At 67.2% G+C, this 57294-nt stretch carries 55 protein-coding genes and 1 pseudogene; 28 read left to right on the plus strand and 28 right to left on the minus strand.

Annotation, left to right across the window (positions count from 1 at the left end):
• The first annotated feature begins 452 nt into the window (after positions 1-452).
• The 4 genes from RF640_RS16460 (at position 453) to RF640_RS16475 (ending at position 4368) form a co-directional block, all read left to right on the plus strand.
• Positions 453-1463 carry a pentapeptide repeat-containing protein gene (locus tag RF640_RS16460; protein WP_368828402.1) on the plus strand — a complete coding sequence of 337 codons (1011 nt, stop codon included), beginning with the start codon at positions 453-455 and terminating at the stop codon, positions 1461-1463.
• A gap of 119 nt (positions 1464-1582) precedes the next feature.
• Positions 1583-2647 (plus strand): hypothetical protein, encoded by a 1065-nt coding sequence (locus tag RF640_RS16465; protein ID WP_368828403.1) that lies wholly within the window; start codon positions 1583-1585, stop codon positions 2645-2647.
• A 694-nt stretch (positions 2648-3341) separates the two neighbouring features.
• Entirely contained in the window at positions 3342-3554 is a 213-nt protein-coding gene (locus RF640_RS16470; protein ID WP_368828404.1) for a hypothetical protein, read from the plus strand.
• Positions 3555-3774: 220 nt separating this feature from the next.
• Positions 3775-4368: a recombinase family protein gene (locus RF640_RS16475; RefSeq protein WP_058873376.1), complete on the plus strand. Its 594-nt coding sequence runs from the start codon at positions 3775-3777 to the stop codon at positions 4366-4368.
• A 177-nt stretch (positions 4369-4545) separates the two neighbouring features.
• Here RF640_RS16475 and cobA read toward each other — a convergent pair whose 3' ends face one another.
• Together cobA and nirB are read right to left on the minus strand one after the other, a co-directional pair.
• Positions 4546-5568: a uroporphyrinogen-III C-methyltransferase gene (gene cobA, locus RF640_RS16480; RefSeq protein ID WP_058873375.1), complete on the minus strand. Its 1023-nt coding sequence runs from the start codon at positions 5566-5568 to the stop codon at positions 4546-4548.
• A gap of 11 nt (positions 5569-5579) precedes the next feature.
• The gene (gene nirB, locus RF640_RS16485; protein ID WP_058873263.1) at positions 5580-8246 is read right to left on the minus strand and encodes a nitrite reductase large subunit NirB; all 2667 of its coding nucleotides are present in this window, start codon (positions 8244-8246) and stop codon (positions 5580-5582) included.
• 375 nt (positions 8247-8621) lie between these two features.
• Here nirB and nirD point away from each other — a divergent pair, with 375 nt between their 5' ends.
• Entirely contained in the window at positions 8622-8996 is a 375-nt protein-coding gene (gene nirD, locus RF640_RS16490) for a nitrite reductase small subunit NirD (protein WP_109149352.1), read from the plus strand.
• Positions 8997-9189: 193 nt separating this feature from the next.
• Here the strand turns inward: nirD and RF640_RS16495 are convergent, their stop codons facing one another.
• The 7 genes from RF640_RS16495 to RF640_RS16525 all read right to left on the minus strand — a co-directional run bounded on the left by RF640_RS16495 (position 9190) and on the right by RF640_RS16525 (position 16749).
• A complete protein-coding gene (locus RF640_RS16495) occupies positions 9190-9861 on the minus strand; it encodes a response regulator transcription factor (protein WP_109149353.1) in 672 nt (223 codons plus the stop codon).
• 551 nt (positions 9862-10412) lie between these two features.
• Entirely contained in the window at positions 10413-11213 is an 801-nt protein-coding gene (locus RF640_RS16500) for a uridine kinase (protein WP_368828405.1), read from the minus strand.
• Between the two features lie 76 nt (positions 11214-11289).
• Entirely contained in the window at positions 11290-11883 is a 594-nt protein-coding gene (locus RF640_RS16505; protein ID WP_035929414.1) for a TetR/AcrR family transcriptional regulator, read from the minus strand.
• A 14-nt stretch (positions 11884-11897) separates the two neighbouring features.
• The gene (locus RF640_RS16510; protein WP_368828406.1) at positions 11898-12497 is read right to left on the minus strand and encodes a sugar O-acetyltransferase; all 600 of its coding nucleotides are present in this window, start codon (positions 12495-12497) and stop codon (positions 11898-11900) included.
• Positions 12498-12721: 224 nt separating this feature from the next.
• Positions 12722-13720 (minus strand): LacI family DNA-binding transcriptional regulator, encoded by a 999-nt coding sequence (locus tag RF640_RS16515; protein ID WP_368828407.1) that lies wholly within the window; start codon positions 13718-13720, stop codon positions 12722-12724.
• Positions 13717-15315 carry a DASS family sodium-coupled anion symporter gene (locus tag RF640_RS16520; RefSeq protein ID WP_052133083.1) on the minus strand — a complete coding sequence of 533 codons (1599 nt, stop codon included), beginning with the start codon at positions 15313-15315 and terminating at the stop codon, positions 13717-13719. Before RF640_RS16520 ends, RF640_RS16515 begins: the two co-directional genes overlap by 4 nt.
• Positions 15316-15348: 33 nt before the next feature.
• Positions 15349-16749 carry a lyase family protein gene (locus RF640_RS16525; RefSeq protein ID WP_206539751.1) on the minus strand — a complete coding sequence of 467 codons (1401 nt, stop codon included), beginning with the start codon at positions 16747-16749 and terminating at the stop codon, positions 15349-15351.
• Positions 16750-17213: 464 nt separating this feature from the next.
• On the opposite strand from RF640_RS16525, the gene RF640_RS16530 reads away from it, so the two are divergent.
• From RF640_RS16530 to RF640_RS16560, 7 genes are all read left to right on the plus strand, one after another.
• Positions 17214-18043, plus strand: a protein-coding gene (locus RF640_RS16530; RefSeq protein WP_368828408.1) for an IS5 family transposase whose coding sequence is annotated in 2 segments (ribosomal slippage) — positions 17214-17565 and positions 17565-18043 — 831 coding nt in all. Because the reading frame shifts where the segments join, the coding sequence is not laid out codon by codon here.
• A gap of 593 nt (positions 18044-18636) precedes the next feature.
• Positions 18637-21084 carry a galactose oxidase-like domain-containing protein gene (locus tag RF640_RS16535; RefSeq protein WP_368828409.1) on the plus strand — a complete coding sequence of 816 codons (2448 nt, stop codon included), beginning with the start codon at positions 18637-18639 and terminating at the stop codon, positions 21082-21084.
• Between the two features lie 512 nt (positions 21085-21596).
• Positions 21597-21881 (plus strand): hypothetical protein, encoded by a 285-nt coding sequence (locus RF640_RS16540; RefSeq protein WP_368828410.1) that lies wholly within the window; start codon positions 21597-21599, stop codon positions 21879-21881.
• 76 nt (positions 21882-21957) lie between these two features.
• The gene (locus RF640_RS16545) at positions 21958-23241 is read left to right on the plus strand and encodes a glycosyltransferase (RefSeq protein ID WP_368828411.1); all 1284 of its coding nucleotides are present in this window, start codon (positions 21958-21960) and stop codon (positions 23239-23241) included.
• Positions 23238-24833 (plus strand): glycosyltransferase family 39 protein, encoded by a 1596-nt coding sequence (locus RF640_RS16550; RefSeq protein ID WP_368828412.1) that lies wholly within the window; start codon positions 23238-23240, stop codon positions 24831-24833. The genes RF640_RS16545 and RF640_RS16550 overlap by 4 nt, the downstream gene beginning before the upstream one ends.
• A gap of 67 nt (positions 24834-24900) precedes the next feature.
• The gene (locus tag RF640_RS16555) at positions 24901-25476 is read left to right on the plus strand and encodes a GtrA family protein (RefSeq protein ID WP_368828413.1); all 576 of its coding nucleotides are present in this window, start codon (positions 24901-24903) and stop codon (positions 25474-25476) included.
• A gap of 96 nt (positions 25477-25572) precedes the next feature.
• Entirely contained in the window at positions 25573-25779 is a 207-nt protein-coding gene (locus tag RF640_RS16560) for a cold-shock protein (protein WP_368828414.1), read from the plus strand.
• Between the two features lie 301 nt (positions 25780-26080).
• Here RF640_RS16560 and RF640_RS16565 read toward each other — a convergent pair whose 3' ends face one another.
• On the minus strand, positions 26081-26386 hold the full coding sequence (locus RF640_RS16565; RefSeq protein WP_368828415.1) for a DUF4193 domain-containing protein: 306 nt from the start codon (positions 26384-26386) through the stop codon (positions 26081-26083).
• A gap of 269 nt (positions 26387-26655) precedes the next feature.
• Between RF640_RS16565 and RF640_RS16570 the strand changes: the two genes are divergently transcribed.
• Positions 26656-26937, plus strand: coding sequence for a hypothetical protein (locus RF640_RS16570; protein WP_368828417.1), 282 nt, complete (start codon positions 26656-26658; stop codon positions 26935-26937).
• Between the two features lie 276 nt (positions 26938-27213).
• Here RF640_RS16570 and RF640_RS16575 read toward each other — a convergent pair whose 3' ends face one another.
• Complete coding sequence (locus RF640_RS16575) at positions 27214-27519, minus strand: DUF4193 domain-containing protein (RefSeq protein WP_035929432.1); 306 nt, start codon at positions 27517-27519, stop codon at positions 27214-27216.
• A gap of 706 nt (positions 27520-28225) precedes the next feature.
• On the opposite strand from RF640_RS16575, the gene RF640_RS16580 reads away from it, so the two are divergent.
• Positions 28226-29392 (plus strand): hypothetical protein, encoded by a 1167-nt coding sequence (locus RF640_RS16580; RefSeq protein WP_157571377.1) that lies wholly within the window; start codon positions 28226-28228, stop codon positions 29390-29392.
• 100 nt (positions 29393-29492) lie between these two features.
• Positions 29493-30404, plus strand: a complete 912-nt coding sequence (locus RF640_RS16585; protein WP_058874195.1) for a DUF1963 domain-containing protein — start codon at positions 29493-29495, stop codon at positions 30402-30404.
• A gap of 295 nt (positions 30405-30699) precedes the next feature.
• Here RF640_RS16585 and RF640_RS16590 read toward each other — a convergent pair whose 3' ends face one another.
• From RF640_RS16590 to RF640_RS16600, 3 genes are read right to left on the minus strand one after another with little or no spacing between them, the layout of a single operon-like run.
• Positions 30700-31212 (minus strand): hypothetical protein, encoded by a 513-nt coding sequence (locus tag RF640_RS16590; RefSeq protein ID WP_035929398.1) that lies wholly within the window; start codon positions 31210-31212, stop codon positions 30700-30702.
• The gene (locus RF640_RS16595) at positions 31209-32156 is read right to left on the minus strand and encodes a CPBP family intramembrane glutamic endopeptidase (RefSeq protein ID WP_368799525.1); all 948 of its coding nucleotides are present in this window, start codon (positions 32154-32156) and stop codon (positions 31209-31211) included. The genes RF640_RS16590 and RF640_RS16595 overlap by 4 nt, the downstream gene beginning before the upstream one ends.
• Before the next feature lie 11 nt (positions 32157-32167).
• Positions 32168-33112: an NAD-dependent epimerase/dehydratase family protein gene (locus RF640_RS16600; RefSeq protein WP_160291654.1), complete on the minus strand. Its 945-nt coding sequence runs from the start codon at positions 33110-33112 to the stop codon at positions 32168-32170.
• A gap of 93 nt (positions 33113-33205) precedes the next feature.
• Here RF640_RS16600 and RF640_RS16605 point away from each other — a divergent pair, with 93 nt between their 5' ends.
• The 5 genes and pseudogenes from RF640_RS16605 to RF640_RS16625 all read left to right on the plus strand — a co-directional run bounded on the left by RF640_RS16605 (position 33206) and on the right by RF640_RS16625 (position 37738).
• Positions 33206-33853: a TetR/AcrR family transcriptional regulator gene (locus RF640_RS16605; RefSeq protein ID WP_284563819.1), complete on the plus strand. Its 648-nt coding sequence runs from the start codon at positions 33206-33208 to the stop codon at positions 33851-33853.
• A 152-nt stretch (positions 33854-34005) separates the two neighbouring features.
• Positions 34006-34434: a TspO/MBR family protein gene (locus tag RF640_RS16610; protein ID WP_160291653.1), complete on the plus strand. Its 429-nt coding sequence runs from the start codon at positions 34006-34008 to the stop codon at positions 34432-34434.
• Between the two features lie 654 nt (positions 34435-35088).
• Positions 35089-35697: a TetR/AcrR family transcriptional regulator gene (locus tag RF640_RS16615; protein ID WP_035929532.1), complete on the plus strand. Its 609-nt coding sequence runs from the start codon at positions 35089-35091 to the stop codon at positions 35695-35697.
• Entirely contained in the window at positions 35694-36902 is a 1209-nt protein-coding gene (locus RF640_RS16620; protein ID WP_035929388.1) for an FAD-dependent monooxygenase, read from the plus strand. Before RF640_RS16615 ends, RF640_RS16620 begins: the two co-directional genes overlap by 4 nt.
• Before the next feature lie 272 nt (positions 36903-37174).
• Positions 37175-37738 (plus strand): annotated as a pseudogene (locus RF640_RS16625) (dihydrofolate reductase family protein).
• A 169-nt stretch (positions 37739-37907) separates the two neighbouring features.
• Here RF640_RS16625 and RF640_RS16630 read toward each other — a convergent pair.
• Both RF640_RS16630 and RF640_RS16635 read right to left on the minus strand, forming a co-directional pair.
• Entirely contained in the window at positions 37908-38345 is a 438-nt protein-coding gene (locus tag RF640_RS16630) for a TipAS antibiotic-recognition domain-containing protein (protein WP_181821128.1), read from the minus strand.
• Between the two features lie 543 nt (positions 38346-38888).
• On the minus strand, positions 38889-39698 hold the full coding sequence (locus tag RF640_RS16635) for a hypothetical protein (protein ID WP_368799526.1): 810 nt from the start codon (positions 39696-39698) through the stop codon (positions 38889-38891).
• 341 nt (positions 39699-40039) lie between these two features.
• Between RF640_RS16635 and RF640_RS16640 the strand changes: the two genes are divergently transcribed.
• Entirely contained in the window at positions 40040-40621 is a 582-nt protein-coding gene (locus RF640_RS16640; protein ID WP_368799527.1) for a TetR/AcrR family transcriptional regulator, read from the plus strand.
• A gap of 75 nt (positions 40622-40696) precedes the next feature.
• Here the strand turns inward: RF640_RS16640 and RF640_RS16645 are convergent, their stop codons facing one another.
• Positions 40697-41473, minus strand: coding sequence for a TetR/AcrR family transcriptional regulator (locus tag RF640_RS16645; RefSeq protein ID WP_158279254.1), 777 nt, complete (start codon positions 41471-41473; stop codon positions 40697-40699).
• Between the two features lie 95 nt (positions 41474-41568).
• On the opposite strand from RF640_RS16645, the gene RF640_RS16650 reads away from it, so the two are divergent.
• From RF640_RS16650 to RF640_RS16665, 4 genes are all read left to right on the plus strand, one after another.
• The gene (locus RF640_RS16650; RefSeq protein WP_368799528.1) at positions 41569-42525 is read left to right on the plus strand and encodes an ABC transporter ATP-binding protein; all 957 of its coding nucleotides are present in this window, start codon (positions 41569-41571) and stop codon (positions 42523-42525) included.
• Positions 42526-42530: 5 nt separating this feature from the next.
• Positions 42531-43331, plus strand: a complete 801-nt coding sequence (locus tag RF640_RS16655; RefSeq protein ID WP_368799659.1) for an ABC transporter permease — start codon at positions 42531-42533, stop codon at positions 43329-43331.
• An 80-nt stretch (positions 43332-43411) separates the two neighbouring features.
• On the plus strand, positions 43412-43834 hold the full coding sequence (locus RF640_RS16660) for a nuclear transport factor 2 family protein (protein WP_368799529.1): 423 nt from the start codon (positions 43412-43414) through the stop codon (positions 43832-43834).
• Positions 43835-44070: 236 nt separating this feature from the next.
• A complete protein-coding gene (locus tag RF640_RS16665) occupies positions 44071-44409 on the plus strand; it encodes a VOC family protein (RefSeq protein WP_368799530.1) in 339 nt (112 codons plus the stop codon).
• A 181-nt stretch (positions 44410-44590) separates the two neighbouring features.
• On the opposite strand, the gene RF640_RS16670 is transcribed toward RF640_RS16665, so the two are convergent.
• The 8 genes from RF640_RS16670 to RF640_RS16705 form a co-directional block, all read right to left on the minus strand.
• On the minus strand, positions 44591-45238 hold the full coding sequence (locus tag RF640_RS16670; protein WP_368799532.1) for a GNAT family N-acetyltransferase: 648 nt from the start codon (positions 45236-45238) through the stop codon (positions 44591-44593).
• 57 nt (positions 45239-45295) lie between these two features.
• Positions 45296-46009, minus strand: a complete 714-nt coding sequence (locus RF640_RS16675; protein WP_368799534.1) for a VC0807 family protein — start codon at positions 46007-46009, stop codon at positions 45296-45298.
• Positions 45996-46640 carry a TetR/AcrR family transcriptional regulator gene (locus RF640_RS16680; RefSeq protein ID WP_368799535.1) on the minus strand — a complete coding sequence of 215 codons (645 nt, stop codon included), beginning with the start codon at positions 46638-46640 and terminating at the stop codon, positions 45996-45998. The genes RF640_RS16675 and RF640_RS16680 overlap by 14 nt, the downstream gene beginning before the upstream one ends.
• 99 nt (positions 46641-46739) lie before the next feature.
• On the minus strand, positions 46740-47126 hold the full coding sequence (locus RF640_RS16685) for a VOC family protein (RefSeq protein ID WP_368799537.1): 387 nt from the start codon (positions 47124-47126) through the stop codon (positions 46740-46742).
• A 271-nt stretch (positions 47127-47397) separates the two neighbouring features.
• Positions 47398-48111, minus strand: coding sequence for an alanyl-tRNA editing protein (locus RF640_RS16690; protein WP_368828418.1), 714 nt, complete (start codon positions 48109-48111; stop codon positions 47398-47400).
• Positions 48112-48799: 688 nt separating this feature from the next.
• On the minus strand, positions 48800-49348 hold the full coding sequence (locus RF640_RS16695) for a hypothetical protein (RefSeq protein WP_176337203.1): 549 nt from the start codon (positions 49346-49348) through the stop codon (positions 48800-48802).
• 52 nt (positions 49349-49400) lie between these two features.
• Complete coding sequence (locus tag RF640_RS16700) at positions 49401-50903, minus strand: multicopper oxidase family protein (protein WP_368828419.1); 1503 nt, start codon at positions 50901-50903, stop codon at positions 49401-49403.
• Positions 50900-51322 carry a hypothetical protein gene (locus RF640_RS16705; protein ID WP_368828420.1) on the minus strand — a complete coding sequence of 141 codons (423 nt, stop codon included), beginning with the start codon at positions 51320-51322 and terminating at the stop codon, positions 50900-50902. The genes RF640_RS16700 and RF640_RS16705 overlap by 4 nt, the downstream gene beginning before the upstream one ends.
• 153 nt (positions 51323-51475) lie before the next feature.
• Between RF640_RS16705 and RF640_RS16710 the strand changes: the two genes are divergently transcribed.
• Complete coding sequence (locus tag RF640_RS16710) at positions 51476-52690, plus strand: sensor histidine kinase (RefSeq protein WP_368828421.1); 1215 nt, start codon at positions 51476-51478, stop codon at positions 52688-52690.
• Entirely contained in the window at positions 52687-53346 is a 660-nt protein-coding gene (locus RF640_RS16715) for a response regulator (RefSeq protein WP_368828422.1), read from the plus strand. Before RF640_RS16710 ends, RF640_RS16715 begins: the two co-directional genes overlap by 4 nt.
• A gap of 22 nt (positions 53347-53368) precedes the next feature.
• On the opposite strand, the gene RF640_RS16720 is transcribed toward RF640_RS16715, so the two are convergent.
• From RF640_RS16720 to RF640_RS16730, 3 genes are read right to left on the minus strand one after another with little or no spacing between them, the layout of a single operon-like run.
• Complete coding sequence (locus tag RF640_RS16720) at positions 53369-54190, minus strand: NmrA family NAD(P)-binding protein (protein WP_368828423.1); 822 nt, start codon at positions 54188-54190, stop codon at positions 53369-53371.
• Positions 54187-55110, minus strand: coding sequence for a phosphotransferase family protein (locus tag RF640_RS16725; protein ID WP_368828424.1), 924 nt, complete (start codon positions 55108-55110; stop codon positions 54187-54189). Before RF640_RS16725 ends, RF640_RS16720 begins: the two co-directional genes overlap by 4 nt.
• A gap of 22 nt (positions 55111-55132) precedes the next feature.
• Positions 55133-55783: a GNAT family N-acetyltransferase gene (locus RF640_RS16730; RefSeq protein ID WP_368828425.1), complete on the minus strand. Its 651-nt coding sequence runs from the start codon at positions 55781-55783 to the stop codon at positions 55133-55135.
• A gap of 246 nt (positions 55784-56029) precedes the next feature.
• Here RF640_RS16730 and RF640_RS16735 point away from each other — a divergent pair, with 246 nt between their 5' ends.
• Positions 56030-57049, plus strand: coding sequence for an FAD-dependent monooxygenase (locus RF640_RS16735; protein WP_368828426.1), 1020 nt, complete (start codon positions 56030-56032; stop codon positions 57047-57049).
• Positions 57050-57294: the final 245 nt, after the last annotated feature.

Genomic DNA, 57294 nt, shown 5'->3' on the forward strand with positions numbered 1-57294 from the left:
CTTCTCTACCGGGAGTTCCGCCTTTCTACCACCTGCCCACCCCGCCAGCTCGGCCTCGAGCCCAGCGCCCAGCGCCCAGCGCCCACCAGGTTCAGGAACAGGCTCTTAGAGATCAAGGCATACGGACCACTTACTCTAGGAGGAACTCAATGATCAGGTGAAGATGCAGACAACGCAAGTGGAAATTCGCCCTCGGCTCCCCACGCCATATCGTCAATCAGAAATATTATGCTTTTATGCACCAAGCCACCACAGTGGTGATAACAGGGTCTAACGTAGCACTTGACTACATGAAATAGGTGCCAAGGTAGCTAGTGCTGGGCACCTCTCCGTTGGCATGAGCAAACGCCCGGTCTGTGATGTCATCCGCCCGGGCCTTAAACGACCATATACAGCTCTACAGGTGCAATGAAAGCGTCCGATGGGGGGTATAAAGGCAACAAGGCGATTAAATGGCAACAACTCAATCAATAGTTGTAAAGGTTTCTGATGTGCTCATAAAAAAAAAGGATGAATCCAAAATATCTCTCGTGACTAAGGTCGCTTGGATGGGGGGAGCATTTTTTGCTGCCATATTAATTTTAATTGTAGTAGCTATAAAAATATCAAGGTTAACTCTAGAGATCGCGGTTTCGCAACTGGCGGCCCCTATGGCGGTACTTGTGTCGGCTTTCATGGTGGCTTTAGCTGCCGTTTTTACATATCAGTCAGCGAGTAAGGCTCGTGAGCTCGATCGGGAATCGGCACGCAATCAAAGGTTTGCCGAAGCATGTCAAATGGTGTCCTCAGATTCTCCGTATATTGTTATTGGAGGCCTACAAGTTCTGTCTGCGCTGGCAAACGAGTGGCAAAAGTTTGGCGATACAGAAAACGTTAGAAGATGTATAAGCGTTCTTTGTGCATATCTAAAAAGCTGGCCGGTCGATGAGCGTGGTCATGCTATCGGAAAAGAGTCGGTATCACGACTCTCATTAGCACCAGTGCAATCTCCACGGCTTTACGCGGTGGAGATTATAAGGGATCATACGAAGAAGGGGGAAGTTGATTTCCGCTGGAAGGGTGAATGGATCAACCTAGAGTATGCTCACCTTGAAAAATCTCGACTCGACGATTGTTGTCTTCATGGTATTTGGCTGATAGGCGCAAAGCTGCAAAATGCACGCTTTGGTAACACCGACCTGGCGGGTGCGTGGTTAAAAAACTGTGATGCGTATGGAACGGATTTTAGTAACGCCGATCTTACTGGCGTAGCATTTAGTGGCGCGGATTTAAATAAAGCAAATTTAATGGGTGCAATTTTAAACAACACGCGGATTCGTAGATCAACGATAGAAGGAACAAAAATTTACGAAAAGGACTACAAAAGGTTGAAAGAGTCCTTTCCCGATGAGGGATATGGAAGTTGTATTGATGGTGCTACGGGAAACCCCCGCCTAATGTTTCCAAAAAATGTAAAGGAGTAAAAATCGAGTATTTTTCCGCCCAGCTTGCCTTTCAGGTCGGAGGAAAAAGGTATTAAGTCTGATTTTTCATATTTATCGGGCATAGAGCGGACCCAATTGCGAATGAATAGAGACATTGGATGATTGATTTAGGGAAGTATAAAATTGTAAATGCTTTATCGGATGACAGTCAAATGCCACGTCGCTTAATATTAGACACCAACTTTTTGATTGACATCGGAAGATATTACTTTCAAAAACGAAGTCAAGAGGACAGGGATAATCTCAAGGCGGCCCTAAAAGCATTTCCGCATACCGGCGTTCGAGGGAAATTTATTGACGTCAATTATGGATTTGCCTTACTGGAAGCTAGCGTTTCCAGAACGGGTTTTTTCCGCGAGTCGGTGTATCACCGCTGGGGCTATGCAATAGACAAGGTGTTGATGTGGAATGCTGATGAAATTGAAAAAAATTTTGACAATCGGCATCCTCCAGCAAACAGAGATAATTACCTGAAAAAAAACTTAAAACCCCGGTGTGATTCTGTTAAGTCGACCTCGATGCCAAATGTTTTTGTTATTGCTTATTATGCGCATATACTCTATATTTGCTCACTTGAGTCACGGAGGAAAGATGGAGAAGATCCCCTTTCGCTTCTCAAGGAATACAGTGAGTGGTCCAAGAATATTTTAGGCGTGCGTGACCCCTACTGTGCAAGCCTGGCAATATCATGGCTTGCTGGTGATCGGGAGATGGTTCGAGGCGTTAAAAAGTTAATCAAGTACAGTGGATCAGAGAGTCCGGACGAATTGTCGGATAAATGCTGGAATGCTGGTTGGGATGTATGGCTTGTTAGCCTAACCGAAGGATTCACCTTTGGGTTTATGGATCCCGAGAGGCGTATGGTGCCCACGGGTTTACTTACGGCTAATCTGGATCCATTTTTCTTGCGTTCTCGGGCAGAGAACCGGAGTGTGATAAATATTGGAAAATCTCTTTCGATTCCGTTTGTTGGAGTTTCCTCATCTTTGAATTTACGGTACCCATCTGAATTGGTTTGGGGAATGTTCCCGTTTGATCTTGAAAGCGATCCGCTGAGAATGACTAGAGATGGAAGTCGTCTTTTAGAGCAAATGGTAGATGCTGTCCATGTGTTGGAACAAAAGCTGAAAATATCCTGTTTGACGCATCTTCCGACTTTTTGAGCGCCATCTAAACTGCCATATTTTCCTAACATGACTTGTGGCTCATTCCATGCGCCATCCAGGGATTGTCAAGAATATATGTTTCGCTGTTAGTTTAGATGAGATATTCGTTCTCTTTCGTCCCTTGTTACTTGGAGTCGGATGACTAGGCTTCGGACCTTTGATCTTGGGAGGCTGTATCTTGGGGCCGAGGCTATCCATTTGAGTAACGACGCAAGGTGCTGGGAATGGTGGCTAGGTGCGGGGTGCGTTAGGTTTTTCCCTCCGGTGCGCCTGTGAGGTGAGGGACTGGTTCCTCACCATAAAATTGAAGCTTCTACATTTCTACATTGCTCGTCCGTGCGAGATGTCCCGTTCATCACCCACCGTTGTGCCGTGCATGTCTAGGGGACTGGTCGCTGGATTGAACAGTGACTCGCAAGTTGAGGGTTGCGCGACGCCTTAGAAGCAAAACTTGAGCCGGCGCGAAGAAGCGTACGCTCGGTTGCCTACTTTGCTGCTTGACCTGGCCGTCATGTCAGCGAATCCTGACAGTGTCAGGGTTTCATGACACCCGGAGGTAGATGTGCTCGAGCACGATGGACAACAGGGCGCGACGGCCCCGCATGTTGCGTGGGGGCTGGGGGCAGCCCTGGCCGATCACTCTGTGCCAGTGGATGACCGTGACGGGGTGGCTGTGGCCCAGTTTCTGCGCATGGCTGCCGATGCATGGGCGGCCGCCAAGACCGAGGAGAGCGCCGACCGCGCTTTGGAGCGGGTGAGGTTCCTGCGCCTGCTAGAGCGCGGAGCCGGCGTGGCGCCGCGCGATGCCGTGCAGGACGCCCGGGGGAGCGGGGCCTCGTGGGCCGGGGTCGGGTGGTCGTTGAATACTTCCCGGCAGAGTGCCTACGAGCGTTTCACCGACTGACACTGCATCCGGTGCGGGTTCGCCGGCGGGTGAGACCGAGTCTTATGAGCGTTTGGCGCCTTGATGCGTCTCGCAGGTCATGGAATGCGAGACGTCTCGTCCGGAAAATTTGCGCCCGCATGTTTCCGCGGCTGCGGGTGTCTCGCATCCTTGTACTTTATCCATGCCCCTAGAATTGGATGCTCAACCTTAGTTGCGAGACAGATGAGATGGGATGGGCATGGGCAAGCTGATCGGCTATGCGCGAGTATCTACACGGCAGCAGGACGCAGACCGTCAAGTGTCTGACCTGCTGAGTGCCGGCGTGCGGCGCGATGACATGTATGTCGACAGTGGAGTGTCTGGAGGGCGTACATCACGCCCTCAGTTCGACAAGGCCGTGGCATCCCTCGAAAAAGGCGACACGTTGGTCATCACCACGCTGGACCGTCTGGGGCGGTCAACGCAGAACATGCTGGTCTTCGCCGAGGCGTTGCGCGCGAGAGGCGCTGGATTGCGGGTGCTCAACCTCGGTGGGGGAGACGTGGACACGGCCACCCCGATGGGCTCAATGGTCTTCACCGTCATGGCCGCCCTGGCCCAGATGGAACTGGAGATCAAACGGGAGCGGATCACCGACTCGGTGGCCAAACGCCGGGCCGCCGGCAAGGACCTCGGCGGGCGGCGCCAGACCTTCACCGACTCCCAGATCCGCAACGCCCTGCGCCTGATCGAGTCCGGCGAACCGGCCACTCAAGTCGCGCGGGACCTCGGCATGTCCAGGGCCACGCTCTATAGACGGATCCGGGAGCTGCCGCAAGCGACGACGATCTGAGACCGCCGTTGCCTATGGTCATCGTGATGCATATGCCGCCGCGTTTCCGTTCTACCTGTGATTTCGGCGCGGGGTCTTCCGGTAGTTGTTGTTCTGCGACAACGCAGCCGGGAGGTGAAGCCGTCGGCTCCAACCCAATGACGGCCACGAGGAACGCCCGGCGAGCCGTTATGGCGCTCACTGTAGCGGGGCGCCCCCGACGGCCCGGATGATCCCGGCCAGCGGATCGGCGCACTGGCCGCCGTACGCCTGGCGCACGACGTCGCCGATTACAAGCACGGCGGGCGAGGCGCACCGGGCGGTCGCCGCGTCCGTGATGACGCTGGCGAGATCCGACACGGTGGTGCGCTGCGAGTCACTCCAGCCCCGTTCGACGACGGCGACTGGCGTGGTCGTGTCCATGCCGGCTGCGGACAGACCGGCGACCAGTTGCGGCAGCGTGCCGACGCCCATGAGCACGACGATCGTCCCGCCCAGGCCGGCGAGGTGGCGGTGCTCGGCGTCGGTGAGTGGCGCGTGACCGGAGACCACGGTGAACAGGTGGCTGACGCCGCGGTGCGTCACGGGGATCCCTGCGGCGGCGGGGACGGAGACGGCGCTCGTGACGCCTGGGACGACCGAGACCTCGACTCCCGCCCGCACGCACGCGGCGACTTCCTCGCCGCCGCGGCCGAAGACGAAGGGGTCCCCACCCTTGAGCCGCACCACGTGCTGACCCTCAAGGGCGGCCTCAACCAGGAGGCGCTCGATCTCGTGCTGCGGGACGGCGTGGTGACCGGGGCGTTTGCCGACGTCGACGAGTTCTGCACCCCCGGTCAGCCGCTTCAACCCCCGGTGCGGGCCGAGCCGGTCGTAGAAGACGACATCGGCCTCGCGCAGCGCGTCCAGGGCCCGGGCGGTGAGCAGGTCCTCCGGTCCGGGGCCGCCCCCGACCAGGGTGACCCGCCCGCCGGGTGCTGCGGCGGACTCGCGGATCAGCAGTACGGTGCACGTGCGGCAGTCGGCCACGAGCCGTTCCCACCCGGGGTCGCCGTCCTCGACGAGGGCGACGAGGACCACCCGGCCCAGCAGCACGCTGCGGTAGTCCGCCGGGGTCTGCACGGTCCGCACGGTCGCCCCGGCGCTGCGGTAGCGGCGGACAGCGCGCCGGGCGGCCTCCGGTGCGCCGGCCACCAGGACCGTGGCGCCGGTCAGGTCCATCGCGGGGGCGTTCACAGGGCCCGCTCTGTGCTCTGCTCCGCGACGCGCACGGGGATAGTCGAGCTGATCAGCACGGGTCCGGCGGCACCGCCCGCGGCGATCTCCTCGGCGGTCGCGGGGCGCTCCATGCCGCGCTCCGCGACGTTGACGATGGAGGTGTCCGCCTCCTGCGGGGCGTTGACGAAGGAGCGGAAGCGGCGCAGCCGCTCCGGGTCCTGGAGGGTGGAGGCCCACTCGTCCTGGTAGTGGTCCACGTGGCGGGCCATGGCGGCCTCCAGGTCCTCGGCGATGCCGAGGGTGTCCTGGACAACCACGTCCTCGACGTGCCGTAGACCGCCTTCGAGTTCTTCCTGCCAGTGCGCCGTGCGCTGGAGCCGGTCGGCGGTGCGGATGTAGTACATGAGGTACCGGTCGATGTAGCGGATCAGCGTGCCGTCGTCAAGGTCCTGGGCCAGTAGCTTCCCGTGTACGGGGTTCGCGCCGCCGTTGCCCCCGACGTAGAGGTTCCAGCCGTCGGCGGTCGCGATGACGCCGACGTCCTTGCCTCGGGCCTCGGCGCACTCACGGGCGCAGCCAGAGACGCCCATTTTCAGCTTGTGCGGGGACCGCAGGCCGCGGTAGCGCAGCTCGAGTTGGATGGCCATGGACACCGAGTCCTGCACGCCGAAACGGCACCAGGTGGAACCTACACAGGACTTCACGTTGCGCAGGGCTTTGCCGTAGGCGTGGCCGGACTCGAAGCCTGCCTCTACGAGCTCCTTCCAAATGTCCGGCAGCTGCTCGAGGCGGGCGCCGAACATGTCGATGCGTAGGGCACCGGTGATTTTCGTGTAGAGGTTGTACTTTTCGGCCACGCGCGCGATGACCGCGAGTTTGGCGGGCGTGATCTCGCCCCCGGGAATGCGCGGGACCACGGAGTAGGTGCCGTTCTTCTGCATGTTGGCCAGGGCGCGGTCGTTGGTGTCCTGGAGGGCGCCGAGGCCGGCGTCGAGCACGTACTCGGAGTACTGGGAGGCCAGGATGGAGGCGACCGCGGGCTTGCAGACGTCGCAGCCCCGGCCGGTGCCGAAGCGGGCCAGGATGTCCTCGAAGGAGCGCAGCTGCAGCACGCGCACGGCCTCAAAGAGCTCAGCGCGGGATAGTGCGAAGTGCTCGCACAGCGCCTTGGAAACGGTGATCCCGGACTTGGTGAGCTCGGACTCGAGCAGTTTCTTCAGCACGGGGACGCAGGATCCGCACTGGGTGCCGGCGCGCGTGCAGCCCTTCAGTTCGCTGAGATCCTGGACGGGGTCCTGACCCTCGCACGCGCCGCACCCGTTGATTGCTTCGCGGATGGAACCGGCGGCTACGTTGTTGCAGGAGCACAGGACCGCGTCGTCGGGTAGCTCGGTCTCGGGCGTCTCACCGCCGCCGGCCGCGGTGAGGAAGGCCCCGGGCTCGGCGGGCAACTCGCGGCCGAGGAGTGGGCGCAGCGACGTGTACGGCGCGGCGTCGCCCACGAAGATGCCGCCCAACAGCGTGCGGGCATCGTCGGTGACCACAATCTTCTGGTAGACGCCGCGGGCCGGATCGGCGTACACGATCTCGAGTGCGCCTTCGGTTCTCGCGAAGGCGTCGCCGAAGCTGGCCACGTCGACGCCGGAGAGCTTGAGCTTGGTGGCGGTGTCGAAGCCGGGGAAGGAGGCGTCCCCGCCGTGCAGTCGATCGGCGACGATCTCGGCCATGGTGTTGGCGGGAGCCACGAGGCCCAGGCACATGCCGTCGAAGTTCGCCACCTCGCCGATGGCCCACACGTGTTCGACATCGGTGGCGCAGCCCTCGTCGATCACGATGCCACCGCGCTGGCCCATCCGGAACACGGGCTCGGCGTCGGGCCCGGCGGCTTCGTTGACCGTCCGGGCGAGCTCGTCTCGTGGTCGGACACCGATGGCCACCACCACGAGATCCGCGTCGATGAACCGGCCGTCGGCCATCTCGACGCCGGTCACCACCGGCTCGCCGTCCGGTCCCGTCTCGGTGCGGACCTCCTTCGGGAAGACGCCGCCGTGCACGGTCAGGCCCTTGTCGGCCACGAGCCGGCCCATGGCCTGCCCGGCGCCCTCATCCAGCTGGGTGCTCATCAGCCAGGGGGCGCCGTCGATGACGATCGGCTCCGCGCCGAGCTGCTGCAGCCCGGCCGCGGCCTCGAGGCCGAGCAGCCCGCCGCCGATGGTAACGGCGTTGACCACGCGGCCCAGCTTCTCCGTGAGTGCGGCGACCTCCCGGTTGAGGAACCAGACGTCCTCGAGCGTGCGGTAGACGTAGGTGTGCTCGTTGCCGGGGATCGGCAGCCGGGCGGCGTTGGAGCCGGTGGCCAGCACGAGCTCGTCATAGGCGTGGTGGTCGCCGGTCTCGGTGACCACCACGCGGGCTTCGAGGTCCAGGTCCACGGCGCGGGCACCGGTCACGAGGGTGACGTTCTCGTGGTCCCACAGGGAATGCTCGCCCAGGGTCAGGTCCGTGCTCGGATCCGTGAGGGCGCGGCTAAGTCCTACGCGGTCGTAGGGCAGGTGCACCTCCTCGGTCAGGACGGTGATGGAGATGCCTGCCGTGTTCCGGGAGCACATCGATTCGACGAACCGGTGGGCGGCGGGGCCGCCGCCCACGACGACGATTCGGCGGGACGGGTTCTGGTTCATGGCAGGCCTTCGGGTCGGGTGGTCGGTGCCGGAGCGGGCGCCTGGAGTGGTCGGAGCGAGAGGGCAGCAGCCCGTGTTACAGACCGTAGGCGGCGTCGGTTGCTGCCCCGTTGCTCCGATGTTTCGACCGCTTTGACGTTGCCCGAACGCAGCGGAGAGCACCCGTGAGGGGCGAGAAACATGAGTGCAACAACACCGTTCTGCTTCTGGGATCCAGGGGAAACGACGGTTCCGCTGCTCGGGCCTATCACGATGGCGGGCGGAGGCCGTGAATTGCGTTTTACTCTGGCGTTACGGCGCCCGGTCTCCCGCGAAACACGCTGTCCCTAGCGTCGAGCCCGCGACCTGACATCCCCGCAACGAACGAGGTGCTCCATGACCGCCCTGACCCCGCCCGAAGCCACCACCGACGAGACCAGCCTGAACTGGTACCACGTGTGCGGCATCGACGCACTAGAGGTCGGTTGGGGCGAGGCCGCGCTGATCAACGGCCGCCAGGTGGCGCTGCTGCGCCTGTCCGCAACTGAGATCCACGCGGTGGACCAGGCCGACCCCGCCACCGGAGCGCACGTGATGGCCCGCGGCATCGTGGGTTCCCGCACCGAGGCAGCCACGATCGCCTCGCCACTGCACAAGGAGATCTACGTGCTCGAAACGGGCGAGTGCCTCACCGACGCCGGTCTGCGCCTGGGCGTCCACCCGGTGCGGGTCGAGGACGGAAACATCGTCGTTGGGCTGTCCGCGGCATAGTCCGGTGGAGCCCATCTCCACCTATGTGTTTCCGGTCCACGGGTCGATAGGTGCAGACATGGTGGGCGGCCCGGCTGACTATAGGTCGGGGCTGCCCCGGGTTTCCTTGACTCTCTGACCTGTCTGGACATGCCGGGCAGTTTTATGAACGAAGCGGCAGACACACGGAAATGACCTGGGCACGGATATGAGGTCAATGGGTCAGCACGAGGCTGTAGCCGACGTTGCGCACCGTGATAATCAGGTGCTCATGGTCCGCACCCAGCTTGGCACGCAGCCGCCGCACGTGCACGTCCACGGTCCGGGTGCCGCCGTAGTAGTCGTAGCCCCAGACCTCCTTCAGCAGCTGGGCGCGGGTGAGGACTTTCCCGGGGTGCTGGGCCAGGAACTTCAGCAGCTCGAATTCCTTATAGGTCAGGTTCAACGGGGCGCCGTTGACGTGGGCGGAGTAGGCGGCCTCGTCGATGACCACCGAGCCCGCACGGATCCGGGCGTCGTCGTCGGCGAGGTCCGCGGTTCGGGAGGTGGCCAGGCGCAGCCGGGCCTGCACCTCCGCGGGACCGGCGGTGTCGAGCACGACGTCGTCGACCATCCAGTTCGCCGCGACCGCGGTGATTCCCCCTATGGTGAGGACCATCAGCACCGGTGCGTTCAGCCCCTTTGTGGTGAGCAGCTGGGCAAGGTTGCGCGCGGTGATCAGGTCAGTGCGCCCGTCGAGCAGCACGACGTCCGGGGACCGGCCCTCGAGGTTGCCGGAGACGGTGCGGGTCGGGGCCACCGTCACCCGGTGGTTGAGCAGGTCGAGGGCCGGCAGCACCGATGCCGAAGGACCGTCCGCGTCGGTCAGCATCAGAATCTGAAACACTCGTGCTTCTCCACTTCCGGTACACGGCTGAAGCGTCAGGGCATCACCCTCGCCGCCAATCCGGCATCGTTCTCAGGCAGCTGCCGGGGCACTGTCCCGTCCCGGCCTAGAGGATGCGGGCCGTTCCCACAGCGGTCCTTCGTCTGCGTGGGCATCCTAGTAAGACGGCGTGAAGATGTTGTAACAGCTTCGACGGTTCGCATCCTTTGCGTGACGGGCGTCTTTGGTCTTGGGACGGGCAAGGTCGTTGAGCATCCCGACCCGGACCTGTTGCAGCCCTTGGCGCGCTCGACGGTCCGAAGGACCCCCAGGTCTACGCCAGCGTGGTGGCCGCCGGGGATGTAAACGCCCCCCGCAAAGCAGCTCGGACGCTGTGGTTGCCGAACCAGAAGCAGATCCATTTCACCGATGCGAGGGATGACCGGCGCAAGAAGCAGCTCAAGGACTTCGCCCGCCTGGACGTCGCGGTGTCCGTGTCCGTGTACGTGGCCAGGGGACTCCAGGACAAAGAGGCTCGACCGCTGCGTCGCCCCCGCTTTACATATGGCGCGTTAGAGGCCTTCACCGTCGAGATGACCGTTTTCTCGATCGGTCAGGAGCTGGTCTGGTGGGACGCGTTCGGTGTCCGGCTCGGGTGCTCGCCGTGCCGAACCGGGCGGACGGCTCGGGCGGCCGGTGCGGTGCGGTCCGGGTGCGCAGGCGACCTCGTCACCGCCCAGGGCGAGGACGGGGGTGCCGGCGATGATCAGATCGGCCCGCTCCCAGGGCCGTTCGGCGGCGAAGAAGGGCAGCTCGTGGGCCATCCACTCGTGCCAGAACCGGCGTGACTGCTCGGCGTCGCCGTTGGCGCCGTGAGTGACGTCGCGGGCGATGCCCCGTTCCTCAGCCAGCCGGTGGTCGGCCTGCACCCAGATCCTCCGGTCGATCAGCTCGGCGAACCGGTGCTGGTCGGCGCCGGTGCCCTCGACGACCACGGCCCGCAGCCCGGCCGGGATCTCGATCGTCCCGTGGCGGCCGTGGGTGGGCCAGGCGGGTGGTTGGAAGGACACCGCCCGGCCCTGGTGCAGTGGCTCCAGGATGTCGTGGCCGAGCAGGTGGCCCCAGCCGAAAAGCGGTTCGTGCCAGGCCACATCGTCGGTGTGCACCACGGCCGATGGGGCGAGGTGAGGCAGCAGCCGCTGGGCGAGGGTGGACTTGCCCGCCCCGCCACGGCCGTCGACGGCCACGATCCAGGGGCGGCCCGGTGCGCTATCACGACCCTCCAAGAGGAGGCCGGCCACGTCTTCGATGGTGAGGGCGGACCATGGGTCGGCTTCGGGTTCTTCGGGCGGCAGCACCATGGGAGGGGACATGCGTTCCTTCTTCCACGTTTCAGGGTGGCTGGTCGGTCGAGAAGACCTCTCCCACCGTGCTGGTCGGCGTGCGTTCTCAGCGCCGCGTCGGCGCGGTGTTCTCGTCGGCCGGGGCGGGGCCCAGGGCGGGGGTGACGATCCTGCGGACGGCGTCCTCGGTGAGGGAGCGGTCGAACGGGTCCTCGTCCAGGGCCCGGTGCAGGGCCAGTCCCTCGATCAGGGCGTCGAGCTGCCGCGTGGTGCGGGGATCGAAGTGCCGTTGCAGTTCCTGGCGGCTGCGCCGCATCCAGGAGCTGGTGATCGCCCGGTACCGCGGCTCGCGCGCGGCCAGGGTGTAGAGCTCGTAGGCGAGCACCCGGTCGCGGTGGCTGCCCGGCTCCGACAGCTCGTGCACCAGGTCGACGACCGCCTCCACCGCCTCCTGCGGGTTCTCCGCGGCGCTGAGGCGGGCCTGAAAGGATCCGGCGATGTGCTCGGCGAAGCGCGTGAACGCTTCGTGGAGCAGCTCGTCCATGCCCGTGAAGTGGTAGGTCATCGACCCCAGCGGGACGTCGGCGGCCGCGGCGATCTTGCGGTGGGACACCCCGCTCACCCCGGCCTCGGCGATGAGCTCGAGGGTCACCCCGACCAGCCGATCGCGCCGGTCCGGGTCGGTGCGGCGAGCCCTCACGGGAACCCCCTTCCTCAGATGCTGCGGATCACCCGGGCCGGGTTGCCCACGGCCAGGCTGTTGGCGGGGACATCGCGGGTCACGACCGCCCCGGCGCCGATCACGCTGTTCTCCCCGATGCGCACCCCGGGGCACACCACGGCCCCGCCGCCCAGCCACACGTTGTCCGCGATGGTGATGGGCTGCGCCGCTTCGAGCTTGTCGCGGCGCGGTTGCGGCTCCACGGGGTGGGTGGGGGTGAGCAGCTGGACGTTCGGGCCGATCTGACAGTCGGCGCCGATGGTGATGGCTGCGACGTCCAGGGCGGTCAGGCCCGCGTTGATGAAGGTCCTGTCCCCGACGGTGATGTGGCTGCCGTAGTCCACCGTCAGCGGCGGACGGACCTCGACGCCCTCGCCCACCGCGCCGAACAGCTTCTCCAGGAGGGGCCTGACCGACCCGGGGTCCTCGACGTAGGCCGCGGTGTAGCGGTGGCTCAACCGCAGCGCCCGGTGGAAGGCGGCCGCGTTATCCGGGTCGTCGGCGATGTAGAGGTCCCCGGCCAGCATCCGCTGCCGGTTCGTGCGGGGATCACCGGCGAAGTAGTCCACCGGGGCAGGGGTGTCATCCATCATGTGGACGATCGTACGCATCGATGGATGCGCCCGTCCACATGAATAGAGATGTCTCTAGCCCCTCGGCTTTACATATGCCCCGGTTAGCGGCTGGCAACCCCCAGGAGTTCTCGCATCTGGTGGAAGTCCCGTCCCGGCCAATTTGAGTATGCCGCTGTGGCGTCGCGGTGGGAGTCCGTTCTGGGCTTCCCAGGTGGGCGGTGCAGGGGCGGCCGAGGAGTGACTCAGGCTCTGGGGGGTGCGGTGGAAGCTCGGGGGATGAGTTCGATGCCGTCGGGGATGATCTCTTCGATCGCGTTCTGGGGGTCGGTGTCCAGGAGCAGGGCCACGGCGCGGCGGCCCATCTCGAACAGGGGCATGCTCACGGTGGTCAGGGGTGGGTCGAAGGCCCCGGCCAGGGGGTGGTCGTGGATGGCGATCACCGAGATGTCATCCGGGACGCGTGTGCCGTGGGCGCGTAGGCCCACGAGCAGCCCGGAGGCGGAGGCGATGTTGGCCACGACCACCCCGGTGGTCTCTGCCGCCGCGGCGAGCAGGGGGCCGGTGGCGGTGTGGCCGCCGGTGAAGGTGTAGTCGGCCTCGAGGATCGGTCCGGGGGTGAGGGCGTGGTCGGCCATGGCTTTGAGGTAGCCGGTGGTGCGGCGCCCGGCGGATTCGGCGTGGGCCGGCCCGGAGAGGTGGGCGATGCGGGTGTGGCCGAGGTCGATCAGGGCGGTGGTGGCCCGGTGGGCGGCGGCTTCGTCGTCGAGCAGCAGGTAGCGTCGGCTGCCTTCGGCCCGGCGGTTGAGCAACAACCAGGGGACGGGGGCGTCGGCGGGTGGGGTGTCGGTCTGGCCGGCGGAGGCGATGAGGATCCCGTCGAGGCCGCCGTGGGCGCCGAGGTCCAGGAACTGCTGGACGCGTCCGGGGGTGCGGGCGGCACTGGCGACGATGAGTGTCTTGCCGCGGGCGTCGGCTTCGGTCTCGGCGCCGTCGACGACCACGGCCCAGATGGGGTTCTCGAAGCTGGGGATCACCAGTCCGAGGGTGTTGGAGGTGGCGGTGCGCAGGCTGCGGGCGATGCGGTTGGGCTGGTACCCCAGCTCTTTCACGGCCTGGCGGACCCGTTGGCGGGTTTCCTCACGTGCCCGCAGGGCAGGGTCGTCGTTGAGCACTCGGGAGACGAGGGAACGATCGACACCTGCCCTGGCGGCAACGTCAGCGATGGTAATTCGTTTGTTCACCCTCCCACAGTAACCACGGAGGTCACGGCCAGGACGCCGCCGGAGATGATCACGATGGCCAGCAGGTCGAAGACCAGCCCGGTGCGGAACATGCGGGTGATGGGCACCATCCCGGAGCCGTAGACGATGGCGTTGGGCGGGGTGGAGACCGGGAGCATGAACCCGCAGGAGGCCCCGAATACGGCGGCCAGGGTGGGAATGGTGGGGTCCATGCCCACGGCGACCGCGATCGGGATCACGACCGGGACGACCACCCCGACGGCGGCGGTGTTGCTGGTGGTCTCGGAGATCACGATGGCCAGCACCACGGCCAGCACGGTCACGGCCACGCCGCTGGTGAGTCCGAGCCCACCGGCGACCCCGGTGCCGATGACCTCGGCTAGGCCGGTGTTGGCCATCAGCCGGCCCAGGACCAGTCCGGCCCCGACCAGCACCACGGTGCCCCAGTCGATGCGCCCGGCGTCGGACCAGCTGAGGGTGAACTTCCGCTGCGCCCAGTGCAGGGGCAGGAAGAACAGCAGGGACGCCCCGATCAGGGCTGCGGTGCCCTCATCAATGGCGGCGAAGGCAGCCAGGGCCCCGGTCTCGGGGGCGGCGATGAGCTCCACCAGGCTGGGGCCCACCCACAGGACCACGGCGACCAGGAAGCAGATCAGCGTGTTGATCTCCCCGCGGCTCATCGTGCCCATGGCGTGGCGTTCGGTGCGGATGTACTCGGTAGCACCTTCGATCTTGTTGATCTCGGGGCGGTTGAACAGCCACAGGGTCAGGCACATCGCGGCGAACATCACCACGACCAGCGGCCAGGTCAGCTGCCCCCAGGTGACGAAGTTGAGGCTGACCCCGACCTGCTCCTCGAGGAAGCCGCGCCCGACGATGTTGGCGGTGGACCCGATGGGGGTCAGCAGCCCGCCGACGCTGGCGCCGTAGGCGATCATGAGCATGACCAGGGTGGCGAAGCGGGTGTGCTTGAAGTCCTGAATGCCGGCCGCGTGGGCGACCTCCGGGCCCAGAGCCCGGACGATGCCCAGGCCGATGGGCAGCAGCATCGCCGCGGCCGCCGAGTTGGACACGAAGGCCGAGACGATCGCGGCGACCCCGCCGAAGGCGCACGCGACCCGGGTGGTGGACTTGGCGACCCCGGGGATGGCCAGGACGCTGATCGCGAAGCGGCGGTCCAGCCCGTGCACGGACATGGCCCGGGCGATGATGAATCCGCCGATGACCAGGAACAAGGTGGAGCTGGAGAACGCCCCGAAGACGAAGGCGGTGGCGTCCTGGGTGCTGTCCGGTTCCAGGGTCGGGATTTGCAGCACCACGCACAGGGCCATGGCCAGCAAGGAGGTGATCGGGATCGGCAGCGCCTCGGTGACCCACATGATGATGACGAACACCATCACCGCGGCCAGGGCCTGCTGGTTGGCCTCCAAGGGCAGGGGCAGCAACAGCATCAGCACGAACGCGGCCGGGCCGGCGAACAGACCGATGGTCTTGCGGATGCGGTCGAACCGGTTGCCGCCGGCGTCGTGGTCCTCGATATCGGCGTCTAGTGCGGGCGGGGCGGGCACGGGCGGGGCGGTGGGTGTGGTGGTCATCGGTGGTCTCCTTCGGGCGGGCACGAGGATCGTTTAGCGCCGGGTCCAGGCCTCGACGGCGGCCGCGCACATGGCGGTGGCCTCCCCGAGGTAGTCGGCAGGATCGATGCGGGTCGGGGTGGTGGCCAGGTCGGCGCCGGCGGCTGCCACGGCGGCGGTGACGGCCTCGGTCAAGGTGGCGCGTCCGGCGCGGACCTGCCCGACGGCGGAGTAGACGACGTCGTGGGCTCTCTCGCGCCCGAGCACCGGGGCCAGGGAGATCATGTAGGCCTCGGCCATGATCAGCCCGCCGTCGTGGTCGAGGTTGGCCCGCATCCGGTCCGCGTCCACGCGCAGCCCCTCCACCAGCTCGGTGGTGGCCTTCAGCGCGGCGGCGCTCAGGCCCATCAGGTGTGGCAGGACGTACCACTCGATCTGCCACTCCCCGGCGGCGCGCTCCTGGGGGACCTCCATCGCCCGGAACATTCCGGCCGACAGCGGCCCGGCGACTCCGGCGAGCCCGATGATGCCCTCGGCCAGGATCGGGTTGGCCTTCTGCGGCATCGTGGAGGAGGCCCCGCGGTGCTTGCCGGCGGCCTCGCCGATCTCACCGATCTCGGTCCGGGAGAGATCGATGACGTTGCGGGCCATCCGCGCGCACGTCGCGGTCAGGGCCGCGGCGGTCTGGGCGAAGTCCGCCAGCCCGTCCCGGGACGGGTGCCAGGACACGTCCGTGGTGGACAGCCCCAGGGTCTCGGCCACCGCTGCCCGCACGTCGCGGCTGCGCGGGCCCTGGGCGGCATTGGTGCCCCCGGCCCCGAACAGCGAAACCACCCGCACCCCTTCGGCCGCAGCCGCCCAGCGGGCCCGCTGCCGGGTGAGCTCGGCCAGCAGCGGGGCCAGCTGCGCCCCGAAGGTGGTGGGCACGGCCTGCTGGCCGTGGGTGCGTCCGGGCATCAGGGTCTCGGCGTGCTCGTCCACCAGCCGGGCCACCGCGTCGCCGATGTTGTTCAGGTGGTCGGTGATCACAGCACCGGCCTCGGTCAGCTGCAGCACCAGGCCGGTGTCCATGATGTCCTGGGTCGTGGCCCCGTAGTGGACCCGGCCGTCCGGACCGGCCGGCAGGGACGCGGCGATCTGGCGCACCAGCCCCAGGATCGGGTACCCCACATTGCGCGCCGAGGCCCACAACGCCTCGTAGTCGACCTCCAGGTCCTCACAAGCTTGGGCCACCGCCTGGCCCTCGGCTTCGGTGATCACCCCTAAGTCCCCCTGGGCGGTGGCCAGAGCGGCTTCGGTGCGCAACCAGGAGGCGACCATCGACTCCGGGCTGAAGACCGCGCTCATCCGCGCGTCCCCGTAGTTGTGCAGCAGCAGATCGAAGATCTGCGGTGACGCTACGGCAGCATCTGTCGGTGCGGTGGCGGGTGAGGGGTGCAGGGAAGAAGTGGTCACAGTGGCTCCTCAGTCGTGATCAATCGATTGATCACGATTAAAGATGAGCCAGCTCACACTGTCAACCCCGGCGTGTTACTCGCGTCACCGTTGGAGATCCCCTTCGGGGCCGTGCTCCCGGCACCCGGTGGGCCGCCTGATCACCAGTTGTCAGATCTGGGCCTGCGATGAGGACGGGGCCAAACCGTTCCCTTGCGCGCGTCTTACGCGCTGAGACCATCCGGACCTGAGTCCCATGGCGGGTCGAACCATCGCGGGAGGTTCCAGGGGCACTGACTGTCAGAGCGGCTCTGTTCCATCCGCTTTACATATGGCCGGTTAGCGGCGAACAAGCCACGGGAGTTCTTAGATCTAGTGTTGCTCCCCTTCGGCTGGCATGGACCCGTTGCCGTAGTAAGAAATGGTTTCCATGGTTATGGCTGAGGCCTTGGGTGGGGTCGGCCAGGCCGGTGATCATGACTGCCATGGCGAGTCAGACAGCGTCCGGGCGACAGCTCAGGGACCAGTTGTGGGAGTTGCTGGAACCGTTGATCCCGCCGCCTCCGCCGGCGAAGAACGGGAGGACCGGCAGATCCCGGGTCGATGACCGTGCCGCGCTGGAGGGCATCCTGTTCGTGGCCGAGCACGGCATCGCATGGGAGAAGCTTCCCACCGAGCTGGGCTTCGGCTCCGGGATCACCTGCTGGCGCCGGCTGCGGGCCTGGCAGGAGGCCGGGGTGTGGGAGAAGCTCCACCGCGCCGTGCTCGAGAAGCTCGGGCAGGACGGGGCTCTGGACTGGTCGAGGGCGTCTCTGGACTCGGTGAGCGTCCGGGCCAAAAGGGGGGCGAGCTGACGGGGCCCAACCCCACGGATCGCGGGAAACTGGGCACGAAGTACCACCTGCTGGTCACCGCCGACGGGTTGCCGCTGGCGGTGGCGATCAGCGGAGCCAACCGGCACGACTCCATGCTGGTGGAGCCGATCTTGGACGGTTTGAGCCCGGTCAAGGGACGAGGCCGCGGTCGGCCACGACGGAGACCGGTCAAGCTGCACGCGGACAAGGCCTACGACAACAAAAGGGTGCGCCGCTACCTGCGCCGGCGCGGGATCACCGCCCGCATCGCCCGGATCGGAGTGGACTTCAGCGAACGCCTGGACAGGCACCGCTGGGTGGTGGAACGCACCATCTCCTGGCTGCTGGCCTTCCGCCGCCTGGCCATCCGCTACGACCGCAGCGCCACCACGATCACCGCCGTGGCTACCTTGGCGGTCACCGTCATCTGCGCCCGGCGACTGCCCGGAAAGGACTACTGAAACCATTTCTAAACGTTCCGGAAAGTGGGGCGTGAGTCCGGCGCCACGCTTCACAAGGTTTGCTGATGTGAAGAACCGTGAAGCTCGGCCGGGGCCGGTCGGCTGCCCGGTCTCGGGCTCCGCGGCCCCGGGCATTCCGGTGCGCGCCACTCGTGCCCCGGCTCGATGACTGTTGAGACCCCTGCTGGTTCTGTCCCTGTTGTCCCCATATGGGGGGCTATCTTACCAAGTGCAAACACTGCTTGGGTGTTAACGAAGATACATTCGCACTTGTCAACGAGTGATTTGGGCTCCTGGGGGTTTTCAACCCGAGGAGTATGTACGGACCGGGGGGTCCGTGTGCTCGTTGGCGCAGTGCCGATCGGGGGGATCGCATGCACGGGCCGTTGAGCGCGCTCACGCCACGGCCGAGACGGGGACCGCTCCGTCCGGCCTTGACCATCGGGGGGCGTCGCGGGGCGGCAGTCCTCGCCGCTGCAGTGCTGGTGGGATCGAGTGTCGCGCTCGTGCCGGTCACCTCCCACGCCGGCCCCGTGCCGGTAGTTCCGGCGGTCGAACCCGCACCGGCCCCCGGGGAGGGTCAGGAGTTGGTGGTGAACGGGGGGTTGGCCGAGGGCTCGGGGGTGCCGTCGTGCTTCCTGTCCGCCGGGTGGGGTGAGCGGGAGGTGCAGGGCGGGCTGTCCGAGGACGTGCCAGCCGGGTCGGCGCCGGGGACCCGGTCCTACGGGTTGAGCATCAGCTCCTACACCTCCGGGGACGCGAAGCTGATCCAGGCTGAGGAGCCCGGGTGCGCCCCGGCGGTGGTGCCGGGGCGCAGCTACGACTTGTCCGTGGACTACAAGTCCACCAGTGCCAACAACTCCGTGACCGTGTTCGCGCACACCGCGGCCGGCTGGCAGTACTTCACCGACCTCAAGGTGCTGCCGGCCAGTGCGGACTGGACGACCGGGCAGGCCCGGATCGAGGAGATCCCCGAAGGGGTGGACCGCATCTCCTTCGGGGTGTCCCTCTACGGGGTGGGGGAGCTGAAGACCACCAACTACTCCCTGCGCCAGGTCGCCCCCGCCCCCGAGCCCACCCCAGCGCCCGACACCGGCGAGGGGGAGGAGTTGGTGGTGAACGGGTCGTTGGCCGAGGGCTCGGGGGTGCCGTCGTGCTTCCTGTCCGCCGGGTGGGGTGAGCGGGAGGTGCAGGGCGGGCTGTCCGAGGACGTGCCAGCCGGGTCGGCGCCGGGGACCCGGTCCTACGGGTTGAGCATCAGCTCCTACACCTCCGGGGACGCGAAGCTGATCCAGGCTGAGGAGCCCGGGTGCGCCCCGGCGGTGGTGCCGGGGCGCAGCTACGACTTGTCCGTGGACTACAAGTCCACCAGTGCCAACAACTCCGTGACCGTGTTCGCGCACACCGCGGCCGGCTGGCAGTACTTCACCGACCTCAAGGTGCTGCCGGCCAGTGCGGACTGGACGACCGGGCAGGCCCGGATCGAGGAGATCCCCGAAGGGGTGGACCGCATCTCCTTCGGGGTGTCCCTCTACGGGGTGGGGGAGCTGAAGACCACCAACTACTCCCTGCGCCAGGTCGCCCCCGCCCCTGCCCCACCCCCAGCAGCCGGGGACGCAGCACTGGTGGGTTCGTGGGATGTGCTTGAGACCGAGCTGCCCATCCGGGCCATCCACACCACGTTGCTGCACGACGGCCGGCTGCTGTTGATCGCCGGCTCCGGCAATGACGGCAACCAGTTCGCCGCCGGGACCTTCCGTGCTGTGGTGTGGGACCCGGACACCGGCGAGTTCCTCGAGATCCCGGTGCCCTATGACATGTTCTGCGCGGGCCACGTGACTCTGCCCGACGGCAAGGTTCTGCTCGCCGGGGGCACCATGGCGTTCCCGGAGGAGGACGCCGGTCCCAACACTTTCAAGGGATCGGATCGCAGCTACTACTTCGATCCCGAGGACAACGCGTTCCATGAGCTCTCGGACATGGCCGGTGCGCACTGGTACCCCTCGCTCACGAAGCTCGGCAACGGGGACGTGTGGGCCGCGGGCGGGCTGGACGAGAAGGCTGAGGGCACGGTGCTCACCGAGATGTTCGACTACTCCTCGATGAGCTGGTTGCCGCAGCACAGTGTGCCGCAGACCTGGAGCTTCTGGGGCACCTATCCGCACATGTTCCTCCTGGACGACGGGACGATGTTCTACACCGGTGCCCACACGTTCGGCAACGGACTGCCCGGCACCGGCGCCTCGATCTACGACTGGCAGGGCGCGCAGATCTGGGACGTCCCGGGTCTGCGGGAGAAGGACCTGCGGGACCAGGCCGGGTCCGTGTTCATCGGCCCCGTGCAGGACCAGCGGATCATGATCGTGGGCGGGGGCAACACGGATCTCAACGCCGCGGGCACCGATCTGGTGGACATCATCGACCTGTCACAGCCCACCCCGGCCTATCAGCCCGGCCCGTCGCTGCCGGGTCCCGGCAAGGCCTACGTGAACCTGATTAACCTCCCCGACCGGACGGTGCTCGCGGCCAACGGAGCGCAGTTCAACCGTGCCGGGGACGTGCACACGGCGGCACTCTACGACCCCGAGGCCAATACCTGGCTCCCCGCCGATGCCGACCCCGTGGGGCGCAACTACCATTCGACCTCCGTGCTGCTGCCCGACGGCCGGGTGGCGGTGATGGGGACCAACCCGGCCGACAACTCCTTCGACTTCCGGATCTCGGTCTACAGCCCGCCGTACCTCTTCCAAGGAGAGCGGCCCAAGATCGTGCAGGCCCCGGATGCCGCGGGACACGGGGACGCCCTGGAGCTGGAGGTGGACGGGGACGTCGTCTCGGCCTCGCTGATGGCGCCGATGTCCTCCACCCATCAGACCGACACGAACGCCCGGCTCATCGACCTGCCGATGGCCGGCGCGGGGGGCACCAGGACCGTCCAGGTCCCGGACAACCCGAACCTGGTCCCACCCGGGCCCTACATGCTGACCGTGCTCGACGCGGACGGGGTGCCCAGCGAGGCGGAGTGGGTGTGGGTCTCGTGAACGCCCTGATGCGCACACGCTGCCGGGCCATGGCTATCGGGACAGCGGTGCTGGTGCTGCTGATCGCCGTGGTGGTCCTGCTCACGGGTCCGACCAGCGCGGACGCCGAGGGCACCGGCCCTGCGGCCGCGTCCGGACAGCGGCCCAGCGACGATCCGGGGCTCTCGGCACAGGTATCGGAGGGTGCTTCGCCCAGGGCAGGCCGCGGCACAGGAGACGACGACGGCGCGTCCCCCGGCGGTAAGCAAGAGCCACAGCGTCCTCCCCAGAATGGTGAGAAGAAGTCTCCGCCGACCGGGCCGGACTTCGGAGAGGGGGAGTCCGGACGGAGCCTGTCCCAGGCGGCCGGGCGCGCACCTGCCCCCGAATCCGGTGCGGGGACACCCGGCCGCGTTGATCCCGCGGCCGGTCTCGCCGCGGCGGCCGGTCGGGACGCAGGGGAGAAGGTGCCGGGCCAGGCCAGGCGCTCAGCACCAGCTGACCGGACCCAGGGACTCAGTGCACGCGGGGCTGTGACGGCGGAGGAGGTCCTCGGCGACCAGAGCACGGCTCCTGGGGGATGCGTGCCCGAGTACGGGCAGGACGGGCAGTGCCTGCCGAGCGTGCCGCCGTCGCTGGCCAAGCACGTGGCAGACATGCGGGCGGCCGGGATGGACCCGGCGAGCATGGATCACCACTGGGGCTGCGCCGAGGTCCGTGCCCACTTCCCCGAGGGCCTTGCCGTGCGCAACCCCGGGGTGGATCCGCAGGGACTGGATCCCAACGGCGACGGTCTCGCGTGCGGGGCCGGTGAGTAGCCCGGGGGACTGCGCACCGGGGCCGGGATCGCCCGGCCGATGATCCACATTTTTCCAGCAGCCCGTAGGGGGAGTAGTGCTTGCTGTCCTTTTCTCTGTCCTCATCGCGGTGATCGCGGTGGTCCTGTTCCTGATCGCCGCGTCCACCCTGTACCTGAACACCTATGCCTGGTGGGATCCTAAGACCCAGCAGCGCACCTTCTACGGCGGTCTGCTGATGGAGGAGCGCCACTCCTTCTCGCTGATCATGCCCTGCCGGCACGAGCAGGAACCGGTCATGCGGGCCACCCTCGAAGCACTGCTGCACCAGTCGCACCGGCAGCTGGAGGTCATCATCTCCGTGGGCCACGACGACCCGGAGACGGTCGCCATCGCACAGCTCCTGGCCGCGGAGCACCCGGAGAGGGTGCGGGTGAGCGTGGACCACAGCGTGCCGAAGAACAAGCCGCGCCAGATGAACACCGCCCTGGCCATGTGCCGCAACGAGATCGTCGGCGTCTTCGACGCCGAGTCCATCGCCGCACCGGACCTGTTGCGCAACATCGACAGCTGCTTCGTGGCCCGAAACGCCGACGTGGTCCAGGGCGCGGTCCAGCTGATCAACTACCGGGACACCTGGTACTCGTTGCGCAACTGCCTGGAGTACTTCACCTGGTTCCGCTCCCGCCTGCACGCCCACGCCAGCAAAGGCTTCATCCCCTTGGGCGGCAACACGGTGTTCATCCGCCGCGAGCTGCTGCTCAAGGTCGACGGCTGGGACGCCGGGTGCCTGGCCGAGGACTGCGACCTCGGCGTGCGCCTGTCCACCCTGGGCCGAGAGATCGTCGTGGCCTACTCCCCGGACCTGGTCACCCGGGAGGAGACCCCCGACTCCCTGGCCGGTCTGGTGAAGCAGCGCACCCGCTGGTCGCTGGGCTTCATGCAGGTCTACGCCAAGGGCGACTGGAAGCAGCTGCCCACCCGCCGCCGACGGGCACTGGCTTGGTGGACGCTGATGCAGCAGCACTTCATGGCCTTCGCCGGGGTCGCCATCCCCATCGCCGTCATCGCCGCGCTGTGGGGCCGCACCACCATGCCGGTCACCCTGCTGGCCTTCCTGCCCCTGATCCCCACCATCGCCACCGTCGCCTTCGACATGTGCATGCTCCACGAGTTCGGCCGCGACCACCGCTACCGGGTCCGCTTCTACGACTACGTGCGCCTGGTGCTCAGCACCCCGTTCTACCAGCTGGTCCTCGCCTTCGCTGCGGTGCGCGCCCTGGCCAAGTTCCATCGCGGTGACTTCCGCTGGGAGAAGACCGCCCACTCCGGAGCCCACCTCGACTACATGCAGCAGTCCGGGAAGCTGGTCCAGGCATGAGCGCACTGACCGGGCCGGTGCAGCCCCCGCAGACCCAGATCATCCCCGTCGTCGAAGCCCCCCGCACCGTGCGCCGCGACCTGCTGCGCGGCCGGACCGAGTCCTGGTGGGACCGCATGGTGCTGGCCGGGGTGGGCGTCCTGGCGACCGTGCTGGGCCTGTGGAACCTCACTGGGGCCACCGCCTACCAGGACGACGAAGGCACCTACACCGCCCAGGCCTTCAGCGTCCTCGAGGGACAGCTGGCGCCCTACACCTACTGGTACGATCACCCGCCCCTGGGGTGGATCCAGCTGGGCTCCCTCGCCTGGCTGCCCGAATTGCTCGGGCTCGGCGATGGCACTTACATCGGAGCGACCCGTTTCGCGATCGTGCCGTTCTTCGTGGCCACCGCGATGCTGGTCTATTTGATCGGCCGGCGGCTTGGCGTCAGTCGGCCCATCGCCGGGCTGACGGTCCTGGTGTTCGTGCTGTCCCCGCTCACACTGGTGATCGGCCGGCAGGTCTACATCGACAACATTGGGATTCCGTGGCTGCTGCTGGCCTTCTACCTGGCCTTGTCACCCCGCGGGGCACTGTGGCACCACGTCGGCGCAGGCGTGTTCTTCGCCGTGGCCGTCCTGTCCAAGGAGACGCTGGCGATCTTCGGCCCCGCCCTGCTGGTTGCCCTGCTCAACCGCCCCAACTGGTCCAACCGGGTCTTCTCCACCGTGGGATTCCTGGTGGTGGGCGGACTCGTCCTGTTCTCCTACCCGCTCATGGCCCTGCTGCGCGGTGAGCTCTTCGCCGGCCCCAACCACGTGTCCCTGCAAGAAGCCCTCGCCTTCCAGTTCATGGACCGCTCCGGATCCGGCTCCATCTGGGAGGCCGGCTCCAGCCGGGCGGAGCTGCTGGAGGGCTGGCTGTACTACGACACTTACCTGGTTCTCGCCGGGGTCGCAGCCGGGGTGCTGTGCCTGATGCGCCGGCGGGCCGTTTGGATCCCGGTGGCCATGGCAACCTTCGCCGTGCCCGTCCTCACCGGCGAGGGATACCTGCCCTCCATGTACATCATCGGGGTGGTCCCGTTCCTGGCACTGGCCCTCGGCGTCGCCGCCGACATTCTGTGGAGCGCCTTCCGGAAAGTCGTGGCACCTCTCGCCCCGCGTCCGCGGACCGTGGCGACGATCGTGGTGGGCGCAGCCGCAATCCTGGGCGCAGCCTCCGTGACGGTCCCGCACTGGTGGGGACAGAGCAGAGCCCTGCTCACCGAGGAGGAGAACACCGACTGGGCGTCCACCCTGGCATGGGTGCAGGAGAACGTGCCCCGACAGGACACGATCCTGGTCCCCTACTCGATGTGGCAGGACGTCAACACCAGCGGGTGGGACGACCCCTGGGACGCGGTGGTCACGGAGAAAGTGGATCTCGACAGCCAGTTCCTGCGGGAGCACCCAGAGGGCGCGGAAGCACTGGACTGGATCATCGTGGGCCCGTTCACACAGGCCAACATCGACAGCCTCGGCCTGGACATGGTCGAAGAAGCGCTGGAGGAATCCGAGCCCGTGCAGACCTTCGGCGGCTGGAGCGTCCACGAGGTGATCAGCCCGTGAGACCGATCGATCTGTTCTTCCCGCCGGTCGTCGCCGGCACCCCACGCCTGACCCGGGACGCCGCACCATGACCACAACAGGAGCCGACGACCTCCGAAGCTCTCCTCGCACTCCTGCAGGCACCACCGCGGAACTCGCGGACGGTGTGCTTCTGCTGTCCCGACGGCTGCATCGGCGCTTCGGCCGGGCCGCGGGATTCGCCGTCGTCGGCGGCATCGGCACCGTCCTGAACCTGCTCATCATGGGTCTGCTGATGCACTTCGGCGTCCACTACATCCCGGCGGCCGTCATCGCCGCCGAGACCACGATCCTGACCAACTTCCTCATGCAGGAGCGCGCCGTCTTCCACTCCGACCGGCACTCGGCCCACCCCCTCAAGCGACGATTCCTGCAGTCCTTCCTCTTCAACAACGCAGAGGCCGCTCTTCGGCTGCCCGTCCTGTGGCTCCTGGTCGACGCCGCCGGGACGGCTGCTCTCCTGGCGCAGGCCGGCACCCTCGCGGGCGCCTTCGTGCTGCGCTACCTCTTCCACTCCCGGGTGGTCTACCGCCCCCGGCGTCACCCGCAGCCGTCCGGGACGGTCTCACCCGAGGTGCCGCCGGCAGACCCCAGGTCGGAGCCGAAGCTCCGGCCTCCACCGTGAAGTCCCTCCACGGCGATGTCTCGTCCCAGCAGATGAACCCAGCAGCGTCCCGGGCGACGGGCCGACCCCGCCGAGAGAAGAAAGACAGGTACCGACATGGCTACTGGTGTAGTGAAGTGGTTCGACTCCGAGAAGGGCTACGGGTTCATCAGACCCGACGACGGTTCCGAGGACGTGTTCGTGAACCTCACCGCCGTCACCGGCGGGCCCACGAAGGCCCCGCGGCAAAACGACCGGGTCGAGTACGAGGCCGATGCCCGCCCACACGGTTCCCACGCGTCGCAGGTCACCGTCGTTTCCTGAATGATTCGTCGGGACCGATCCCGACATCTCTGCCGTGCAGAGATGTCGTTCGATACCGGCCGGCAGGATTTCACCTGTCGACAGCATGTGCGCGACGAGCGTGTAACCGCAGGTGCCCTTCGGGACTGTCGCGGCGTCGAGCGGCGATGCAGCTGTTCCGCTATGAATCCATCGCCTACATCGACAAGTGCAACCCTGCGCTGTTCTGGGGCGCTGGTGCCCGGCCACAGTTGCAAAGCGAGTTCTGCTGACCGCCTTTGATGGTGGCTGAACCGTTCGTCCGGCCGGTGCCCTGCCGTGTTCAGCACTCACAGTCCGTGCAGAACCGGACGTTGCCGCTGGTACGGGCGAGCTGGGAGCGGTGGCGGACCAGGAAGCAGGAGCCGCAGGTGAACTCGTCGTCCTGCTGCGGAATGACGGCCACGGTGAGCTCTTCGTGGGAGAGGTCGGCGCCGGGCAGGTCGATGCCTTCGGCGGTGTCAAGGTCCTCGGCGTCGATGATCGCGGTTTGGGTGGTGGCGCTGGCCTGGGCCTGGATCGCCTCCAAGGACTCGTTGGCCGCCTCGTCCTCAGGAGCAGTGCGCGGGGCGTCGTAGTCGGTGGCCATGATGCGGTGCGTCCTCCTGGAAGGTGGGTTACTCGGGTAAGGGGATGTCCTGCCCCGAGAGACCAGAGTGTAGCCGCAGAGAAAAAGGACCGCGGCGCCGGCGGTCATAACGCAGCGACCTGACTCGGGCGCCGGTGAGCTTGGCGCCTGCTTGCGTACAATCGGCCACCAATCCCAGGCGGAGGGGCCCGCACCGGAGCGGGGGCCGGGCTACGCCGTTCCTGGTGCCTTTCCAGGTGACCAGGATGCCGAGCTCATCAGGAGGGACTGTGGCTGATCTGTTCGATTTCAACCATGGTGGTGCCACCCATCCCGGGGCGCGTGCGATCGTCCATCCTGCCGCTGACTGCGACCGGCACGCGGTCCGCTACCGGGTGGTCGTCGAGACCGATGAGCACATCGTTCTCGACGATGGTTTCACCTACGACAAGCGCACCGGCGTGGTGTGCGGGCCCGCCGGGCGCTCCGCACTTCAGGACCGGTTGGTCGCCACCGAAGGCAGCGCGATGTTCGCCTCCTGGCCCCGGACCGCCGGGGCACCCGACCGCTAGTACCCACATGGCAGCCCCGCGCACGGTCGGGTGCACTTGCTCCAGCGCGCTTACAGCCCTCCGGCGATTCCTGCAGCGCGGGTGAGGCGTCGATGAACGTTGCATGACCCCTGCGCCTCGTCCGGACTTGTGTGGGACAGACACAACCGGACATCTTTACTGTTTACTTTACATATGGCCGGTTAGCGGTTGCCTGCAGGAGCGCTGATTGCGACAGGCGATTGCGTGGGTCCATCCCTGATCTGTCGGGTTATCCGTGGGGGTGTGCGCCGCGCCTCAGCCCTCGCAGTCGGTGCAGTAGCTGGTGCCCGCGCTCGTGCGGGCGAGCTGGGAGCGGTGGCGGACCAGGAAGCAGGCCCCGCAGGTGAACTCGTCGCTCTGCTCGGGGATGACGGCCACGGTGAGTTCTTCGTGCGAGAGGTCCGCCCCGGGCAGGTCGATGCCCTCGGCGGTGTCGAAGTCCTCGGCGTCGATGACCGCGGTCTGGGTGGCGGCGCTGCGCTGGACCTGGATCGCTTCCAGGGACTCGTTGGCCGGCTCGTCCTCGGGGCGAGTGCGCGGAGCGTCGTAGTCGGTGGCCATGATGTGGTGCGTCCTCCTGGGAAAGGCGTTGCTGTGCAGGGCTGCCCTGCACGGAAGGACCATAGTGCATCCGTGCGGTGGGCAAACCCCTGCCACCTCGCAGTGGTCGCGAAGCGGCCGTTGAACTGGCGTCGGCCATGCTCGCCGACGCACTGCAGGTGACCACGGGCGTCATCGGTGGACTGGGCGGGAGTGGTGCCGGCAGGCGGTCCCCGTTTCAGGGGACAGATCGGTGGTGGTGGTTGCCGGTGACTGCCTCCATCGGGTCTGTCGGCATCCTCGTGAAGGGATTTCTTCGAGGGCTCTGCAGATTGCGCCATGTCACCGTTGCCAGGCTGTGCAGCAACAGCTTCAGGGGGAAGCGCTTCGGGAGTTCAGTTCCTACCAGCGGCGATCCTCAGTCTCGGAACATCGCCCGATCCCTCGCGGGCATGCAGATCCGGAGGTCAGGCACTGACCGGACACCCGTCACGTGAGGCCTTCGCTGAGGCGGAAGGACCCCCCCAGCAGGTTCTGCCGCGCCTGTCATGCCGGCTATAGGCTTCATCCCGTTCACAGTCATTTGTTTTTGCAAATGGACTTTTGGGTGGGAGACGAGGAGCTCGTGATGGCGCGGTGGGGCAGGTTCAAGGGGTGCGTGGCGGGTGGTGCGATTGCTGCGCTGGTGCTCACGGTAGGTGGGGGCCCGGCGCAGGCCGAGGAGGCCGTGGCCGCGGCCCAGGAAGTCACAACGAGCACCACTGAGGCAGTGGCCGCGGCGGATCAAATGTTGCCCCTGGAGGCCTTCGCGGCGACCGGGGAAGGCTTCACCGCAGCCGATGGCACCGTGGCCGTCGACGGAGCCACGGTGACGGCCATGGTGGGGGCCGGTTTGGAGGTCGAGTTGTCCCTGCCGGTAGACACCACCGCAGACCCGCAGCTGACGGATCACGGAACCCTGGTCTATCCGGGGGAGTCACCCCATCTGCACGCCGAGGTCCAGAACGTCGAGGACGGATCGGCGCGAGTGCTGACCGTGGCGGAGGAGGCCTACAGCGACACCGCCGTGCATGAGTACTCCTACGCGGTGGGATTGCCGGACGGTGTGCAGCTGATGGAACTGCCCACCGGTGAGGTCGCCCTCGCCCAGGAGTCCACCGCTGTGGCCGATGGCGTCACCGCCGCCGACGTCGCGGCCGTGGACCTGGCGTCGGTGCTGCCGGATCCCGCCGAAATCGATGCCGAGGACGTGGCGGCCAACACCGCTCCCGCGGAAATGCTCGGCCCGGCCGGCGATGAGCTGCCGGAGGGGCAGAGCCTGGTGGGGGTCTTCCAAGCCCCCTGGGCGGTGGACGCCGGTGGGCAGGCCCTGCCCACCCGCTTCGAGGTCCAGGGCACGGACCTGGTCCAGGTCGTAGACACCACCGATGCGGTCTTCCCGGTGGTCTCGGATCCGCTGCCGCTGGTGGCCATCGCCCTGGGCGCGGCCGCCCGGGCCCTGGCTCCGCACGCCATCCGAGCCTTCGCCACCCAGACCATCCGGGCGGGGGTGGCCTACACCACCCGGGGCGGCTACCGCTCGTTCGCCTCGTTCAAGAACGCCGTCGGGGCGCCGCGGGCCAATTACCAGTGGCACCACGTGGTGGAGCAGTCCACCATCAGAAATCGCGGTTGGGATCCTCGGGCGATCCACAACCGGAACAACCTCGTGCAGATCCCCACTCAGGTGCATCAGAGGTGCGTGAACTCCTGGATGGCTCGTAAGGGCGTGCGGTCCTTCGGCGTCAACGCCTCGAGCAGTCAGACCATGCGCCAGTGGGTGCACGCCCAGGGCTTTTCCAAGCAGCACCAGATCGGGGTGAATCTGCTACGCCACTGCGGTGTGCGCATCTGAGCGCCCCTCACCATCCGGGCGGGCCGGCAGCAGCGTCGCTGGGCTGCTGCCGACCCGCCCGCCGTTACGATTTCCCCACCCCCGTGAAGAGAGGACGGTCATGGCCAAAAAGCGTGGCGCCGTCGAGGCGCCCCTGCATGGACCCTTCGGCCAGATCCAAGCCTGGTTGCAGAACAGGCCTACCGGCGCGGACCGGTTGCTGGAGCAGGTGGCGTTCTCCCCGGTGCTCAGCGAGCAGTCCTTCGCCCCCGGCGATGAGGAGCTGACCGAGCTGTGGAGCACCGGGGGATGGGTCAGCTGGCTGGGCGGGCCCGCCGCAGCGCCCCTGGAGCAGTGGCCCCGGGCGGCCGATGGCACGGCCCTGGCCCATGTCCTCACCCTTGACCTGGCAGATACGGCCGGAGTGCTCGACGCCCAGGGCAAGGCCGCCTGGCCGGGGCTGCGCGAAGGCCTGCCCACCACCGGGGTGCTGGAGGTCTTCCACGACCTGCGCACCTTCGGCGACGAGACCGGCGACCGGGACGCGGGCGCGTGGTCGGTGCGCTGGGTGGCCGAGCCGGACCGCACCACCTTGGTGGAGCCCCCGGCCGATGTCGAGGTCCCGGCCCCGGCCTGCCAGCTCGTGCTGGCCCTGCCCGGGTTCACTCTGCCCCCCGCCGCTGACGCCGCCGGCGGGCCCCAGGAGGACTTCGAGACCGCCGAAGCGCTCGAAGAGGCCCTGCAAAGGGCATGGCTGGCTCAGCGCACCGGCTCCACCGAGGGATACCCGGTGCCGGTCAGCCACGTCTACGGCCACAGCCAGCACGGGGAGATCAACTCCCGGGCCCTGCTGGCCGAGGCGCTGCCGCTACATGGTCCTGGCGATGAGCACCGTCTGGTCCTGGACCTGGAGAGCTGGACGGCCCTGGAGGGGTGGTTCGGCGACGCCGGAAGCCTCGAGGTTTGGATGCGCACCACCGACCTCGAAGCCCGCCGCTTCGACCAGGCGTGGTGCCTGATCCGCACCGACTGAACCACCTCCACAAGCGTCGTCCGGGGATCGGCTCCGCGTCCGGACGTGCTTCTGGCGCCGCCGCAGCCGCTGAGGTCGACTTTGCTTTACATATGGCCGGCTACCGGCCACCATGCTGCGGGAGTTCTCGAGGGTCATCTGAGTCCGTCTTTCCTATGGGCATCATGATGCGTCTAGCGTGCACCGGCTTCAGTTGAGCGATGCGGATGGGCGCCTCACGGTCACGGAGCTTGAGGCGCGGTCATCCGGGATGATGACTTGGTCGTGTGAGGGGTTCCGGAGAACGCCGGTGCGTTCACCGCTCTACCGGGCTGGGAGTTTCTTCGGCGAGGGCCTTCAGGTTCAGCAGCTGCCGTCTGGCCATTACGAGGTCACCGACGGACAGTGCTGGCGCGAGCAGAGGGTTGATGTCCGCGACGACCTTCAGGAGCAGCCGCGTGGTCTCGGGTTCTCTGGGCACCAGCAGGTAGGACATGTACGCCCAGAGGATCTTTCCGGTCAGGTGACGTCCACGTTCGACGGCGACGATGCGACCCCTCTCGCGGTGCCCGGCAGTGGTGTACGTGTCGCCGACTCTTGGCTCAGGCAGGTGGAGGAGTTTGCGCGGTGACCGACGACCGAGGTTGTCGATCCAGTCGTAGGAGTACGGCGCGACCCGGACCTGTGTCAGCCATGGCCAGAGTTGTTCTGGCTCCGCCTGGACGGTGACGCCGCGCCATACCTGGAGTGCGGGTGCGGGAAGGAACGCGTCGCACGGGTAGCGCAGCGCGATCTCGCTGTCGGACACTCCCCAGCGGGCCCCGATCATGACTCGTCCGCTGTCTGGTGGGTGGCCATCCCCACTCCTTCGAGACGCTCCTCCGGCGGATGACCCGGGCTCCGGTGTCCGAGTCGCCCGCGGGTGGCGATGACGACGAGCAGACCGAGCAGGAACATCGCTATGAGGTGCGCCATGGTCACGTTCGTGTCGTGCGGGTACAGGTTGCGCAGGTAGCCGGCGTTGAACCCGTCGCCGCCGGTCGTGGCGTTGCCGGCGGCGTGGAGGAGCCCGACCAGGAAAAGGCTTCCGGTGCGGTTGTAGGCCCACCCGAGCGCGAACCGGAACGGCACCGCGAGGGCTGCCAGCAGGACCAGCATCACTACACCCGCCATCAGGGAATGGCCGGCGACAAGGGAGCTGTGCTGCAGCGCGAACAGCGGTGCCACGGTGAGGGCGGCCAGCAGGGCGCCTTGCCGGTCCTGCAGTCTGGCTTGGACGAAGCCCGTCCAGGCGACCTCCTCCCACCAGTTGATCAGCACGAAGGAGACCAGCAACGGCAGGAGGAAGTGCGCCCCGAGCCCGGTCAGCAGGAATCCGGCGGACCGCTCCGCCGGCGTACCGCCGATCAGTACGCCGATGGTCAGGGTCAGCGCCGGCACCAGGATGAGGGCCGCCGCATACCACGCCGGGCCGAGGCGCACGGCCACCGCCCGTCGCCACAGGGCGCGCAGCCCGTCGCGTCCGTCGGTGATCCAGGTGATGAGCAGGGCGGGCAACAGCAGGCCGATGAGGGTACTGACCAGCACCGATCCCGGCAACCACCAACCCCGGTCCGCGAGCCCGGTCAGCACCACCGACCAGGGCAGGACCTGCCCCACGGTGTAGGCCCAGAGAAGGAACGACACCAGGGGGCGTCGGCGGACGAACCGGACGACCGCCCCACCGTCCGGAGGGACCGCTGCCGGGCCCTCGCGCAGGGGTGCCGTGGACATGTCTGCTCCTGTCAGGAGAAGGAGTGCTGGAGACCCGCAACGCGATGAGTCTCGCGTACGCCGACGGCGTACGGGGTCGGCCACAGATCGAACGCCTTCGTGGTCGCTGTTCCGTCGACGACGAACGGCTGCTCGAACTGGTAGAGCAGCTCGACGCCGGTGCGGGCGAGCGGCACGACGGTGCCGATTGCGCGCAGGTGCCAGCCGCGGACAGCTGTCAAGGCGTTCCGCCGGCCCGCTGCGCGAGCGGCCAACGCGACCAACGCGCGCCCAGTGGTCGGTTCCGGATGGGGGACGTGCCAGGTCGCGCAGTCCGAGGTGTCCTCCCGACCCACCGTGGCGATGGTACGAGCGAAGTCCTCGATGTACGTCGGCGTGATCGGCAGGTCGGGTTTGCCGAACCAGAATGCGCGACCCCCGGGCCCAGGGGCGTTGAACACGTTGCCGGCGATCATCGAGCGCACTCCGGGCCCGTACAGCTCCCCGGCCCGGACGAGGGACAGCCGGATGCGCCCCGCAGCCGCCGCGTGCTGCAGGCGCTCCGCCAGCCACGCGCGCAGCACCCCCAGAGAGCTGACCGGCCGGTAGGGCAGATCCGAGGTCATCGGCCCACCGACCCGCCCGTACATCCAGGTGTCATCGGCGAAGACCACCCGGGCGCCGGCCGCCTCCGCAGCGCTCACGACGGCGTCCGTGAGCGAGGGAAAGTCCTGGCGCCACCGGCTGATCGGTGGCATCGCGCAGTGATAGATCACCGAGGCGCCGGCCGTCGCCGCCACCAGGGCCGCCGGATCAGCCGCGTCGGCAGCACCAAGCTCCGCCTGCGGGTGACCGATCGAGCGGCCGTCCCGCGTGAGTGCCCGCACCTCGCATCCGGCCGCGAGGAGGTGGGCGACGACGCGTCGTCCGGTCACTCCGGCCGCCCCGACCACCACATGGAGTGGTTGTCCAGACATCGGTGTCCCCCTTTTTGTGCTACACATGTAGCAGTACATGTGTAGTGGATACGCTACAGCCGTAGTGTGGAAAGTGGAAGGGGCGTGAATCCGATGCCCGTCAAGACCGACCGGCCGCGACTGCTGTCCGACGCCGCGATCGGCGTGATCGCGAGCACCGGGATGCGGGCGCTCACCCACCGGGCGGTGGACGCCGCCGCCGGGGTTCCGTACGGAACGACCTCGTACCACTTCCGGACCCGCCGCGACCTATTGCGAGGCGTGCTCTCGCGGATCGCGGAGATCAACCACGAGCGGCTGTCCCGGGTGCCGGGTCCACCCATCGAGGCCGTTGACGTGCCCGCCACGCGGACCGACCGGCTCGCGGAGGCCGATCAGCTGGCCCAACGGATCGCGGTGTTCGTCGATGGTCAGATCACCCAGCAGCGGGAACACACCCTGGCCCGGATGGCCTGCGAGATCGAGGTCGCCTCAGATCCGGACCTGCGCGAGATCCTGCATGCTGGAGATGCCTTCCGGAGGATGGCGATCGTTGCCCTCACCCGACTCGGCGCCGGTGACCCGCCGCGACAGGCCGACGGCCTGGTCGCCCTGATCGACGGGCTGCAGTTCGATCGGCTCGTGGGGGTGGGCTCGATGTCAGCAGCCGCGCCGGGAACGCCGCAGTCCCAGGCCGAGATCGCCGCGGTGGTGCGCAGCTACCTGACTGGGTTGGTGCCCGGTTCGGGTGATGTTCGTTGAAATCCTGACTGTCCGGCTCTCGTGGCGAATCGCCCCATACAGCCCTTCCGCACTCGTGGTGCGTGACGGTGCGGATCGGCTGAAAGTGGCATGCTGAACCCCATGAAGCACGGGGCTCGAGTGAGGCAGTGGACCGCCGTGGGCGGGCCCCCGTGGCCGCCGCAGTGCTGGGCAACGCCTTCATCGGCAAGGAGGCCATGGGCTGGTTCCGTCAGCTGAAGGCTCCGCGGATGCAACTGCCGCTGCCCGCCTTCGGTGTCGTCGGGGCGATCTACTACCTTGAGCTCGGCGCCGTACTGTATCGCGCCCACCGCAACGACGACCGGCGCGTTCGGCGGCTCGCCCTCCTCGTGCTCGCCGGTAACGAGCTGTGGAATGTGTCGTTCTTCGGACGGCGCGATCCTCGCGCCGGGTTCTTCGGGATCGTCGCGTTCTTGGTGCCACTTCTGGCGCTGCAGAAGGCCGTGGCCTCAGACCGTCCCTCTGTCCTCGCCCTGACCCCGTACACCTTGTGGGTCATCGGCTACGACCTGCCCTGGACGTACAGCCTGTGGCGACTGAATCGTGTTACCGAGCGTTGACCGGGCGGCCCTGCTCATCAGCTGCGCCCGTCGCGCGCCGACCGCGACGCGCAACCGCGCGACCATGTTGTACACCGTGGACTCGGCCACCTGCGCCCCTTCCTCCTGGAGCAGCCGCTGCAAGACCCTGCGGGCGGTGTGCCGCTGCTTGCGCGGCACCTTTAGGTCCTCGGTGATCATCGGCGCCTGTGCTCGGGTGCCTGACGAACCTGAGGGACCGCGTGAGCCGGCCCCGCGCGCACGGGACTGCCGCGCCGATAGGTGACAGGGGTGGAGTTTCATGCCGCGAAAATCACCACGGAGAGAACTGCCGCGCCCTCAAATGACATCTGATCCCGCTCCAGTGTCCTTCCGCTTTACATATGGCCGGTCAAAGGCGGGTTTCCTCACCACCAGCGACATCGGCAAGCAACAGCGGTTGAGGAGGTAGGGCTTCGAATCCGCCTCGAGTCATGGCCTGGGGACGAACCGGGGTTTGTCGCTCTAGCGGTGGACGAGGCTTCTCTATGGTTTTCGGGCCGTTGCAGAGGTGGGATGCGCGTAGCGAACCGTGGATTGAAGACCGCCTCGGAACCTCCATCTTCCGTTCTGGACAAGGCCCGGATATGATTTGGGCAAATGCCCAAGGCGATTGCCCAATCTAAGGTGGAGGAGATGGGTTCGCTGACGTCGGCTGAGCGCGGGGTCGAGGTCCGTCGGCGGCTGCTTGCGGCCGCCGCGGAGCTGATCCCCCTGGTGGGCTGGCGCGGGGTGAGCACCCGGGTCGTAGCACAGAAGGCCGGTGTGGCCCCGGGGCTGGTGCACTACCACTTCGACTCGGTGCAGTCGCTTCTCCGGCAGGCTGTCCTCGAGGTGATGGGGGAGGTGCTGGCTGCGGTCCCGCCCGTGCTCTCAGGAGCAGAATCTGGGGAAGAGGCGCTGGGGCAACTGCTCGCGTCCTTCGACGACTTCGACGGGACGGACTCCACGTCTCTGCTGTTCCTCGAGGCCTACCTGGCGGCGACCCGGGACTCCCAGCTGCGGGCGGAGCTCAGCGGCCTGCTCGACGAGGTGCGCGTTGCCCTGGCTGCATGGCTCGACGCCCAGGGCACACCGGCGCCCGCCGCGACGGCCGCCGTGCTGGTAGCAGCGCTGGACGGTGTGATGCTGCACCGCGCTTTGCAGCCGGCGATGACCACGGGGGAGATCGGGCCCGTGCTGCGCCGGTTGCTGGGTGACCCCGGGAGCGGCACGCAGGAGAAGGATCGGAGCGAGCGACGATGAGAGCACTGATCTGCGGAGCCGGTATCGCCGGTCTCGCGCTGGCGCAGCGGCTGACCGCCCACGGGTGGGCGGTCACCGTCGTGGAGCGAACGCCGCGTCCCCGGGAGCAGGGGTACATGATCGACTTCTTCGGCCTGGGCTACGACGCGGCCGAGGCGATGGGTCTGCTTCCGCGGCTGCGCGAGCTCGCCTATCCGATCGAGGAGGTGACTTACGTCGATGCGGCGGGACGGCCCCGCGCACGCATTGACTACGTGCGCGGGGCCCGGCTGGCCGGGGGGCGGCTGCTGACTCTGATGCGGCCCGATCTAGAACGGGTACTGCGTGAGCAGGTCGCCCCGGTGGCCGAGCTGCGGTTCGGGTGCACGGTCGCGTCCCTGGAGCCCCGGCCGGACAGCGTCCGCGTGGTCCTGACCGACAGCACTGTCATGGAGGTTGATCTGCTGGTCGGCGCGGATGGCATTCACTCCTCGATCCGTCAGATGGTCTTCGGGGACGAAACGCGGTTCTTGCGCTATCTGGGCATCCATACGGCGGCCTACGTCTTTGAGGACCCGTTGATCCGGCGGCGCATCGGCAACCGGTACGCCCTGACCGACACGGTCGACCGCGCGATGGGCTTCTACGGGTTGCGTGACGGACGAGTCGCCGCCTTCGCCGTTCACCGCGACCCGGTACCGGCGATCCCAGCGGACACCCGCGCCGCGGTGCGACACTCCTACTCCTCACTCGGCTGGGTCGTACCCCAAGCGCTGGAGAGCTGCCCGCCTCCGAGCGAGCTGTACTACGACCTGGTCGCCCAGGTCGAGGTGCCACGGTGGCATCGCGGCCGCGTCGTCCTGCTCGGCGATGCCTGCCAGGCCGTCTCCCTGCTCGCCGGCCAGGGCGCCTCACTGGCGGTCGCCGGCGCCTATGTCCTCGGCGAGCTGCTGATGACCGAGAGCTCAGTCGAAGACGCCTTAACCCGCTACGAGCAGGCCTGGAAGCCGGTCGTCCAGGCGAAGCAGGAAGCCGGCCGCCGCAGCGCCCAGTGGTTCCTGCCCGCCTCACGGGCGCGGCTGTGGCTGCGTCGCGCCTCGCTGACTCTGGCCGCCCTGCCCGGCTGGGACAAGATCATCGGCGCCAGCCTGGTGGGCAAGACACCTCAGTCCCTGACAGAGCTCGGCGCGAGCGAGGGGGCTGGTGTACGGGTGGGTGAGATCTGATCTGGCTTGCCCGTAGGACGGGCGTAGTCGAGGTCCGAGGGGTGGCTGCGCAGTCTTCGCTTCGTCCAGGTACACCGGATGCAGGGGCGGCTGGTTCGTAGTGCTTTACATATGGCTGATTAGCGGCAGACCGTGCTGCAGTAGGGGTTCCTTTCCGGACGGAGCACCTGCTTGGCGTGGTGCTCAACCGGCCCTCGGTGTGGCCTGACCGATGATTTCTGCGCGCCGTGCTGGTGTGTGCGCCGAATACCGACTCACGGGAGGCTGGCACGATGCGGAAACTGAGCTTTGGCATGAACATGAGCCTGGACGGCTACATCGCCGCGCCCGGCGACGACCTCGGCTGGAGCGTGCCGAGCGACGAACTGTGCCAGTGATGGTCCGACCGGGTGGACGCCACGGGCCTGGCGCTGTACGGGCGCCGGCTGTGGGAGACGATGAGCTCCCACTGGCCGACCGCCGGTCAGCAGCCCGGTGCCACACCGGCGGCGATCGAGTTCGCCGGCCGCTGGCGTGAGATGCCGAAGGTGGTGTTCTCCTCCACGACCAGCACGGTCGAAGGGAACACCCGTGTAGGCACCGGTGATGCGGTCACCGAGCTCACCAGGCTCACGGCCGGCGACGGGGGTCCTATGGATATCGGCAGTGCCACCCTGGCGGCGGCGGCCATGCGGGCCGGGCTGATCGACGAGTACGCGATCGTCACCCATCCGGTCCTGGTGGGCGGGGGCACCCCGTTCTTCACGGCCCTGGAGCACTGGGTGCACCTGAGCCTGGTGGAGACCCGGACCTTCCCCGACGGCGTGGTGCTGAGCAGGTACGAGACCAGGCCCTGAGCACCTGACGGCGGATCAGTGCGGGCTTGCGACCACCCGAGGATCGCATGGCGCGGTCTTCCGAGACGATCGTAACGTCCCTGCCGGATCCGCGACCGTACCTACCCCGCCGGTACTGCGGCCGGTCAGCTCCAAGGCAGCGCCCGGGTACATCTGGGCGACGATCGCCCTACGCATTCCCCTGCGCTCGTGTGGCGTTCGCGATGATCGCCGCTTGCAGCCACTCGGCCGCTCCCGGGCAGGTATGCTCCTCGATGCCGGCGCGGAACCGTGGGTCCTTGACATACAGCTCGCTCTTTTGCACGTGGAAGGCGTGATCCATCACGTAGAACCAGCGGCTGATGTGCAGCCGTTGCTCCTCGGCCACGTCCATAGCCTCGTCGCTCGTCGGCGGCACCCCGGCATCCATGAGTTCAAGGATGCGACGCTCGATTGCCGCGTTGCTGGCGTTGATCTGCCCCCAGTCCTCCTTGGTGTACGTGGACACTTTGCGGGCCGACTCCTCATAGGCGGCGGTATCACCCCAACGTGATTCCACCTCGTCCAGGAGCTCGTCTTCTCTGTCAGCAAACGCGCCCCACTGCTCCCGCTTGTCCGCTTCGGACATCGGGGAGTGCATCCTTCTTTTGCTCATGGAATCGACCTTAAAGATTGATGTCGTGTCAATATCTGGCAATCGGACGAATTGAATCGCCCCGAGTTTTGTGGAGGCCCACACCACCTGTCCGGGAAAGCGGGACCAGGGCAGTGGGGCCTGCTGGAGGGAATGTGTGCCCGGTATGCGGTGCCGTGGTCTCCTCCGGATGCCTGGGCTTGGGAACGCGGCCGTTGGATAGACGATGGGTGCGCCCGCCTCTGATCTGGTTTGGGCGCAGGCGGCCCCGGATCGGAGCAAGGGACGCTACTTGGCAGGTGACCCGACGAGTCTGGCTGAGCTGCTGCAGTGATGCAGGGTCGAGCGTGCTCCGTCTGGTGTGCAGGGTGGTGATCCGTGCGGGCAGGTGCTGACGGTTTCTGGCGCCCAGCTCGGTCGAAATGCCTTGGCGCGTTTCTCGATGCCGAGCCTGCCGCGTTCCTCCAGCTGACTGTGCGGGGCGACTCTGACCGATTGCTTGCCCATGACCGCGGGTGTTTCGAAGCCCCGTGCACGTCACGGCCGGATCCGTAGGACGTCGACGAGATGAGGGGTGTCGACCAAGGTGTGAGGGGCGAAGGCGTGGTACGCCCAGACATGGACCCACGCGTTGCCGGTGCGCAGGGTCAGGAAAGTCTTGATCATGCCGGGGCCGAGGTAGGTGAACAGCAGGAAGGTCAAGGACAACGCGGTTGCATGTGGGCTGGTGAACACTGTCCAGGCGTCCCAGATGTGGAGGCCGGCGTAGGTGAGGCCGCCGAGGATCACCGTGGAGGTCGTCGAGCCGGTGAGTTTGAGGTAGCGGGGTACGAGGATGGCATAGATGAAGATCATGGCGGGCAACACCGCGCCGCCGAGGTAGAGGAGGAAGGTGAGGGTTGCGCCGAGCAGGAGTTGACGGGGCGGCAGAGCGAAGGTCTCCGGTTCCAGAGCCAGCAACTGAAGGACGGTTTCCAGCAGAAGGATGACGGCGATGACCAGGAGATCGTTCCGGCGGTCCTCTGAGCACAAGCCCAGGTCCCGGGCGGTGTAGCGGCGGCGGAACCACGCGAGGGGCAGGATCGCGTAGACGAGAAGGTTGTAACCAGACCAGACGAGAACCTCGCCGGTCTCCAGGTGGGCGTGGGTGCCAAAGATTGTGCCTGCCAGGTGCAGACCGAAGGGGTGCCAGCCGAAGGCCTTGGCGAGGAGGTAACCGCCGGTGAGACCCAGGATGCCGTAGCCCAGCAGCAGCAGCGTCTCACGCAGTGCGCGAGCACGCTCCGGGGCCCGGGCGGCGATGTCAGGAGGCTTGCGTCGCCGGGTGAGGAGGTGGACCACGCCCATGAGCACCAAGACTTCAAGGAGCGCCAGGTTGACCTCGAGAAGGTGATCGTTCAGCGACCGGCCTGCCCGCGCCGGCCAGTGGAAAGGAAGCGTGTCCCCGCCGGCGAGAGCAACCCAGCCGTTGGCGAGAGCCCATCCTGCGGCGGCAACCCAGAGACTCCGTCGTCGCAGCTGGGGCCACCGGTGTGCACGCGGCGGAGCCGATGGCCCCGATCGCGTCAGGCCGGGGCGGGGTGCAGAGGCGCTTGACGCTGGCTGGTGGTCGGTCTTCACAGCACTCCCTCAGCTGAAATAGCACGACTGTGCTATCTAAGTTAGCACGGCTGTGCTATGAAAGGTAGATGCCGATCGTGGTGGATCCCGAGGAGCGTCGTAGAGACCTGGCCGAGGCGGTCTGGCGGGTGGTCCGGCGTGACGGGCTCGAGCGCGCCTCGGTCCGGGAGGTCGCCCGGGAGGCGGGGGTGTCGATGGGTTCGCTCCGGCACTACTTCGGTTCGCAGTCCGAGCTGTTGATCTTCGCCATGCGCATGGTGATCGAGCGCATCGAGGAACGAGTGGCCTCGTTGCCGCGCTCGGAAGACCCGCGGCAGGACGCGGAAAGGGTGCTCTCGGAGTTGTTGCCGTTGGATCATCAGCGTCAGATGGAGAACGAGGTGTGGTTGGCGTTCACGGCTCGCTCCCTTGTCGACCCGGCTCTGCGCGCCTTGCGCGACGAGGCCTACGACGCCCTGCGTGCTGCCTGCCGGCGGTGGATCTCCCGTCTTCTTCCGCCCGGGAGGTCGGAGCTGGAGGTGGAGACGGATCGGCTCTTCGCGCTTCTGGACGGTCTGGCGGTCCATGCCGCGATGCGGCCTGTCGAAGCCTCCCCGGAGCGATTGTTGGCCGTCCTCAACTACCACCTGGATGGGGTCACCGCGGCCTGAGTCGACTGACATGCCCAGGGTCCGGCCCACCCCGATGTCGAGCAACACAGCCTTGCTCAGCCTGGTGTAAAGGACTCATGTGCGGTGCGGAAAGTGGCCTTTGCTCTCCACGAGCCGCTCCACGCCGTCGAGGATCATGCGCAGTCCGAAGGCGTAAGCCCGTTCCGCGTCCACTGCTGACTCGTACTCCTGTCCCACTGCATTTCCGATGCGGGAGGCGTTGGGGAAGCGTTCGGGAGTGATGAGAGCGGCCAGCAGAGGGCCACCGATGGTCCACCACTCGCGGTCATCACGCCCGGTGGCTCGCGCGGTCTCGTCAACACTCAACGACAGCCGTGCGGCGGATTTCACATGGTTGAGCACCAGGGTGAGCACCTGGTCGACCTCCACCTCGCTGAGCCCGAGGCCCATGAGGGGGTGCAATTCGGTGTCGTATTTCACCGTGGTGCCCGGCCCCAGGGGAGGTCGGGTGACATCGATGCCCAGAAGCCAGCGATGCTGGGCCAGAAGGTTCCAGTTGTGCTCGGCAACGGCCTCGAGCGACCGTCGCCAGCCCGACTCCAACGGGATGACGTCGGCTGACTCGTAGAGCGTGCCGTGGACGTGGTCGACCATCAGGTCGATCAGTTCGGCCTTGCCGGGAACTTGTGCGTAGAGGGTCATGACTCCCACGCCGAGCCGATCGGCGATCTTTCGCATGGAGAGCTTGTCGATCCCGATCTCGGCGGCCACGGTGATCGCAGCCTCCACGACCGCATCGAGCGTGAGCCCGGATCGCCCCGTCTTCGGGTTCGTCCGCCACAGCAGCGCGATGCTCTGCAACGGATCGCCAGTGCCAGTGTGCTCGGCCACCTCGGTCACCTCCTGTGGTCTTGGGGAATGATTCCCATCCACCGTACGTTACCGTACACTGTACGGAACGTTGTACGAGTGAGGGGTGGTTGGCGTTGTCAGCGATCGAAGCGGAGCACATCAGGAAGACGTACACGTCGAAGAGCGGTGAGGTGGGGTTGCGTGATCTGAGTCTGCATGTCGCGGCGGGGCAGGTGCTGGCGCTGCTGGGGCCCAATGGGGCGGGGAAGACGACGGTGGTGCGGGGGTTGTCCACCCTGCTGGAGTTCGATCGCGGCAGCGTCCGGATCGCCGGCTATGACGTGCGCCGGGACGCGGCCAAGGTGCGCGAGAGAATCGGTCTGATTGGGCAGTACGCGGCGGTGGACGAGCAGCTGACAGGATTCCAGAACCTGCGGTTCTTCGCCCGCCTGCATGGTCTGGGGCCTCGAGCCTCAGCGGACCGTGCAGGGGATCTGCTGGAGCAGTTCGGCCTCAGTGAGGCGCAGCACCGGGCGGTGCGCGGTTACTCCGGCGGGATGCGCCGGCGGCTCGACCTCGCGGCAAGCCTGATTGTCCCGCCACAGGTTCTCTTCGTGGACGAGCCCACCACGGGACTCGATCCTGCGGCGCGCCGGGAGCTGTGGGCGAGTCTGCGTGAGCTCGTCCGCGACGGGACGAGCATTCTCCTGACTACCCAGTATCTGGAAGAGGCCGACGAACTGGCCGATGAAGTCGTGCTCCTCGCCCGTGGGGTCGCCGTGGCACAAGGTTCACCGGAGGACCTCAAGAGCATGGTCGGACCACCCCTCATCCGGCTCCGGTTCTCCAGCAGCGCCGACGCTGCTCTGGCGCTGAGCGCGCTGCGGGGCATCGAGGACGGGGCTGAAATGGACCCCTCTGGCTCGGTGGTGACCGTTCCCGGTGCATCGCATGAGGCGTTGGCCCGCACTCTCGACGCATTGGCCTCGATCGGCGTCACTGCCAGCGAAGTGACCTTGCGCAAACCGTCCTTGGACGACGTGTTCCTGACCCTGACCGAAGACGCCCCTGCTACCGAGGAGTCCGCGTGACCACGATGACCCCCGCCATTTCTGCGCCCAGTCTGCTCACGGCGTCCTGGATCATCGCAGGCCGTACCATCAGCTCCTGGCGTCAGCAGATCGGTGCTGTGACGACCGTCTGGCTCTTCCCGGTCTTCACCACGTTGCTGTTCCTCGGTTTGTTCGGTGGTGCCCTCGAGGTGCCGGTCGGATTAAGCTACATCGACTTCTTGATACCGGGGATGTTCGCCGTCACCATGCTCTTCGGGCTGGAGGTCACCACGCTGTCGGCCGCTGCTGACGCCACCCGCGGCATCAACGACCGGATGCGGTCCTTCCCGATCAACAGCACGGCCATCGTGCTGGGGCGGGCCATCGCCGATCTGCTCAGCTCTTTGATCAGCCTGGCGCTGATGGCCGGCTTCGCCCTGGCCCTCGGTTGGCGACCCGCCCTGGATGCCGCCAACATCGCCCTCGCCGTTGGTCTGCTTCTCGCGCTGCGGTTCGCGCTGCTGTGGATCGGGATCTTCGTCGGCTACGGCGCGACATCGGTGGAGTCGGTGGCTTACGTCCAGATCCTCACCTGGCCCATCGCGTTCCTCTCCAGCGTGTTCGTCAACCCCGCGACCATGCCCGGCTGGCTCGGCACACTGGCCGAGGCGAACCCGATCTCCGCGACTGCGACAACTGTTCGCGAGCTCCTGGGCAGCACATCATGGCCCACCCAGGGCTTCGCCGGTGACCACGCGCTGACCTTGGCGGTGCTGTGGCCACTGCTTCTCACCGCGGTATACCTGCCGCTTGCCGCTCGACGATTCCGCCGCGGAGGCAAATGACCGACCTGATGCACTGATCCATGAAACCGCGAGCAGAGCCAGCGGCTCCGCCCGCACCCACTCGGACGATGGAGACGACCATGCCCGACAACATGCATCATGACAAGACCGCCGCAGACGACCGCAAAGAATTCCAAGCACTGCTCGACGACTGGGCGGCGGCGATCGTAGCCAACGACGCCGACCGTATCGCGAGCTTCGCCGAACCGGACTGGGAACTGGTCACCCCGGAGAGCGGCCCAGTGCCCCTCGACCGGTTCCTCGACGCGGTCCGCAGCGGCAACCTGACCCACTCCGACATGACCTTCGACGTGCTGTCGGTGCGCCGCCACGGTGCACTGACCAGCGTGGTCGCCCACGGCACCAACCACGGACAGTGGAACGGCGCGCCGTTTCGCGCCGATGAGTGGGTGACCGAGATCTTCGTCCGTCGTGACGGCCGCTGGAGCTGCGCTCTGTCAGCGTTGACCCCTAATACCGCCGGCCGAGCAGCTGATGTGTGACCAGCCTCCCGCGGCGGGCGTCGTGGAACCATCGCCGCCCCCACGATGCACCCCGGAGAGCCAGGCCCGGCCCGTCGACACCAGAAGTATCGTCGTGGCATTGATCTCGACACACCAGGCATAGGCCCAACACGGCCTCCACGATGGGGCTATGAAACCGGCCAGCCTCATGCCTCCGCCACGGACAGTGCGGACGGAAGGAACGCACGATCACCAAGGTGGCGGCAGCGCGGTCCATGGGTGACCAGGACGAGGCTCTGGCGTTCTACCGGGACACCCGGGGCCTCGACGTCGTGACGGACACCGACATGGGCTGGGGTACACGACGGATCGAGGCCATGCCCCACAGCGCCCAGAGGTCGATCGCGCTGTCTGCGGCCGTGGCCTTCGACAAGGTCCCGGCGCGGGCGCCTGTCTGGCCTTCCCCGCTGGCGAGCTCGCGGCGACCGTGGCGGAGCTGCGCTCCAGCGGCGCGACGGTATTGGACCCTGTCAGCGAGCCGTGGAAGACGTCTGCGACGGCCCGATGCGACGGGCGGACACCAGCTACAGGTCCACGAACGTCCGAGCCGATGACCGCCGTGGCGCTGCTGCCGAGGAGAACGTGACCGGCGGCCGGGCAGTTGACTCGGCGAAGAACCTTTCTATGGTTCTCGCCGATCACCGTCCACTTCAGGGAGTCAAGATCGGCCACCGGGGAGGCTCAAATCCCGGTGTGCGAGGGTGGCAGCTGAACGCTGCGCCGCAACGGGACCGGCTACCGGCACTCATCACCGGAGGCCCCGGCATCGAGCCGGAGCAGCGCCCGTACGTTCTCACCGTCGCCAGCTGGCATGAGGGTGAAGCCCAGACGGCGTAGCACGGCCAGGGCACCCGCGTTGGAGACGGTGGTGTCCGCCTGCACCTCAGATGCCCCTAGGGAAACGGCTTGACGCAGAGCCGCGGCCAAGGCCGTTCGCCCAATGCCACGACCCCGGACGCCACGAGTCACCCAAATGCCCATTTCCAAGACACCATGCTCATCAGTGTGCTTGAGACGCACGGAACCTACGACCAACTCGTCGGCAACCACAGCCCAGGTGGCCTCTCCGGCCGGCCCACCGAGCCCGGCGCGACGGACACGGTGGAAGTCACACAGCCACGCGACTCGCTCCGATGTCCATGCTCGGCCGGCGGTCAGAGGCGGCGTCACCTCATCCGCCTCAGTATCAGTGGTCGCGGCACGGACCAGCTGCGCCAGTACGGTGTCATCCACGGCGACCAGCACAACAGAGGAGGCTTCTTCCCCAGTCACGACAATAATTCTACGCAACGCACCTCGATGCCGTGCCCGATCCGAGAGCTGCGTCCTACTGCACGACCCTTGACTAGAACGTCCGCGAAGAGAAGTGCCCACGGTCTGCATGAGGCGCGAGACGCGGTTCCTGCCGACTGGCGGGCGGATATTGGTGGAACGGCAAGCTCAGCGCCGCCGTCCGTAGGCTTTGGTGGTCTGGACGACGACGATCAACAGCACGAGCAGCAGCCCGGCGCTGGCGGCCGGAACCACGTCGATGGGCATGGTGTAGGCCATGGCGACCCGCGCGGCGGCACCGATCAGGAAGGCAGTCCCCCAACCGGCGGTCATCGCCTGGAAGAGCCGGCGGAACACCGCGTTGTGCTCCCAGTCGTGCTTCCAGCGGGCGGCGGCTTCATCGGGCATCAGCGCTACGGTGGCCTCGAACAGTACGGGTTTGCCGCCGGCGAGGCTGGCCAGCAGCCAGATGCCGAGCAGGGCGGTGAGCCAGCTGCCCAGGGCCATCAGCAGTCGGGCGTCTGCGGTGATCAGTCCGACGGCGGTGTTGAGCACGAGTACGGACAGGGTGAAGGCCCCGAGCCGGTCCAGCCGGCGGACGTGCACCGCGGTGATCAGCACGCGGGCCAGCGGGGCCAGCCCGCCGAGCACCAGCGCCACCCAGGGCTCCGTGCCGGCCAGGCGCAACCCGTAGTACAGGGCAAAGGGAAGGACCAGGCCGACGCCCAGCAGTCCGACCAGCGGATGACGCCAGCACCTCGGCCGGTTCCCGTCCGGTGGGGTGGTGCGCCCCGACCACGGGGTGGGCGGTGTCGGATCCTCGGTTGGCGGTGACCCGGTGGGCGGATTGCTCAACGCTGCGACAGGGTCAGGGACACTCATGGTGGTCTCCTCGTGGAGTTTTCCGGGTGGCGAGCTGGGCCAGGGTGATGAGTTCACGGGTGTAGGCGCCCAGGTCGAAACCCGGGTCGGTGACCAGCCGCCCGGAGGCGGTGTCGATCGCCCCGCGGATCACCAGCGCCACGCTGCGGGCGTCGAAGTCCCGGAAGTCCCCGGTGGCCTGGCCGGCGCGCAGCAGCTGCGTCAGGTGCTCGAGCACCGGGTCGGCGCCGTCAGGGGCGAAGCGCAGGGTGCCGTCGGGTCGCCTGGCGTTGGCGGCGATCTCGACCACCGCACGGATGTCGGAGGGGTGCTCGCGCAGGAAGCCGAGGTTGGCCTCGAGGTACCCGTGCAGCTGCGCGGCTGGGCCGTTCTCGCTCGCCAGGCGGGTGCTGATGGCCGCCCCGGCGCGGGCGTAGACGTCGGCCACCACGTGTCCGAGCAGCTCGTCCTTGCCGGCGAAGTAGTAGGACACCACGCCCTTGCTCACCCCGGCCCGGCGGGCGATCTCGGCCAGCGAGGCCCGCCCGTACCCGGACTCGGCAATCGCTTCGATCGCGCACGCCAGGATCTGGGCCCGACGAGCCGTCTCCGTGAAGGTCGGAGAGCCACCGGACACCTGATTTGATCGCATGGTCAAATCATAGATCGATTGGTCAGTCTGAGGAAGGGGGCGGGTGCGGGCGGAGCACGGTGAACGCGGTGGGGCGTCGTGCTCGTGGGGGGCGATGAGCTAGTCGGACTGGATGACCAGCAGCATCGTGCCTTCGGGGTCACGGACGTAGGCGATGGTCTCGCCCCACTCCATGGCCTGGGCGCCGACCGGTATCGACGCACCGGCCCGGTGGGCGGCCTCCAGCACACCGGGGAGGTCACCGACATAGACGCACAGGTCCACCCGGTGGCCAGTTGCCGGCAGCGGTGTGTGGCCGTACAGGGCCGGGGTGGTGCCAGTACCTAGGCCCAGCTGACCGGTCCCGATCCGGAGGACGAGGTAGGACGGTTCTCCGGTCTCGGGGAATTGGTAGGTCGGGACGGCGCCGAACACTCGCTCGTAGAAGCCCTGGGTACCTGGAAGGTCCTGGCAGTTGATGATGGGAAACAGCTCGTGCCCGTTCATGACCCGACAGTAGCCACAGTCCGTCTCCGGGCGCACGCACCCGTTCGGGTCGGTCTGGGACAGCGGTTCACCTGCAGGGCAACAACTCCCTGGGGGACCGGGCACCCCACAACTGTGCTCTCTGTGAGTGGGTATCTGTCGCTGGTCTTGGCGGCTGGTGGCGGATGTGCTCTAGAAAGTGCTCGCAGATTTCCTCTGGCAGGCATGGACATCAGCTGGCCCGCGGTATTGAACTGGAGTCCGTCAGACATCCCCGTCGATGTTGCGGGGATCAGTCCAAGATCTGGAACTTGAGTCGCTTTTGGCCCTTGCCGGAGGAGGAGTATTTGACGACGCCGACGCCTCTCACCTCGGACAGGTCTGCGACATGGGTTCCACCGTCGATCTCTCGGTCGACACCCACGATCTCCACCACCCGGTAGGTTCCCTGGGCCGACACCGGTGCCCTGTTCGAGACGAGCTTCACCAGCGAGGGGTCATGGTCGATCGTTTCCTGTGGAACTTCGGAGACGCGGACCGGGGCGCCGTGGGCGATGAGGTCGTTGGCGAGCTCGACGCAGCGGAACACTTTCTCTCGGTCCAGTCCAGGGCCGAAATCGATGCGACCGGTCCCGTTGCGCATGTCGCCGCCGGCGACTTTGACACCGAACTCCTCCCAAGCGATCCCTACCAAGCAGTGGAACGCCGTGTGTGTCCTCATGTTCACGTAGCGCGGCTTCCACTCCAGCGCCGCTTCCACTGACCCGTGTACGGCTGGTACGGCCTGGTCCAGTTCCACGGTGACGATGTCATCGTTCTTCTGCACCGACTTCACCTGGTACTGCGCTGAGCCCCAGCGGATGGTTCCAGTATCCGGGTCTTGACCACCACCGCCGGGGTAGAAAGCGCTCCGGGCCAACCCCACCTGGTGGGAGCCGATCTTCCACACCTCGGTGTCCCAGCTCCTGATGTAGGAGTCCTCGAGCTCGAGTCGTTGCGTGTGCACTAGCGGTTCTCCTCCTCTAGCCATCCGATGACCTGGTGCAGGGCCGCGGTCCAGTGCTCCTCGATCAGTGCGCACGCCTGATCCCTGCGCCCTGCTTCCAGGGCAGTAACGACTTCCGAGTGCTCGTCGAGGGTGCCGCCACGCCACTAATCCCTTTCCATGTACAGCACGATGTATCTGGAGAGACAGTTCGCACGTGGTCGGACAGGTACATCCGCTAGGCGTTGTGGGCGGCCGCAACGATGATCGTATGGAACGCCCGATCCCACCCCCACCACTCGGTGACACTGCTTCCAGCTGCCGAGGCCCGTTCCAGCACCTTTCGCCCGGACTGGGCCCAGGGGGCGTCGAAGACGCCGTTCTTCACGGCCATCTGCTCGATCTCCCAGATGCATTGGTAGAAATCTGTGGCATCTGCTGCCGAGATCGTCCGAACACGGAACCCTCGGCCCTCCGTCGGCTCTAGTAGGCCGGCATCGCTGAGTTTCAGCAACGCCTCCCGTGCAGAGGTCCGGGAGACACCGAGCTAGGCCGATGCTGAGGACGGTCTCACGTCCAGGGCATCTACGGCCAAGGAGGTCCAGTTGCGTGAAGTGCTTCGAACGCGAGATCTCCTGAACCAGCATGTGGAACTCGTGTACGAACTCGCCTTTCGAGATCGACCGCTTTCCAGGAGCCGTGGTGAGCATCATTGTTCCCCGGTCAGCACACCAGGACTACGTTCGGCAGCACTGGCGGTCACAAGGTTGTGGCGGTGGAGTCGGAGACATGCGATGAAGGCCGCGACGGCGGCGATGGTATTGAAGACCATTCTGGAGCGGGCGTGCCAGGTCGTGAACTCGGAGGCGACCTGGCGCAGATACTCGGCGGAGTGCACCGCTGATCCTTCGATGAACATGATGTCGTTGCGTGGCCAGAAGTACAGCATCGAGACCACTCCCTCCAGCACGAACATGGCCAGGCTCAGTAGCACCCACCAGCGGACTGTGGGCAGCCGCCAGGTGAGCACCAGGGTGGCCGCGCCGAGGACCCAGACGGTGAAGCCGAGGGGCGGGAAGAAGTCGGATGGACCGGTCACGGCGAGGAACTCCATCGTCAGCTCCAGTGACGCTGGTGGGTCGGCGAAGATGTTGGGGTAGAGCATGAATGTCTCCAGCACGATGGCACCGAACAGGGTCATCGTCATCCACAGGTAGGCGATGAGGACGGGAAGGGCTAGGCGGCGCAGGGTGGGCACGGGGTGTTCCTCTCTCGAGCGTTGAACGGTAGGGGAGGGGCAGGGCTGGGTCTCAGTGGTGGTGGCCCGGGGCTGCCGATGCGGACGGCGGAGGGCCGTCGGGGCTGACGACGACGAATTGGCCCATCAGGCCCTCGTCCTCGTGGCGCAGCAGATGGCAGTGGTACATGTATGGGGTCCTTGGATCGGCGTACTCGCCGAAGCGCATGATCAGCCGGTAGGTGCGGCCAGGTTCGAGGTAGATGGTGTCCTTGCGTCCGCCCAGCTCCGGTGGCGGTGGGGCGCCGTCGATGCTCAGCACCTGGAACTGGACGTCGTGGATGTGGAAGTTGTGCGGCAGGCGGTCGATGCTGTGCACCTGCCAGATTTCGGTGGCCCCGGCGGTGACGATCTCGTCGATCCGGTCCATGTCCATCCGAGCCCCGTTGATAAGGCGCGAAGCCAGGGCGAACTCACGTACCACGGTGGCATCCGCCTCCCGCAGCCGGTCGAGATCGGCCAAAGCCGCGGGAACAGGGGGTGAGGAGCGCAGGGTCGGAGCGGCCCGCAGCTGCAGGACGTCGAACGTGTCGGTGCCGCCGAAGGCGGTCGATGAGGCCACGTTGCCTAGGTCGGGCGGGAAGGAGCGCAGAACAATGTGTTCACCGGCGACCAGGGCGACGACGATCTCGGCTCGCTCCGCGGGGGAGAGCCGCACTCGAGTGGTCTCGTATGGCTTGGCCAGCAGCCCGCCGTCGGTGCCGACGAGGTGGAACGGCCGGTCGTCGGCGAGGCCGAAGTCGTAGGTGCGGGCGGTGGAGCCGTTGAGCAGGCGCAGCCGGATGCGTTCGGTAGTGATGTCTTGGTAGGCGCCGATGGTGCCGTTGGCCATCACGGTGAATCCGAGCAACCCTGGCTCGGCCCGGTTGTTGTCCAGGGTCAGTTGCCCGTCGTCGTCGAACTGCTTGTCCTGAACGATGACCGGGAGGTCGTCCACCCCGTACGCGGAAGGCAGATCAGGGGCATCGGCGGGATCGTCGATGAGGAACAGCCCGGCCAGACCGCGGTAGACGTGCTCCTCGGTGTGCCCGTGCGGGTGCGGGTGGTACCACAGGGTCGCCGCCGGCTGGTCGATCCGCCAGGTGGGACGCCAGGTCCGCCCCGGGGCGATCTCCTGGTGCGGACCGCCGTCCATCGCGGCGGGCAGGCGCATGCCGTGCCAGTGCACTGTGGTGGGCTCGTCGAGGGCGTTGGTCACCGCCACGGCGACCTGCTCGCCACGTTCGGCCCGCAGGGTGGGACCGAGGAAGGCTCCGTTGAAGCCCCAGGTGGCGCTCTGCACCCCGGGGCGGAACGCCGTGGTGCCCTTCTGGGCCGTCAGTTCGAAGACCCGGGTACCGTCGGGGCCGACGTGGGAGGGGGCCAGGGGCGGGATCGCCAGCGCAGTGTCAAAGACCGTCGGCGGGGCGGGAGTGCCCGTGGACGGGGCGCCTGTGCAGCCGGTGAGGAGCAGGAGTGCCCCCGCGCCGGTCAGCAGGTGCCGGCGGGTGCACGAGGGGCCGGTGGTGTGGGTCATCGCGGGGCTCCTCGCAGGTGCTGGAGGGCCAGGGCGATCAGGCCCGCGACTAGGCCCCACACGGTGGGGACCAGCAGTACGGGCACGATCGCGAAGGGGAAGGCCAGCGGTCCCTGCAGCGTGCCGGTGATCAGGGGGGAGAACACCACGCTGAGGACGATGGTGTAGATGCCGGCGGTGAGACCGGCCAGTGTCAGCGTGACCACGGGGCGGGGAATCCGGCCCCACCCCACGACCGCGACCCAGGCCACGGTGACCAGCACGGCGAGCATGGCCGCAGCCGTCGAGGCACCCATCAGCGCCGACAGACCCAAGTGCCGGGCCAGCCCCTGCACCAGCGGAAGAGCCCCCAGGCCCAGCACCAGCAACCAGTTCACGGCGGGGCGGGTGCTCGCAGAAGGTTCAGATCGGTTTGTCATGGCCCCGACGCTACGGAGCAGCGTCTTAGCGGACATCGGGCGGAAAGCGCCTCCTGTATCGCTGGGGACCGGTGGTCCCGGTCGCCCGGAGGCGACCCGGCCCGTCGCTTCGGGACCTACGACGGTCGCGGGCGGTCTGGCTACCCTGGACCCATGCCCAGCACCGTGGCGGCCCGCCCCTCGTACCGGCCGGCCGAGGAGGTCGACCCCCGTCTGGTCGACGCCGTGCTCGCGGCCGCGATGGCCGTGGTCGTGGCCGTGGTCGCCGCCGCGGACCTGGAGGGCACCGGCCGCGCCGGTGCCCTCGCCTACCTCTTCGCGGCCGGCTTCGGGGCCCTGCTGCTGGCCCGGCGGCACGCGCCCCGGCTGGTGCTGGTGCTGACCGTGCTCGGCATCTTCGTCTACTACATGTTCCAGCTGCCGCCCATCGGCATCGCCCTGCCGGCGGTGGCGGCCCTGTTCTCGGCCGCCGAGGCCGACCGCACCCGGACGGCTGTCGCCGCCGGGCTGGTCCTGGTGTCCGTGGCGGCTTATTTCCGCGTGGAGGAGGGCCTGCCGGCCTCCTATCTGGTCAGCTACGACCTGCTCACCGACGTCGCCCTGGTCGCAGCGGCCATTGCGCTCGGGGTGAGCGTGCGCTCCCGCCGGGAGCTCCGCGCCCATGAGGAGCGGCTGCGGGCGCTGGCCGCCGCTGAGGAGCGCCACGAGGCCGAGCGCCGGCTGCAGGCCGAGAAGGCCGGGATCGCCCGGGACCTGCACGACACCATCGGACACACGATGTCGGTGATCGCTGTGCACAGCAACGTGGCCGCCGAGGCCGTGGGGCGCGACGACGCGGCCGTGGCCAGGGCGCTCGAGCAGATCCGCGCGGCCGCCTCCGCCACCCTGCGGGAGCTGCGGACCACCGTGAAGCTGCTGCGCACTCCCGGCGCCGCCCCGGCGGAGCGAACCAGCATCGGTCTTGCCGGGATCCACCAGCTGCTCGCCGCGACCGAGGACGCCGCCGTTCAGGTCATCGCGCAGATCGACGTTGACCCGCACGAGCTGGACACCACCATCGAGGCGGCCGCCTACCGGATCCTCCAGGAGTCCCTCACCAACGTCCTGCGCCACTCCGGGGCCCGGCACGCCTGGGTGGAGGCCCGGCTGCGGAACGGGGCGCTGGAGCTGCGGATCGCCGACGACGGGCGCGGTGCGCCCCCGGCCACCGGCCCCGATCGCGCCGGCGGTGGGAAGGGCCTGCAGGGAATGGCCGAGCGCGCCCGCCTGCTGGGCGGCACGCTCACCGCCGGCCATCGGAACAGCGGCGACCAGGACGGCGGGGGCTTCGAGGTCCGCGCGAGGCTGCCGAGGAGGCTGGGGCCGTGATCAGCGTCGTCGTCGTCGACGACCAGGATCTGGTGCGCACCGGGCTGCGAGCCCTGGCCGAGCGCGACGGGGACATCGCCGTGACCGGGGAGGCCGCCACCGGCCGCACCGGACTGTCCCGGGTGCGCGAGCTGCACCCGGACGTGGTGCTCATGGACATCCGCATGCCCGAGATGGACGGTCTGGAGGCCACCCGCCGGATTCTGGCGGACCCGGGTCTGCGCGAGGTCCGGGTGCTGGTGCTGACGACCTTCGACGAGGACGAGCACGTCTTCGAGGCCATCCGGGCCGGGGCTGCCGGGTATCTGCTCAAGGACGTCTCCCCCGCCGACCTGCGCCGGGCGATCCGCGTGGTGGCCGCCGGGGAGGCCCTGCTCTCGCCCTCGGTGACCCGCACCGTGCTCGGCTCCATCGCGGCCAGGCCGCAGACCGTGCTGGACGATGCCCCGCTGCGCGCCCTGAGTCCCCGGGAGCGGGAGGTCCTCGAACAAGTGGGCCGGGGATTGTCCAACGACGAGATCGCCCAGGCACTGTTCCTTTCCCCCGCCACCGCGCGCACCTACGTGTCCCGGCTGCTGGCCAAACTCGGCGCCCGTGACCGGTCGCAGCTGGTGGTGCTCGCCTACGAGACCGGGCTGATCACCCCGGGGACCTGAGCACGTCCGCGCCGAGAGTCCATCAGCGCCAAGCGCCGCGTGCTGCTGCCTCGTGGGCGTAGGTCCGGAAGTCCCGGGGCCGGCGGCCGGTGACGCGTTCGACCAGGTCGTCGACGTGTGCGTCACCGGCCGCCCGAAGGGCGGCGAAGGCGGCGGCCTCGGCGAGGACCTGGTCGCGGTCAGCCCCGCATTCGGTCATGACGCGGACGTAGTCCTCGGCTGCGCCGAGGTAGCGGAGCGGCCGGCCGGTGTTCTCCGCGATGATGTCGACCACCTCGGCAAAGCTCAATGCCTCCGGGCCGCTCAGTTCGTAGGTCCGTCCCTCGTGGCCCGGCTCCGTCAGAGCGGTCACGGCGACGGCAGCGATGTCCTCGGCATCATTGAAGGCCTGACGGACGTCGCCGAGCGGCATCACGACCTCCCCGGCCAGCACGGCATCGCGCAGGAAACCCTCGTCGAAGTTCTGGTTGAACCAGTCAGCCCGAACAATGCTCCAGACCGCCCCGCAATCGCGCACGGCCCGCTCGGCGGCGAGCAACCGTAGGTCCCCCATGGCCTCGATGGCCTTGCTCGAGAGCAGGACCATTCTGTCGACACCGTGCGTCGTGGCGAGGTGGAGAAAGCGGGGGTCGACCGCCACGCCGTCGGGTGCCATGACGAAGGCATGCGTGGCACCGCCCACCGCCTTCTCCCAGGTGCCCGGGTCGGTCCAGTCGAAGCGCACAGCACCCCTGTCCGCCGGAGCACGGGAAGCAACGGTCACGGTGGCGCCCCGCTCGCGCAGCTGCCCCACCACCCGGCGTCCGACGGTTCCTGTTGCACCGAGCACCAGCACGTTCGTCATGATGTTCCCTCCCGAGACCCGTGACCATGAAAGGTCGATGGAAGAAGCCACGCCATGGCAGCGAGACTGTTGGCGGTGTAGTCGTCCTGGCCGGTGACGAGGCCATAGGTGAGGTCCTCCAGGACACCGCACCTGGCATGGAAGACGGCACGGGCGAGCAGCTCTAGGTCCGTTCCGGCCCCCGCCGCACGGTACGCCGACAGCGTTGCCCGCAGCCCACGGGGCCCAAGGTCACGGTGGACCATTCCCAGATCGCGGGCGGGGTCGGCCAGAGCGGCGTCGCTCCAGTCGATGATGCCGGAGATCGCCCACGATCGCGGATCCACGAGGATGTGCTCGATGCCCAGGTCGTTGTGGCACACGGTCAAGCGTTGCGCGGCAGGCGGTGGGTCCGCCCGCAGGAAGGACGCGATGGCGTGACGGTGCTCGGCGCCGATGTGCGCGGCGCAACGAGAATAGTTGTCAGCGGCCTCCTCGAGCCACTCGACCGGCGGTGTGGTGTCCTCGGGGAACAGCTCAGCGTCGTGCGGCGACAGGTTGTGGACGACGGCGAGGAAGGAGCCGAGGCTGCTGCCGAGTGCGGCGGCGTGGGCCGCACGTGCACCGGCGGGCACATGCAACAGTGGCTGCCCCGGCAGCTTCAGGTAGGTGGACAAGCCGTGGACGGGATCCACGATGTTCGGCACGGGTACCGGCAGCGGGGAGATCTCACCGACCCGGTGCAGCAGCCGGGCCTCCACAGTGACCTCGCGGGCCCGCTCGGCAGGGTCCGTTTGCCTACTCAGACGCACGACGAACTCGCCGTCGACCTCGTAAGTGACGTGGTCGAGACCGGATCCCAGCGGCCGCAGCGAGGAGATCTGACAGCCGTGCTCGGCCAGCAGCCGGCCGACGATGGCCAGCTCCGTGTTGGCAATCATCGGGGTTCCTGTCTCCTGAGGATCAATGCGGGATGCCTGTGGCGGGTCGGCGCATGAACCACGTCGGTACGCCGATCACGTCGGCTTCCCCGACCACGTCGTACCCGAAGCGGCGGTAGAACACGACGTTCGCCGGCTTGTCAGTTTCGAGGTAGCCCGTCTGCCCCGTCTCATCGAGCCGGCGGCAGTGCTCCCGCAGGAGGATCGTCCCGAACCCCTGGCCCTGGAGGGACGCATCCACCGCCACGGGGCCCAGGTGCACGTGGGCTTCGGCGAGGTCCCGGCCCGCCCACGCGCTGATCCATGTGCAGACCCGGACAGCTGCCCTCGGGTCGAGGTGCGCCAGGTGGGGCAACATCCTCAATCGCTGCCGAGGCCTCGGTCGGCACGCCCCCGCAGGGGCGGCAGCTGCCACCGCGACCAGAGTGCCGTGCTGGGTGGCACCTACCACGTGGGTGGTAGGCATCGCCTCCAACAGCGCCCGGACCAGGCGGGCGTGGTACCTCAGCCGCCGGTCCGGGTCGGTGCCGTAAGCGGCGAGGTGGACCGGGTTGTCCCGCATGCCGCGCGCGATCACTTCCACAGCGGCGGGAAGGTCCCCGCGCCGCAATTCGCGCATCTCGACCCCTGCGTCCCCCGTCCGGGCGAGCCCGCCATCGCGTGTGCCGTCCACATCCGTCTCCTTCACCCTCCGGCGCCGGAGGGGCAGCCTCCGCTCACGGCAACCACGCTACGAACCCGCACGGCCCACGTCATCGGTCCGTATGCGTCGGCGTGGATCGCTCCGCGGCGCCTTCAGGTGTCGCCCCGGTACGACATGGTCTGTCGTTCGGTGACCGATGCGACGATCAGCAACCTCTTCCTACCCTGGGCTCATACGGCCTGGACATTTCGGGCTCCGGACGGCGAAGGACACCTCATGCGCGGCACAGCTCTCATCGTCGGTGGTGGCATCGCGGGGCTGGGCGTGGCCCGTGGCCTCCACGCCGGCGGATGGTCAGTGCAGGTCCGAGAGCGCTCAGCAGGCCCACCGCGCACCGGCACCGCCCTGGGCATGTGGCCCGCGGCCATGGCAGCCCTCGACGCACTCGACGTCGGAGACATCATCCGAGACCGATCCGCCGAACGCTCCAGCGCGGCCATCCTACGACCCGACGGCAGCGTCATCGCTACGGTACGCAGCCCCTCGGTGCACCTGGTGTCCCGGCCGGACCTGCTCGCGGCCTTGCTCGAAGGACTACCCGCCGAGACCGTGGCGTGGAACAGTCCAGTACACCTCACGGACGACCTGTCAGACGCCGACGTCATCGTCGGCGCCGACGGCATCCACAGCGTCGTCAGGGCAGCCGTACAACCCGATGCCGTTCCCTTCCCCCTGGGCACCGTAGCGTTTCGCGGCACTGCACCGGGTAGCACAGGTCGCATTAGCGAGACCTGGGGAAGGGGCCGGATTTTCGGCATCACCCCTCAACACCCGGACACCACCAACTGGTTCGCCTGCGTCCGGGCCGAGCTGCTCAACCACCACCAGCCCGAGCTGAGCGCCACGGAGCTGTTGCACCGGCTTTACAGCAACTGGCACCCAGACATCGCACGGGTCCTCCACGCCATCGAGGACGCCCAGATCGACCGCCGCACCCTCCTCCAGCTTCCCCCGCTGCGAACCTACGCCGATCGCCGTCACGTACTCGTCGGTGATGCCGCCCATGCCATGGCACCGAACCTCGGGCGGGGTGCCTGCGAATCCCTCGTCGACGCCTTCACCCTGGCTGAGGCCCTCACTGCAGCAGTCTCCGTCGAAGACGGTCTGCGACGCTACGACCGCCTGCGCCGTTCGCCCACCCGTCACATCGCATACCTCTCCCGACGCCTGAACCGGATCAGCAGCGCTGAACGATGCACCGGGATGCGAGACGCCCTTCTGCGTGTCCTGGCCTAGACGACGATGTCCGGGAGTACCCGTGTGCTGCCACCGTCATACGGAACATCAGAAGAAGGCCGCTCCTCCAGGGAAAACGGGTGTGTGCAGACCAGGCCGATCTCTACCCCTCGATACCAGTACTACCTGCACCGACCCAGTCTGCGGCGCCACCGGACACTGACGGCTCCCGATTGTCAACGGCGAGTGAAAACTGACCCCTTTCCGGCATCTGAAGGTTGACCCCCTGATCACTCATCTTCTTG

It is taken from the genome of Kocuria sp. CPCC 205231 (genome assembly GCF_040980965.1).
Lineage (GTDB): Bacteria > Actinomycetota > Actinomycetes > Actinomycetales > Micrococcaceae > Kocuria > Kocuria rosea.

Bases quoted from the DNA above. Each gene is read 5' to 3' on its own strand.
- RF640_RS16460 (WP_368828402.1), top strand. From the start codon at position 453: ATGGCAACAACTCAATCAATAGTTGTAAAGGTTTCTGATGTGCTCATA.
- RF640_RS16465 (WP_368828403.1), top strand. From the start codon at position 1,583: ATGATTGATTTAGGGAAGTATAAAATTGTAAATGCTTTATCGGATGAC.
- RF640_RS16470 (WP_368828404.1), top strand. From the start codon at position 3,342: ATGGCTGCCGATGCATGGGCGGCCGCCAAGACCGAGGAGAGCGCCGAC.
- RF640_RS16475 (WP_058873376.1), top strand. From the start codon at position 3,775: ATGGGCAAGCTGATCGGCTATGCGCGAGTATCTACACGGCAGCAGGAC.
- cobA (WP_058873375.1), bottom strand. From the start codon at position 5,568: ATGGACCTGACCGGCGCCACGGTCCTGGTGGCCGGCGCACCGGAGGCC.
- nirB (WP_058873263.1), bottom strand. From the start codon at position 8,246: ATGAACCAGAACCCGTCCCGCCGAATCGTCGTCGTGGGCGGCGGCCCC.
- nirD (WP_109149352.1), top strand. From the start codon at position 8,622: ATGACCGCCCTGACCCCGCCCGAAGCCACCACCGACGAGACCAGCCTG.
- RF640_RS16500 (WP_368828405.1), bottom strand. From the start codon at position 11,213: ATGTCCCCTCCCATGGTGCTGCCGCCCGAAGAACCCGAAGCCGACCCA.
- RF640_RS16510 (WP_368828406.1), bottom strand. From the start codon at position 12,497: ATGATGGATGACACCCCTGCCCCGGTGGACTACTTCGCCGGTGATCCC.
- RF640_RS16520 (WP_052133083.1), bottom strand. From the start codon at position 15,315: ATGACCACCACACCCACCGCCCCGCCCGTGCCCGCCCCGCCCGCACTA.
- RF640_RS16550 (WP_368828412.1), top strand. From the start codon at position 23,238: ATGAGCGCACTGACCGGGCCGGTGCAGCCCCCGCAGACCCAGATCATC.
- RF640_RS16555 (WP_368828413.1), top strand. From the start codon at position 24,901: ATGACCACAACAGGAGCCGACGACCTCCGAAGCTCTCCTCGCACTCCT.
- RF640_RS16560 (WP_368828414.1), top strand. From the start codon at position 25,573: ATGGCTACTGGTGTAGTGAAGTGGTTCGACTCCGAGAAGGGCTACGGG.
- RF640_RS16565 (WP_368828415.1), bottom strand. From the start codon at position 26,386: ATGGCCACCGACTACGACGCCCCGCGCACTGCTCCTGAGGACGAGGCG.
- RF640_RS16575 (WP_035929432.1), bottom strand. From the start codon at position 27,519: ATGGCCACCGACTACGACGCTCCGCGCACTCGCCCCGAGGACGAGCCG.
- RF640_RS16585 (WP_058874195.1), top strand. From the start codon at position 29,493: ATGGCCAAAAAGCGTGGCGCCGTCGAGGCGCCCCTGCATGGACCCTTC.
- RF640_RS16590 (WP_035929398.1), bottom strand. From the start codon at position 31,212: ATGATCGGGGCCCGCTGGGGAGTGTCCGACAGCGAGATCGCGCTGCGC.
- RF640_RS16595 (WP_368799525.1), bottom strand. From the start codon at position 32,156: ATGTCCACGGCACCCCTGCGCGAGGGCCCGGCAGCGGTCCCTCCGGAC.
- RF640_RS16600 (WP_160291654.1), bottom strand. From the start codon at position 33,112: ATGTCTGGACAACCACTCCATGTGGTGGTCGGGGCGGCCGGAGTGACC.
- RF640_RS16605 (WP_284563819.1), top strand. From the start codon at position 33,206: ATGCCCGTCAAGACCGACCGGCCGCGACTGCTGTCCGACGCCGCGATC.
- RF640_RS16615 (WP_035929532.1), top strand. From the start codon at position 35,089: ATGGGTTCGCTGACGTCGGCTGAGCGCGGGGTCGAGGTCCGTCGGCGG.
- RF640_RS16620 (WP_035929388.1), top strand. From the start codon at position 35,694: ATGAGAGCACTGATCTGCGGAGCCGGTATCGCCGGTCTCGCGCTGGCG.
- RF640_RS16630 (WP_181821128.1), bottom strand. From the start codon at position 38,345: ATGTCCGAAGCGGACAAGCGGGAGCAGTGGGGCGCGTTTGCTGACAGA.
- RF640_RS16635 (WP_368799526.1), bottom strand. From the start codon at position 39,698: ATGGGCGTGGTCCACCTCCTCACCCGGCGACGCAAGCCTCCTGACATC.
- RF640_RS16640 (WP_368799527.1), top strand. From the start codon at position 40,040: ATGCCGATCGTGGTGGATCCCGAGGAGCGTCGTAGAGACCTGGCCGAG.
- RF640_RS16655 (WP_368799659.1), top strand. From the start codon at position 42,531: ATGACCCCCGCCATTTCTGCGCCCAGTCTGCTCACGGCGTCCTGGATC.
- RF640_RS16660 (WP_368799529.1), top strand. From the start codon at position 43,412: ATGCCCGACAACATGCATCATGACAAGACCGCCGCAGACGACCGCAAA.
- RF640_RS16665 (WP_368799530.1), top strand. From the start codon at position 44,071: ATGGGTGACCAGGACGAGGCTCTGGCGTTCTACCGGGACACCCGGGGC.
- RF640_RS16670 (WP_368799532.1), bottom strand. From the start codon at position 45,238: ATGCAGACCGTGGGCACTTCTCTTCGCGGACGTTCTAGTCAAGGGTCG.
- RF640_RS16675 (WP_368799534.1), bottom strand. From the start codon at position 46,009: ATGAGTGTCCCTGACCCTGTCGCAGCGTTGAGCAATCCGCCCACCGGG.
- RF640_RS16680 (WP_368799535.1), bottom strand. From the start codon at position 46,640: ATGCGATCAAATCAGGTGTCCGGTGGCTCTCCGACCTTCACGGAGACG.
- RF640_RS16685 (WP_368799537.1), bottom strand. From the start codon at position 47,126: ATGAACGGGCACGAGCTGTTTCCCATCATCAACTGCCAGGACCTTCCA.
- RF640_RS16700 (WP_368828419.1), bottom strand. From the start codon at position 50,903: ATGACCCACACCACCGGCCCCTCGTGCACCCGCCGGCACCTGCTGACC.
- RF640_RS16705 (WP_368828420.1), bottom strand. From the start codon at position 51,322: ATGACAAACCGATCTGAACCTTCTGCGAGCACCCGCCCCGCCGTGAAC.
- RF640_RS16710 (WP_368828421.1), top strand. From the start codon at position 51,476: ATGCCCAGCACCGTGGCGGCCCGCCCCTCGTACCGGCCGGCCGAGGAG.
- RF640_RS16720 (WP_368828423.1), bottom strand. From the start codon at position 54,190: ATGACGAACGTGCTGGTGCTCGGTGCAACAGGAACCGTCGGACGCCGG.
- RF640_RS16725 (WP_368828424.1), bottom strand. From the start codon at position 55,110: ATGATTGCCAACACGGAGCTGGCCATCGTCGGCCGGCTGCTGGCCGAG.
- RF640_RS16735 (WP_368828426.1), top strand. From the start codon at position 56,030: ATGCGCGGCACAGCTCTCATCGTCGGTGGTGGCATCGCGGGGCTGGGC.